The organism is Paenisporosarcina sp. P4_B8, from assembly GCF_056402175.1.
In genome coordinates this window covers 1-57,671 of sequence record NZ_JBFUHX010000011.1, presented here as the reverse complement: position 1 = coordinate 57,671, position 57,671 = coordinate 1, and the positions used below count along the sequence as shown (strand labels likewise).

60 protein-coding genes and 1 pseudogene (1 of these 61 running past the window's edge) are annotated in these 57,671 nt (G+C 38.2%); 13 read left to right on the top strand and 48 right to left on the bottom strand.

Features of this window, described 5'->3' with window-relative positions; all coding sequences use genetic code 11:
* The 14 genes from AC1DSK_RS11690 to AC1DSK_RS11625 all read right to left on the bottom strand — a co-directional run.
* A protein-coding gene (locus AC1DSK_RS11690; RefSeq protein ID WP_477547508.1) for an acyl-CoA thioesterase crosses the window boundary here: on the bottom strand, positions 1-308 show its 5' portion. 118 nt of this gene lie to the left of the window's left edge; only the first 308 of its 426 coding nucleotides appear in the window; its start codon is at positions 306-308; its stop codon lies beyond the left edge, outside the window.
* Between the two features lie 48 nt (positions 309-356).
* Positions 357-1,841, bottom strand: a complete 1,485-nt coding sequence (locus AC1DSK_RS11685; protein WP_477547507.1) for a class I adenylate-forming enzyme family protein — start codon at positions 1,839-1,841, stop codon at positions 357-359.
* Positions 1,842-1,857: 16 nt separating this feature from the next.
* Positions 1,858-2,598: a 3-oxoacyl-ACP reductase FabG gene (fabG, locus tag AC1DSK_RS11680; protein ID WP_342543695.1), complete on the bottom strand. Its 741-nt coding sequence runs from the start codon at positions 2,596-2,598 to the stop codon at positions 1,858-1,860.
* An 11-nt stretch (positions 2,599-2,609) separates the two neighbouring features.
* Complete coding sequence (gene phaZ, locus AC1DSK_RS11675; protein WP_477547506.1) at positions 2,610-3,494, bottom strand: intracellular short-chain-length polyhydroxyalkanoate depolymerase; 885 nt, start codon at positions 3,492-3,494, stop codon at positions 2,610-2,612.
* An 11-nt stretch (positions 3,495-3,505) separates the two neighbouring features.
* Positions 3,506-4,516 carry a 3-oxoacyl-ACP synthase gene (locus tag AC1DSK_RS11670; protein WP_477547505.1) on the bottom strand — a complete coding sequence of 337 codons (1,011 nt, stop codon included), beginning with the start codon at positions 4,514-4,516 and terminating at the stop codon, positions 3,506-3,508.
* Positions 4,516-5,517, bottom strand: coding sequence for a branched-chain amino acid ABC transporter permease (locus AC1DSK_RS11665; RefSeq protein ID WP_477547504.1), 1,002 nt, complete (start codon positions 5,515-5,517; stop codon positions 4,516-4,518). Before AC1DSK_RS11665 ends, AC1DSK_RS11670 begins: the two co-directional genes overlap by 1 nt.
* A gap of 4 nt (positions 5,518-5,521) precedes the next feature.
* Positions 5,522-6,382, bottom strand: a complete 861-nt coding sequence (locus tag AC1DSK_RS11660) for a branched-chain amino acid ABC transporter permease (RefSeq protein WP_477547503.1) — start codon at positions 6,380-6,382, stop codon at positions 5,522-5,524.
* A gap of 12 nt (positions 6,383-6,394) precedes the next feature.
* Positions 6,395-7,102: an ABC transporter ATP-binding protein gene (locus tag AC1DSK_RS11655; RefSeq protein WP_016427196.1), complete on the bottom strand. Its 708-nt coding sequence runs from the start codon at positions 7,100-7,102 to the stop codon at positions 6,395-6,397.
* Positions 7,080-7,853 carry an ABC transporter ATP-binding protein gene (locus AC1DSK_RS11650; RefSeq protein ID WP_477547502.1) on the bottom strand — a complete coding sequence of 258 codons (774 nt, stop codon included), beginning with the start codon at positions 7,851-7,853 and terminating at the stop codon, positions 7,080-7,082. Before AC1DSK_RS11650 ends, AC1DSK_RS11655 begins: the two co-directional genes overlap by 23 nt.
* A gap of 95 nt (positions 7,854-7,948) precedes the next feature.
* Positions 7,949-9,166, bottom strand: a complete 1,218-nt coding sequence (locus AC1DSK_RS11645; protein WP_477547501.1) for a substrate-binding domain-containing protein — start codon at positions 9,164-9,166, stop codon at positions 7,949-7,951.
* Positions 9,167-9,630: 464 nt separating this feature from the next.
* Entirely contained in the window at positions 9,631-12,840 is a 3,210-nt protein-coding gene (locus tag AC1DSK_RS11640; RefSeq protein ID WP_477547500.1) for a BTAD domain-containing putative transcriptional regulator, read from the bottom strand.
* Positions 12,841-12,970: 130 nt separating this feature from the next.
* On the bottom strand, positions 12,971-15,682 hold the full coding sequence (acnA, locus tag AC1DSK_RS11635; protein WP_477547499.1) for an aconitate hydratase AcnA: 2,712 nt from the start codon (positions 15,680-15,682) through the stop codon (positions 12,971-12,973).
* Positions 15,683-15,819: 137 nt separating this feature from the next.
* Positions 15,820-16,308, bottom strand: a complete 489-nt coding sequence (locus tag AC1DSK_RS11630; protein ID WP_016427191.1) for a DinB family protein — start codon at positions 16,306-16,308, stop codon at positions 15,820-15,822.
* Positions 16,309-16,326: 18 nt separating this feature from the next.
* The gene (locus tag AC1DSK_RS11625; RefSeq protein WP_477547498.1) at positions 16,327-16,728 is read right to left on the bottom strand and encodes a thiol-disulfide oxidoreductase DCC family protein; all 402 of its coding nucleotides are present in this window, start codon (positions 16,726-16,728) and stop codon (positions 16,327-16,329) included.
* A 114-nt stretch (positions 16,729-16,842) separates the two neighbouring features.
* On the opposite strand from AC1DSK_RS11625, the gene yfkAB reads away from it, so the two are divergent.
* The gene (yfkAB, locus tag AC1DSK_RS11620; RefSeq protein ID WP_477547497.1) at positions 16,843-17,955 is read left to right on the top strand and encodes a radical SAM/CxCxxxxC motif protein YfkAB; all 1,113 of its coding nucleotides are present in this window, start codon (positions 16,843-16,845) and stop codon (positions 17,953-17,955) included.
* Between the two features lie 25 nt (positions 17,956-17,980).
* Here the strand turns inward: yfkAB and AC1DSK_RS11615 are convergent, their stop codons facing one another.
* Positions 17,981-18,655, bottom strand: coding sequence for a DNA alkylation repair protein (locus AC1DSK_RS11615; protein WP_477547496.1), 675 nt, complete (start codon positions 18,653-18,655; stop codon positions 17,981-17,983).
* A 530-nt stretch (positions 18,656-19,185) separates the two neighbouring features.
* On the opposite strand from AC1DSK_RS11615, the gene AC1DSK_RS11610 reads away from it, so the two are divergent.
* Positions 19,186-19,434, top strand: a complete 249-nt coding sequence (locus AC1DSK_RS11610) for a GlsB/YeaQ/YmgE family stress response membrane protein (protein ID WP_477547495.1) — start codon at positions 19,186-19,188, stop codon at positions 19,432-19,434.
* A gap of 38 nt (positions 19,435-19,472) precedes the next feature.
* Here AC1DSK_RS11610 and AC1DSK_RS11605 read toward each other — a convergent pair whose 3' ends face one another.
* Positions 19,473-20,159, bottom strand: a complete 687-nt coding sequence (locus AC1DSK_RS11605) for a lytic transglycosylase domain-containing protein (protein WP_477547494.1) — start codon at positions 20,157-20,159, stop codon at positions 19,473-19,475.
* Positions 20,160-20,316: 157 nt separating this feature from the next.
* Between AC1DSK_RS11605 and mscL the strand changes: the two genes are divergently transcribed.
* Together mscL and AC1DSK_RS11595 are read left to right on the top strand one after the other, a co-directional pair.
* Positions 20,317-20,703 carry a large conductance mechanosensitive channel protein MscL gene (mscL, locus tag AC1DSK_RS11600; protein ID WP_477547493.1) on the top strand — a complete coding sequence of 129 codons (387 nt, stop codon included), beginning with the start codon at positions 20,317-20,319 and terminating at the stop codon, positions 20,701-20,703.
* A gap of 222 nt (positions 20,704-20,925) precedes the next feature.
* The gene (locus AC1DSK_RS11595) at positions 20,926-21,819 is read left to right on the top strand and encodes a DNA/RNA non-specific endonuclease (protein WP_477547492.1); all 894 of its coding nucleotides are present in this window, start codon (positions 20,926-20,928) and stop codon (positions 21,817-21,819) included.
* A gap of 118 nt (positions 21,820-21,937) precedes the next feature.
* On the opposite strand, the gene AC1DSK_RS11590 is transcribed toward AC1DSK_RS11595, so the two are convergent.
* The 5 genes from AC1DSK_RS11590 to AC1DSK_RS11570 form a co-directional block, all read right to left on the bottom strand.
* Positions 21,938-22,153, bottom strand: a complete 216-nt coding sequence (locus AC1DSK_RS11590; RefSeq protein ID WP_477547491.1) for a DUF6366 family protein — start codon at positions 22,151-22,153, stop codon at positions 21,938-21,940.
* Between the two features lie 533 nt (positions 22,154-22,686).
* On the bottom strand, positions 22,687-23,283 hold the full coding sequence (locus AC1DSK_RS11585) for an SCO family protein (RefSeq protein WP_477547490.1): 597 nt from the start codon (positions 23,281-23,283) through the stop codon (positions 22,687-22,689).
* Positions 23,284-23,374: 91 nt separating this feature from the next.
* On the bottom strand, positions 23,375-23,503 hold the full coding sequence (locus AC1DSK_RS11580; RefSeq protein WP_016427162.1) for a YvrJ family protein: 129 nt from the start codon (positions 23,501-23,503) through the stop codon (positions 23,375-23,377).
* A 60-nt stretch (positions 23,504-23,563) separates the two neighbouring features.
* Positions 23,564-23,776 carry a DUF2922 domain-containing protein gene (locus AC1DSK_RS11575; RefSeq protein ID WP_016427161.1) on the bottom strand — a complete coding sequence of 71 codons (213 nt, stop codon included), beginning with the start codon at positions 23,774-23,776 and terminating at the stop codon, positions 23,564-23,566.
* Between the two features lie 20 nt (positions 23,777-23,796).
* Positions 23,797-24,015 carry a DUF1659 domain-containing protein gene (locus AC1DSK_RS11570; RefSeq protein WP_016427160.1) on the bottom strand — a complete coding sequence of 73 codons (219 nt, stop codon included), beginning with the start codon at positions 24,013-24,015 and terminating at the stop codon, positions 23,797-23,799.
* Between the two features lie 116 nt (positions 24,016-24,131).
* On the opposite strand from AC1DSK_RS11570, the gene AC1DSK_RS11565 reads away from it, so the two are divergent.
* Entirely contained in the window at positions 24,132-24,563 is a 432-nt protein-coding gene (locus AC1DSK_RS11565; protein WP_016427159.1) for a DUF2621 domain-containing protein, read from the top strand.
* A gap of 72 nt (positions 24,564-24,635) precedes the next feature.
* Here the strand turns inward: AC1DSK_RS11565 and AC1DSK_RS11560 are convergent, their stop codons facing one another.
* Genes AC1DSK_RS11560 through AC1DSK_RS11550 form a run of 3 tightly spaced genes read right to left on the bottom strand, consistent with a single transcriptional unit; the run spans position 24,636 to position 26,236 of the window.
* A complete protein-coding gene (locus AC1DSK_RS11560) occupies positions 24,636-25,154 on the bottom strand; it encodes a CcdC family protein (RefSeq protein WP_477547644.1) in 519 nt (172 codons plus the stop codon).
* 1 nt (position 25,155) lies between these two features.
* Complete coding sequence (locus AC1DSK_RS11555; protein WP_477547489.1) at positions 25,156-25,485, bottom strand: thioredoxin family protein; 330 nt, start codon at positions 25,483-25,485, stop codon at positions 25,156-25,158.
* A 40-nt stretch (positions 25,486-25,525) separates the two neighbouring features.
* On the bottom strand, positions 25,526-26,236 hold the full coding sequence (locus tag AC1DSK_RS11550; RefSeq protein ID WP_477547488.1) for a cytochrome c biogenesis CcdA family protein: 711 nt from the start codon (positions 26,234-26,236) through the stop codon (positions 25,526-25,528).
* A 324-nt stretch (positions 26,237-26,560) separates the two neighbouring features.
* On the opposite strand from AC1DSK_RS11550, the gene AC1DSK_RS11545 reads away from it, so the two are divergent.
* Positions 26,561-27,481 (top strand): NAD(P)-dependent alcohol dehydrogenase, encoded by a 921-nt coding sequence (locus AC1DSK_RS11545; RefSeq protein WP_477598227.1) that lies wholly within the window; start codon positions 26,561-26,563, stop codon positions 27,479-27,481.
* Positions 27,482-27,874: 393 nt separating this feature from the next.
* The gene (locus tag AC1DSK_RS11540) at positions 27,875-28,204 is read left to right on the top strand and encodes a YqzG/YhdC family protein (RefSeq protein WP_477547643.1); all 330 of its coding nucleotides are present in this window, start codon (positions 27,875-27,877) and stop codon (positions 28,202-28,204) included.
* Positions 28,205-28,447: 243 nt separating this feature from the next.
* Here AC1DSK_RS11540 and AC1DSK_RS11535 read toward each other — a convergent pair whose 3' ends face one another.
* From AC1DSK_RS11535 to AC1DSK_RS11485, 11 genes and pseudogenes are all read right to left on the bottom strand, one after another.
* Positions 28,448-29,356 carry an ABC transporter ATP-binding protein gene (locus AC1DSK_RS11535; RefSeq protein ID WP_477547486.1) on the bottom strand — a complete coding sequence of 303 codons (909 nt, stop codon included), beginning with the start codon at positions 29,354-29,356 and terminating at the stop codon, positions 28,448-28,450.
* Positions 29,357-29,379: 23 nt separating this feature from the next.
* Positions 29,380-30,573 (bottom strand): ABC transporter permease, encoded by a 1,194-nt coding sequence (locus AC1DSK_RS11530; protein ID WP_477547485.1) that lies wholly within the window; start codon positions 30,571-30,573, stop codon positions 29,380-29,382.
* Positions 30,574-30,584: 11 nt separating this feature from the next.
* Positions 30,585-31,703 carry an ABC transporter gene (locus tag AC1DSK_RS11525; RefSeq protein WP_477547484.1) on the bottom strand — a complete coding sequence of 373 codons (1,119 nt, stop codon included), beginning with the start codon at positions 31,701-31,703 and terminating at the stop codon, positions 30,585-30,587.
* A 399-nt stretch (positions 31,704-32,102) separates the two neighbouring features.
* A complete protein-coding gene (bioB, locus tag AC1DSK_RS11520) occupies positions 32,103-33,101 on the bottom strand; it encodes a biotin synthase BioB (protein WP_477547483.1) in 999 nt (332 codons plus the stop codon).
* Positions 33,067-33,621 (bottom strand): biotin transporter BioY, encoded by a 555-nt coding sequence (locus AC1DSK_RS11515; protein ID WP_477547642.1) that lies wholly within the window; start codon positions 33,619-33,621, stop codon positions 33,067-33,069. The genes bioB and AC1DSK_RS11515 overlap by 35 nt, the downstream gene beginning before the upstream one ends.
* A gap of 52 nt (positions 33,622-33,673) precedes the next feature.
* Positions 33,674-35,035 (bottom strand): adenosylmethionine--8-amino-7-oxononanoate transaminase, encoded by a 1,362-nt coding sequence (gene bioA, locus AC1DSK_RS11510; protein WP_477547482.1) that lies wholly within the window; start codon positions 35,033-35,035, stop codon positions 33,674-33,676.
* On the bottom strand, positions 35,025-35,705 hold the full coding sequence (gene bioD / locus AC1DSK_RS11505) for a dethiobiotin synthase (RefSeq protein ID WP_477547481.1): 681 nt from the start codon (positions 35,703-35,705) through the stop codon (positions 35,025-35,027). The genes bioA and bioD overlap by 11 nt, the downstream gene beginning before the upstream one ends.
* 1,044 nt (positions 35,706-36,749) lie before the next feature.
* Positions 36,750-36,989 (bottom strand): hypothetical protein, encoded by a 240-nt coding sequence (locus tag AC1DSK_RS11500; protein ID WP_477547479.1) that lies wholly within the window; start codon positions 36,987-36,989, stop codon positions 36,750-36,752.
* Between the two features lie 1,234 nt (positions 36,990-38,223).
* Positions 38,224-38,805 (bottom strand): annotated as a pseudogene (locus AC1DSK_RS11495) (ATP-dependent Clp protease proteolytic subunit); the annotation flags it as partial.
* A gap of 10 nt (positions 38,806-38,815) precedes the next feature.
* Complete coding sequence (locus AC1DSK_RS11490) at positions 38,816-38,989, bottom strand: hypothetical protein (protein ID WP_477547477.1); 174 nt, start codon at positions 38,987-38,989, stop codon at positions 38,816-38,818.
* Positions 38,990-39,589, bottom strand: a complete 600-nt coding sequence (locus AC1DSK_RS11485) for a helix-turn-helix domain-containing protein (RefSeq protein ID WP_477547476.1) — start codon at positions 39,587-39,589, stop codon at positions 38,990-38,992.
* A gap of 395 nt (positions 39,590-39,984) precedes the next feature.
* On the opposite strand from AC1DSK_RS11485, the gene AC1DSK_RS11480 reads away from it, so the two are divergent.
* A complete protein-coding gene (locus AC1DSK_RS11480; RefSeq protein WP_477547475.1) occupies positions 39,985-41,379 on the top strand; it encodes an alkaline phosphatase in 1,395 nt (464 codons plus the stop codon).
* A gap of 64 nt (positions 41,380-41,443) precedes the next feature.
* Entirely contained in the window at positions 41,444-42,103 is a 660-nt protein-coding gene (locus AC1DSK_RS11475; protein WP_016427137.1) for a lipoprotein, read from the top strand.
* 154 nt (positions 42,104-42,257) lie between these two features.
* Here the strand turns inward: AC1DSK_RS11475 and AC1DSK_RS11470 are convergent, their stop codons facing one another.
* The 6 genes from AC1DSK_RS11470 to AC1DSK_RS11445 form a co-directional block, all read right to left on the bottom strand.
* On the bottom strand, positions 42,258-42,905 hold the full coding sequence (locus AC1DSK_RS11470; RefSeq protein ID WP_477547474.1) for a hypothetical protein: 648 nt from the start codon (positions 42,903-42,905) through the stop codon (positions 42,258-42,260).
* 338 nt (positions 42,906-43,243) lie between these two features.
* The gene (locus AC1DSK_RS11465) at positions 43,244-44,206 is read right to left on the bottom strand and encodes an MBL fold metallo-hydrolase (RefSeq protein WP_477547473.1); all 963 of its coding nucleotides are present in this window, start codon (positions 44,204-44,206) and stop codon (positions 43,244-43,246) included.
* A 128-nt stretch (positions 44,207-44,334) separates the two neighbouring features.
* Entirely contained in the window at positions 44,335-45,309 is a 975-nt protein-coding gene (locus tag AC1DSK_RS11460; RefSeq protein WP_477598225.1) for an NAD(P)H-dependent glycerol-3-phosphate dehydrogenase, read from the bottom strand.
* A 195-nt stretch (positions 45,310-45,504) separates the two neighbouring features.
* Complete coding sequence (locus AC1DSK_RS11455; protein ID WP_477548096.1) at positions 45,505-45,774, bottom strand: hypothetical protein; 270 nt, start codon at positions 45,772-45,774, stop codon at positions 45,505-45,507.
* A gap of 2 nt (positions 45,775-45,776) precedes the next feature.
* Positions 45,777-46,124, bottom strand: a complete 348-nt coding sequence (locus AC1DSK_RS11450; RefSeq protein WP_477548095.1) for a hypothetical protein — start codon at positions 46,122-46,124, stop codon at positions 45,777-45,779.
* A 136-nt stretch (positions 46,125-46,260) separates the two neighbouring features.
* On the bottom strand, positions 46,261-46,923 hold the full coding sequence (locus tag AC1DSK_RS11445; protein ID WP_477548094.1) for a hypothetical protein: 663 nt from the start codon (positions 46,921-46,923) through the stop codon (positions 46,261-46,263).
* Between the two features lie 281 nt (positions 46,924-47,204).
* Between AC1DSK_RS11445 and AC1DSK_RS11440 the strand changes: the two genes are divergently transcribed.
* Positions 47,205-47,600: a DUF3224 domain-containing protein gene (locus tag AC1DSK_RS11440; RefSeq protein WP_477548093.1), complete on the top strand. Its 396-nt coding sequence runs from the start codon at positions 47,205-47,207 to the stop codon at positions 47,598-47,600.
* 136 nt (positions 47,601-47,736) lie between these two features.
* On the opposite strand, the gene AC1DSK_RS11435 is transcribed toward AC1DSK_RS11440, so the two are convergent.
* Together AC1DSK_RS11435 and AC1DSK_RS11430 are read right to left on the bottom strand one after the other, a co-directional pair.
* Positions 47,737-48,300, bottom strand: a complete 564-nt coding sequence (locus tag AC1DSK_RS11435; RefSeq protein WP_477548731.1) for a GNAT family N-acetyltransferase — start codon at positions 48,298-48,300, stop codon at positions 47,737-47,739.
* Between the two features lie 107 nt (positions 48,301-48,407).
* Complete coding sequence (locus tag AC1DSK_RS11430; RefSeq protein ID WP_477548730.1) at positions 48,408-48,908, bottom strand: CDI toxin immunity protein; 501 nt, start codon at positions 48,906-48,908, stop codon at positions 48,408-48,410.
* 156 nt (positions 48,909-49,064) lie between these two features.
* On the opposite strand from AC1DSK_RS11430, the gene AC1DSK_RS11425 reads away from it, so the two are divergent.
* Entirely contained in the window at positions 49,065-49,646 is a 582-nt protein-coding gene (locus AC1DSK_RS11425; RefSeq protein WP_477548729.1) for a hypothetical protein, read from the top strand.
* 333 nt (positions 49,647-49,979) lie between these two features.
* Here AC1DSK_RS11425 and AC1DSK_RS11420 read toward each other — a convergent pair whose 3' ends face one another.
* Positions 49,980-50,918, bottom strand: coding sequence for a helix-turn-helix transcriptional regulator (locus AC1DSK_RS11420; RefSeq protein WP_477548728.1), 939 nt, complete (start codon positions 50,916-50,918; stop codon positions 49,980-49,982).
* Positions 50,919-51,023: 105 nt separating this feature from the next.
* Between AC1DSK_RS11420 and AC1DSK_RS11415 the strand changes: the two genes are divergently transcribed.
* Positions 51,024-51,629, top strand: a complete 606-nt coding sequence (locus tag AC1DSK_RS11415) for a DJ-1/PfpI family protein (RefSeq protein ID WP_477548727.1) — start codon at positions 51,024-51,026, stop codon at positions 51,627-51,629.
* Between the two features lie 218 nt (positions 51,630-51,847).
* Here AC1DSK_RS11415 and AC1DSK_RS11410 read toward each other — a convergent pair whose 3' ends face one another.
* The 4 genes from AC1DSK_RS11410 to AC1DSK_RS11395 form a co-directional block, all read right to left on the bottom strand.
* The gene (locus tag AC1DSK_RS11410; protein ID WP_477548726.1) at positions 51,848-52,279 is read right to left on the bottom strand and encodes a hypothetical protein; all 432 of its coding nucleotides are present in this window, start codon (positions 52,277-52,279) and stop codon (positions 51,848-51,850) included.
* 87 nt (positions 52,280-52,366) lie between these two features.
* A complete protein-coding gene (locus AC1DSK_RS11405; protein ID WP_477536297.1) occupies positions 52,367-52,528 on the bottom strand; it encodes a hypothetical protein in 162 nt (53 codons plus the stop codon).
* Positions 52,529-52,740: 212 nt separating this feature from the next.
* Positions 52,741-53,250 carry a DinB family protein gene (locus AC1DSK_RS11400; protein ID WP_477548724.1) on the bottom strand — a complete coding sequence of 170 codons (510 nt, stop codon included), beginning with the start codon at positions 53,248-53,250 and terminating at the stop codon, positions 52,741-52,743.
* 769 nt (positions 53,251-54,019) lie between these two features.
* The gene (locus tag AC1DSK_RS11395) at positions 54,020-55,357 is read right to left on the bottom strand and encodes an aminotransferase-like domain-containing protein (protein ID WP_477548722.1); all 1,338 of its coding nucleotides are present in this window, start codon (positions 55,355-55,357) and stop codon (positions 54,020-54,022) included.
* 138 nt (positions 55,358-55,495) lie between these two features.
* Between AC1DSK_RS11395 and blaOXA the strand changes: the two genes are divergently transcribed.
* Positions 55,496-56,290, top strand: a complete 795-nt coding sequence (gene blaOXA / locus AC1DSK_RS11390; protein WP_477548732.1) for a class D beta-lactamase — start codon at positions 55,496-55,498, stop codon at positions 56,288-56,290.
* Positions 56,291-57,671: the final 1,381 nt, after the last annotated feature.

The window sequence follows — 57,671 nt, the reverse complement described above, 5'->3', positions numbered from 1 at the left end:
GCTGCTACCGTTCCATCAGCATGTAAGATCTCGTAACCATAGGTTGTACGCAGTTTTCCATGAGACTCAACCCATGTGCGAACAGTTGCTTTCTGACCATATTTCATCGACGCTTTATATTGGATACTCAAATCGGTCACTGGTGATAAATAGCCTTCACTTTCCAGTCCGGCATACGTGTAGCCTAAATCTTCAATCAAGCTGGTTCTTCCGATTTCCATCCATACCAAGTAGTTGGCATGGTAAACGACACCCATTTGGTCTGTTTCGGCATAACGGATTTCAATTTCTTTTTCACTGACAAACATCTTGCTCACCTCTTGCACCATTATACAAAATTGAGCAAGAAAAAGCAGTTACACGACTTTCAAGGATGATAGTTGTTTCTTATCAATTTTTCCGACATGCGTTTTCGGCAGTTCCGGTAACACCACAAATTTTTTCGGGATTTTATAGCCTCCTAAAAATTGACGGCAATGGTCGGTCAATTGAGTTTCTTCAAATAGAGCAGGGTCACTCAATGATATGAATGCGGTAACGACTTCGCCCCACTTCTCATCCGGGAGTCCGATGACAGCCGCTTCCCTGATTGTACGATGCAAGAGTAGACAATGTTCGATTTCCTGAGGATAGACGTTCTCCCCACCGGTTACGATCATGTCTTTTTTTCGTCCGACAATATACGTATCACCGTCTGCATCAATTTTCGCCAGATCCCCTGTTTTCAACCACTCGTTTTGCATCGTAGCTGCGGTTTCTTTGTCATTTCGCCAGTAGCCCCTGAAAACATGCCTCCCGCGAATCCAAAGCTCCCCGACTTCCCCGATTAATGCGGGTTGATGGTCTTTCGTGACAATCAAAGTATCTACAAATTGCATGCTTTTGCCAACTGATCCTCTTTTGACTTTGGCCACTCTAACATCGATAACAAAATTATTTGGTCCCGCTTCAGAAAGACCATAGCCTTCTTTAAAAGGTAAACCTTTGTTTTCAAATTGTTCATATACCGTAACCGGACACGGAGCTCCACCTGATAAAAACACTCGGACGTCAGGAAAATCATGTTTCTTGAACGTCTCTGACTGTGTCATCAATTCATACATCGTTGGAACGAATAAGGAAATGGTTGCTTTTCGTTTCAGAATTTCGTTCAATGCTTGTTCTGCATCAAATCGATGACCGATGACCACTGTTCCCCCTGCCATCAGGATTGGGATAGACAAAGCATTCAATCCCCCTGTATGGAACAAAGGCATATAGTTGACAGTGCAATCTCGTTCCGACAACCCCCAGCTAACAATTGTGTTCAACGCGTTCCAGTTGACGTTGTGATAGGACAGGAGTACTCCTTTTGGTTTCCCTGTTGTACCTCCTGTATAAATCATCATCCACGGTTCATCCGCTGAAACAGATTGGATAGAGTGCATTTCGAATACACAAGGTTCATAATTGAAAGGTACTCCCCTGTTCATGACTTTCTTGCCATCAAATGAGAGTGCTATGTTTTCGTATACATCATCCGTTATTAGAATTGATGGTTCACAATCTTCCAGAATATCGCTGAGTTCATGATGGCTTAATCTGAAATTCAAAGGTACATATATATAACCTTTCAATCCACAGGCAAATAAAATGGCTAGTAGCTCAGGGTGATTGGCAGCAAGTATTGCCACACGGTCCCCTTGTTGCAACTTCTCTTCCGTTAATCGTAGTACCCACTGTTCAATGAGACGAGCAAATTGAGCATACGTCCATTGTTGGTCACTTTCGATATCAACACAGGCAAGACGGGAGGGTGCCAATAGTGCTCGTTTTAAAAACCAGGATTGATCATTATACATACGTACCCTTCCTTTCTTACATCATAATGCCACCGTCAACATGCAGAACATGCCCATGAACATAATCCGATTCTGACGATGCGAGAAATAAATAGGCATTAGCAATATCTTTTGGTACAGCCAATCGTTGCAGTCCAACAATCGATTTCATTTGGTCGATGATTTTATCAGGCATTTTTTCGACCATTGCAGTCAAGGTGAATCCTGGTGCCACAGCATTTACATTAATGCCTTTGCGTCCCAATTCTTTTGCCCACGATTTGGTCATCCCCACGACCGCTGCTTTTGAAGCGGCATAATTGGTCTGTCCGACATTCCCATATACACCACTGACTGAAGAAGTATTAATAATTTTCCCTTTTCCTTTTTCGATTAAGTGTGGCAATACGCTTTGTGTACAGTTAAAGACGCCCGTTAAATTGACATCAAGAACCCTCTGAAAGTCAGCAATGTCCATTTTTGCAAGCATGGCATCTCTGGTGATGCCTGCATTATTCACCAAAATATCAATGCCACCGTAAATTTCAACCGCTTGTGCGACCATGTGCTGGACACTGTCGCGATCCGCCACGTCGACTTGAACGAACGTGACATCATAGCCTTGCTCTTTTAACTCTTCCGCTGCTTTCACTCCGGTAGATTCATCATAATCTGCCAGAATGACACGAGCTCCTTCTTGAGCGAAGCGCTCGACTGATGCGTAGCCGATACCATTTGCCCCACCAGTGATAATCGCAACYTGCTTATCTAAACGCATATAGTAGCCTCCTAACCTAAAAATTCTTCGATTCGTTGTGTCAGTTGCGGCAAATCATCGATTAGCGGTGAATGGCCAGTATTTGTCAATGGAATATAAGTGGCGTTTTCCCCAAGGTCTTCTACGATTTCCTGTGTCATCTCTTCAGATACGACATAGTCACGATCGCCTCTTAAAATTAGTACTGGAATGGTGACATCCTTGGCTTGATTTGTTCCTTGACTTAGCCCGTTATGAACATTGCTGATATTGAACGTGTTTAATGAATGGTATACGTCCGCCAGATTGCGTTGCGTCAGCATATCCGATACATATTCATCGTATTTTTTCTCGTCAGGCTGTTTATGTGTATAAATCAGTGCATTCCAGAGTCCTTTAAGTCCTTCACGGTTTTGCGTATCATATAATCCTTGTACGGCTTTTGTTTTTCCTGCATCATTTTCCACTTCTTCAATAGATTGAAGACGAGTTTGCAAATCGGGTGTTCCATCTGCCTTCGTCCCGGAGAATGGATACCCACGGGTTGAAGCAGAAGCAAGCAGGATGAGTTTCTCACAGTATCCTGGGTTGTCAGCGACGAATTGCATACAGATTGCACCACCTGTGGACCAGCCGACTAAATGAAATGTTTCAAGTCCGAGTGCATCCACGAAACCTCTCAAGTCAGCGGCAAAGTCAGCTATTCCTTGAACACGAGTATGATAACTTGATTCCCCAAAGCCTCTCAGGTCAAGCGCATACAGTTTATATTTTGGATCCAGAGCATCAATCAACACATCCCAGTGCTGAGAAGAAGTCATATTTCCATGAACGAGGACGACGACTTGCTCTCCGCCGTACCGTTCACGGTATGAAATCGTTTCGCCATTATCGAGTAAAATTTTTTGCATTGCCATTAAATCTCCCCCTATTCAGAACCCCATTTGATTGTTGTTGCTCCCCACGCATAGCCGATACCAGCACTAACCAATACGACAATATCTCCTTTTTGAAGCTTTCCTTCTTGTTGTGCGAGCTGCAAAGAAATGATTTGATCCATTTGGCCAATATGACCGTATTCATGCAAGTAAATGGACTGGTCTTCCGTTAACCCCAGTTCATTGAGCACGTAGTCATGTGCTGACTTTTTCATGTGGAGCATGGCAACGTAAGAAATATCTTGTTCTGTATATCCGCTCTTCGACAAAGAGTGTCGGATGACCTTCAAAAAGTTTTGCATTGATTTTTGTTCCAGACGTTTTTTCATTCCTTCTGGATCGGTTACATCGAGTCGGTAAGAACCCGACGACAACACTTCATTCGTCAGTGGCATTTTCGTCCCTCCGACTGGTACCACGACATCTTCCGAAAAGGATCCATCGGTCATGATATCCGATTCAAGCAAAATATTGTGGCCATGATTCTTTTTCAAAATCATCGCGCCACCTCCCGCTCCGAGATTGAACATGAAGCGGGTCCGCTCGTTTGTATAATCGATGAAATCCCCATTTCGGTATCCACCTGCAAGCAGGACTGTGTCGATAGAATCGTCTGCAAGCATCAAACTTTGAGCCAGTTTAAGTGCCAGTATGGTTGTGCCGCAACGCAGTGCGATATCAAACCCCCATGCATGAAATGCGCCGATTTCTTCTTGTGTTTTGATGGCTGCGGTCCATAGTGGGTATTCCTTATGCTCTTCGCCTATATAGATCACGCAGTCAATTGATTTAGGATCGACATGACCTCTGTCTAAAGCATCCTTTGCTGCCCAGATGCCCATCTGAACTGTATGATCGTCAGGACCTGGAATCGGTTTTTTCGTAATGCCCATTTTATCTTTGACTATCTGTAATGGTAACCCTGATGCTAAAGAGATTTCTTCTGCTGTCATGGAATGGCTAGGTATGTAAAGACCTGTGCTGACGATACCAATTTGCATTACAATCCCTCCGTGCCGGACGACGACTTTTCAAGTACTGCGGGGGTTTTTCGTTTGTGAATTGCTTGTCGGACGGTTCCCACAATGCCTGAAGGGAAGAATATCACCGCCAAGATATAGACAATCCCGAAGAAAATGATCCATCGTTCAAAAATCGGATAGTCCTTAGCCAATCCGGATAAATAATGTTGGGATAATTCGATTACACCAGCTCCAATAATTGGACCTATCAATGTCCCGACGCCGCCGATAATGGTCATGAGCAACGCGTCCAGTGTGATATCCATCGTCAATACACTTGTATTCACGAATCGTAGACTTACCGCATATAAAGAACCAGCCAGACTTGCCACAACGCCAGCTACTACGGAGGCAATCACTTTATAGTGTAGGGTTTTGAATCCGAGTGATTTTGTTCGCTGCTCGTTTTCGCGTACCGCTACCAGTACGTGACCCATCGGAGATTGCACAAATCTTCTTAATAACAAATACACCACCACAAGGCACACAAGTGTAACGAGATAGAAAACCATACGATCTTTGAAGAATTCCGGTGCGCGGAACGTGAAACCATCATTTCCTGATGTCAGACTGCGCCATTTTTCTGCTAGTACGAGAAATAATCCAGATACAGCAAGTGTCAGCATGGCAAAGAAATGACTCTTCAGACGCAGTGTCATCAAACCGACAATAAAGCTAACGACACCTGCGAGGAACATGCCGGTTGCGATTGATAATATGAAGACACCGATGGTCGGTTCCATCCTGTCCAGCATGACCGCGGTGGTATAGGCACCCATTCCAAAGAACATTGCGTGTCCGAATGAGACGATGCCTGTATAGCCAAGTAAAATGTCATAACTCATGGCCAAAATTGAAAAGATGAAAATTTGCGTCAATAATATTGTCCAAGTCCTGGAATCCGTTACAAAAGGGAAGATGAACAACACAATCGCGATAATGGATAGAAAAATATTGTTCCACTGAAATTTACTGGTCATGTCTTCACCCCTTTGCCTTGAATAATCCTTGCGGACGGAATATTAATACGATGGCCATCAGCATCATGTTAACGGCTAACGAAAGTGATGGAACGTAATACGCCATAAAGCTTCCAGCTAAACCTACTAAAATTGCTGCAAGCAGTGATCCTGGAAAACTGCCCATCCCTCCGATAACCACGACAATGAAACCTAAGATGGCAAATTCCATGCCCATCTCTGCATAAATCACTCCTGAATACGGAGCCATCAGTGCCCCTCCGAGTGCTGCTAATGCAGCGCCAACGATAAAGACATACAGAAATACATTTTTGATGTTGATTCCCAGTGTCTGCACCATTTCTTTGTTCATGACTCCCGCTCGGACAATCAAGCCTATTTTTGTTTTCTTTAAAATGTATTGGAAAATCCCGAAAATCAGGAAACCAACCACAATGATGAAAACTCGGTATTTAATAATAATGACATCCCCAATTTCCCAGCTTCCAACTAAGTAGGGCGGTGTTTTTGCTGGAAGCTGATTAGGACCGAACACGACTTTCAAAAGCTCAGTTAAAACAAGCATGAATCCTAACGTTATTAAGATTTGTTGAATATGATTGCCATAGACCGGTGTGATGATTAATTTTTCAGTAATGAATCCAAGAATGATTCCCGTACCAATTGCTCCGAGAATCGCCAGTCCAAAACTGTCTGTCAACGCATAAAACCAAACGGACGAGTAGGCTCCCCAGGCAAATAACCCTCCATGTGCAAAGTTAAGTACGTCCATCAAACCAAAAATCAAGGTCAAGCCGGCAGCAAGAAGGAAAATTAACATGCCAGTGGCTAGCCCATTGATGGTTAAATTCAAGAGTAGTTCCATGACTGATCCTCCTTATCCGATTCCTAAATATTTTCGTTTCACTTGCTCGTCTTGGATTAATTCTTGCATTAGACCGGTCTGGACCGTTTTCCCGTCATCGAGGAGTGTATATGTATCACCGATTCGACTTGCCATCATAAAATTCTGTTCGACCAAGACAATCGTTGTATGTTTTTTCATATCAATAATGGCTTCCATCACTTTTTCAATGACAATGGGAGCAAGACCTTTAGATGGTTCGTCAATCAATAGCAACTGACTGTTCCCAACAAAAGCCCTAGCCATCGCAAGCATTTGCTTTTGACCACCTGACAAATGACCCCCGTCCTTTTTCCAGAATTTTTTCAAGTCCGGAAAGAGGTTCAAGACATAGTCCTGTTTGGCCAAAGTGGCTTCATCATCCTTACGCATGGCCACTTTCATGTTTTCTTCAACAGTCAATGCGCCAAATATCCCCTGATCTTCTGGTACATAGCCAATTCCTGTATTCGCGATGCCATGTGTCGGTTTTTTGGTGATATCCTGACCTTTGAACGTGATTTGTCCTTTTGAAGCGGGAGTCAGTCCAAGAATGGTTTTCAACGTCGTCGTTTTTCCAGCACCATTACGACCTAGCAATACACTGACTTCTCCTTCTTTTGCTTCAAACGAAATGCCTTGTAAAATATGATATTGCCCGATATGGGTGTGGACGCCATCAACTTTGAGCATGGTGTTCATTGTAGGAGCCTCCTAAATAAGCATTTTGCACTGTTTCATTTTGCATAATTTCTTCTGGTGTGCCGTCTGCCAGAAGCGAGCCATTGAACAGCACCATAATGGAATCCGATAAATCCAGAATCATATCCATTTTGTGTTCAATCAGCAAGATTGTTTTATTCTCCTGTTGCTTTATCCGTTTGATGACTTCTAGAATTGTTGGTACTTCTTCGAGTGACATGCCTGCAGTCGGTTCGTCCAACAATAATACTTCGGTATTCAAAGCAAGCAGCATTGCAATTTCTAGTTTGCGTTTTTCACCATGGGACAATTGACTGGCTATCGCCTGTTTCTTGTTCAACAGCAAGACGACTTCGAGCAATTGTTCTGCTTTTTCAATAAGTGAAGGGTACGCCTTGATATGGCGTAACATTTGATAACGAATTTTTTCTTTTGATTGCACCGCCAGGCGTACGTTTTCGAGAACAGTCAGGTTGGGAAATACATTCGTGATTTGAAAAGATCGACCTAACCCTATTCTTGTGCGGTCAACAGAAGAAAATCGGGACATGTCTTCATTTTTGAAATATACTTTCCCTTCGGTTGGCTTTAATTCACCGCTAATCAAATTGAAAAAAGTGGTTTTTCCCGCTCCATTCGGTCCGATGATGGATTTGAAATGTTTTTCAGGCATTTCAAAATTGACGTGATTCACGGCTGTATGTCCACCAAAACGGATGGACAAGTTTTCGGTTCTTAAAATCGTTGTCATCGATGTTCATCCTTTCTTCTGTCTCTCTCCACATGCAGGAATGAATCCTGAACGTGGAGAGAGACAGACCTGTTTAAACAGGCCGTCTCCACGTGTTATTTGTTTTGAATTGGTGGTTCCGTTTCCTCTGGTGACAATTCACGAATTAACACCGGCACTGGATACGGTACGCCATCTTGTTTTTCAAGTTTGATAGAGTACAATGCTTGTAACGCCTGGTGATCTTCTTCACGGAACGTCATCTTGCCTTTAGGCGATTCGAACGACATACCTTCCATAAGGTCGATTAGTTCTTTACTATCCACATTGCCTTCTGACTTTTTCAACGCTTCGACGATTGCAATCGCCGCTGACATACCACCTGGCGTGAATAGATCAGGAACTTCCCCGTTAAAGCGTTCTTTATGTTTCACCACTAACCAATCATTCACATCATTTTTTGGTAATGTGTGATAGTAAACAGAGAAGCCTTCCATGCCTACCAATGGTTCCATAATGGACAACGCTGGGATATCAGGTGCACCCGTTGAAATTTTGATGCCTTTTTCCTGAAGTTTTAAATCGGCAATTTGATTCCAAGGTGAGTTTGCTCCTGCCCAAACAACAAACAAGTAATCTGGTTTTGCTTCAATCACTTTTTGTAGATTTGAAGTGAAATCAGTAGCTGCAGGATCTGCATACTCTTCTAACACAATTTCAGCACCTAATTCTTCTGCAGCTTTTTTAAATGCAGCAACGCCGTCCAGACCAAAGGAATAGTCAGGAGCGAATGTAGCAATTTTCACGCCTGGTTTCGCGATTGCCGCAGCACCTGCCACCGCATCTTGTGATGAGTTACGGCCCGTACGGAAGATGTACGGATTGAATTCTGCACCCGTAATACTATCCGCTACCGCTGGTTCTACAATCATGATTTTTTCGTATTCTTCAGCAAGAGGCAGTACCGCCAATGTATCACCTGAACTTGATGAACCAACGATGAAGTCCACTTCATCTTCTTCCAGTAATTTCGTAGCTTTTTGAACCGCTACTTCCGGTTTTGTTTCCGTATCTTCATAAATAATTTCAATTTTCTTGCCCGCTACTTCCATCGTTCCGTCCGTGGCATATTCAATGCCAAGATCAAATCCACGTTGTGTTTGTTTACCGTATGATTCAAGTGCGCCAGTTAACGATGCCAAAACCCCGATTTTAATGGTACCGCCCGTTTCTTCTCCTTCAGCTTCCGCTTCGGGTGAATCCTTATTATTACAAGCAGAGCTAAAAACAAGAACAAAAATTAAAACAAGAAACAACCATGACTTTCTCTTCATGAAAATCCCCTTCCCCTTCGCGCATTTGTAAGCGTTTACTTGCTTCTTGTTTATCTTATAGAATAAGAGTTACAAAACAGTTACAAAAAAATTCCACTCAGCAAAAGTGGAATTTTTTCTGCGACGAAGCTAGCGCAGCGATGCAGGAGCAATTTTTCTGCGACGAGTAACCGCAGGAGCAAAAGGTTTCATGCGACGATGCAGCTTAGCGATGCAACGCACTTTCATGTTTCGAAGCTAGCGCTAGCGATGCAGAAACATGAGCAATTTTTTTGCGACGAGTAACCGCAGGAGCAAAAGGTTTCATGCGACGATGCAGCGAAGCGATGCAACGCACTTTCATGTTTCGAAGCTAGCGTAGCGATGCAGAAACAGAAGCAATTTTTCTGCGACGAGTAACCCCATACGCATCCCCCCTGAAACCTACAAAGAAAAAACCCGCTCCGAGCAAAGCTCGAAACAGGTCAGGTATAGCCAATCGTAATCAACTCAAACATTTGTTCAGTCGTTTCCATCGGTTTTAAGTCAAATTCATTTTCCAGCATATTCACGCAACGCTCATACCATTTGATTGCTTGGGAGCGGTTGTGTCGCTGGTAGTGGGCATACATCAAAAGACGGTAGGCTTCTTCCCACGTTTGTTCGAGTTTAATTAGTTTCTCAGCCCAATAAATCGTTTGAGCGAATTCCTGCAGTCTGGTCGAATTTTGAGCAAGCCTTTCAATCACTTGCAAATACAATTGACGAAACTGTTCTTGCTCAAATTGGAACCAGTCACACGGGCTTTGGTTCAAATAAAAAGACCCTCTATAAAGCGCCGCAGCAGATTTCAATAAAATGATGGCTTGCTTTGGATTGCGTTCTTCCAATCCTTGTGTCGCCAGTTGTTGAAATTGCTGGACGTCACTGATCAATGCGGCTTTCGGATGGATACGATACATATTTTGTTTCCGGATGATGAAATAAGATTCTGCGCGAGGAGATCTTTTAGGTTCCAGTACATTGTAAAGTGCATTCAAAGCCACTTTAAAATCCCGATTTGCGGTTTTCTCATCCTGATCAACAAACAGTTCTCCTACCAACTCATCTTTCGGGACATACCGGTCTCTATGAATGAATAAATACACAAATAAATCCTTCGCTTTTTCCCTTTGCCACTTTTTGTCTTCCACTTCTTCATTGCCGAGCGATATGGCGAACGGTCCAAGCAATTGCACACGCAATGTATAACCCGGATAGTTGATTTGATTATCTAGTTGCAGATGTTGACTTAAGCGTTGAATATCCTCATCATCAGGCATCAGTTTTAAAGCATGCTGAACGAGTAAGTATACTTGTTGCATATCCAGCGGCCCATACATCGTTAGTTTATCGACAAAAAATGTATACTGTTCGGTCAAAAGAAATCGGGAAAAGCACTTTATTTCTTCCGTAAATTGAGGAGAGTCATTTAATTGCATTGAACACAAACTCAACCAAAATGATGCAACCACTAAACCAAACGAATCGCCGCATGCCACAAAGTCAGCTTTTGCTTGTCTGGCATACTGATTTGCCTGATCATATTGATGATACATGCAATAAATCATAGCAATACCAATCTTAATATAAGCAGAAAGCCAGGAATCCTGAACTGACTCTGTTTCCCGCAATCCTTTTTCAGCAAGGACTAGTGCCTCATGATGAAGACCTTGCTTTGCTTTTAACAGCGCCAACCCCAAATAAGGCTCCGCTTTTCCTCTGGAAACATCCAATTGGTCCATTATGTCGATGGCTTGCACATACAAGCGCTCAGGTGCATCTAACAAATGCAGTCGGTCGATACTTTCTGAATGTCCTTTTCGAATCAACCCGACAGCTTCTACAAAACTGGACTTTTCACGTATGCCACTTTCAATCCCTTTACTCGCATAATTGCTCGCTTCAGTAAGATTCCCAATCATGGCATGCAACAGGGCGAGGAGAACAGCAGCTTCACGATGAGAGTCGGGAATTATATTCCCTTCCCTTAGATGGTTTTCAAGCAGATGAATGGAAGCAGATAGTTTTCCCGTCCTCAATAAAATTCGCGCATCCAAATTGCCATCGGTCAATAGATCCCCTGGTAACTGCTCTTTGACGATAAACGCATTGGCTTCTCTCATTTTTCCTAAATTCACGAGATTCTCGGCAAATTGACGTTTTAAATTGAACATGTCCGTTTGCGACATGGTTGATGTTTGGTTCGCAAATGAAATCGCTGATGCGAGATGCGGATCTGCCAAACCGGGTTGAATTGTATCTAAATAAATATGTGCAAGGCCCGCATGCGCGGTGCTCATATAAAAGGCATCATCTTTTTCTGTAGCGAGTGCCAGACATTTCAAGTACGCCTGTTTTGATTTTTCATAATATGCACGATAGCGATTGGCTTCACCTTCAATAAACGAGAGCGCAGGGTATTCATTGAAAGACTGTAATGGAATTTCTTTTAAACTATCGATGATTAAATCAAATTGTCCCAATTTCAATAATTTTGGTGCCACAGTCATGACGATTTGAGAAATGAAATGAGCATCTTCACATTGAATCGCATGATGAATGGCGCGAATCGAGTCGTTTCGCTGCTCAAAATAGCGAGCTGCTACTTTCTGGGCTAATTTCAATTCTTCCGTATTGGATTTTTTCCACTTGGCAATTAAATATTGCTGGAACAACGCATGATACCGGTAGACTGTATCCTCTCCAAGTTGTTGGATAAAGCCGTGATGATTGCGAAACGATTGTAAAAATTCCGAAGCCGCATTTCCATAAAAATCATCAATGAATGACAAGGAAAACGTCGGGAATATTGAAAACTGCAAAAGCCATTTTTGCTCGTCTTCAGTAAATCTCATAAAGACCTCGTCGGATAAATAATGAAATAGATCTTCCATCGCTGGTTTAATCGCCACATCAAATGGGCTCTCCGAACTAACAGACTGTACCGCCATTAATTGAATGGCAATGGCCCATCCTTCCGTAATTTCCAGAATACGTTTGGACTCCTGATCGGATAAATGACGGTTGAAATAGTCTTCGAAGTAGACTAGTATTTCTTCTTCCGTGAAGACCAGGTCCTTTTCTTTCACTTCAAGTAATTGGCCACTCATTTTCAACTTTAATAATTGCGTCCATTTTGGTCGAGTGCGCGAAATCAACACTATATGAACATCGATTGGACAATGTTCCAAGATTCGTTCCATCATAAAATTGACGGAGAAAACATGATCAATTAAATGGTAGTCATCGATAATAATGACAAGTGGTTCAGCAATCTGATCCAGTTCATTCACAAACCAGGCGTGCCAAGCGATTAACTCTTTCTCTGTGGGAAAGGCTGGCTGTGTGGACCAATCTTTCAATAATTGCTGCCCAAAGCTTGGAACAACTCTTTGGATGCTGCCGATTAAATAGCGTAAAAAAGGTACCAGGTCGTCATCTTCCGAAGAAACGGAGTACCAGGAACAATTGACGCGGTTGTCAGCAATATATTGAGCAATTGCCGAGCTTTTGCCGTATCCAGCCCCACCTGTAATCAATGTGCATTTTTTGGAAGCGATTTGCTTGAATGTGCGTGTCAAAGAAGACCGTCGCATATAAATCTCACTGGTTACGGGTGGTACGAGTTTTGATTTCAGTAAAGGCAGGTTCATGTAATGATTCCCTTTCTTACAAACTCTCTTCCAAAAAGTGTAACATATGAATGTTCGAAATTGAATGACAATTATAAAGGGGAATCACAACAAAAAAAGACTGCCCATAAGGACAGTCTTTAAAAAATTCTTAGTTTTTCAGTTTGTCACGCAATACCATTGGTAGGATACCGCCATGACGATAGTAATCAACTTCAACTTCTGAATCGAAACGTGCCAACACGTCGAATTCTTTTACAGAACCGTCAGCAGATTTAGCCGTTACTTTCAGGATATCACGAGGTTTCACGCCTTCAGCAATGTTTACGCTGATTTCTTCTTTACCTGTTAAGCCAAGTGTTTCAGCACTTTGACCTGGTAAGTATTGAAGTGGTAAAACACCCATCATAACTAAGTTAGAACGGTGAATACGCTCGTAGCTTTCAGCAATAACTGTTTTAATGCCAAGTAAGTTCGTACCTTTAGCTGCCCAGTCACGTGAAGATCCCATACCGTAATCTTTACCTGCAAGAACAACTAAGCCAGTGCCGTCTTCTTGGTATTTCATTGCTGCATCATAGATTGCCATGATTTCTCCGTTTGGCCAGTAAGTAGTGAATCCACCTTCTGTACCTGCTGCGATTTGGTTACGGATACGGATGTTTGCAAACGTACCACGCATCATAACTTCGTGGCTACCACGACGTGAACCATATGAGTTAAAGTCGCGTACTTCCACACCGCGTTCGCGCAAGTATTTACCTGCTGGAGTATCTTTACCAATTGCACCAGCTGGTGAAATGTGGTCAGTTGTAATTGAATCTCCGAATTTCGCAACTACACGAAGTCCTGCAAGTGTTTGGATATCACTTGGTTCTTTTGTTAAACCTTCGAAATAAGGAGGGTTTTGGATGTACGTTGAATCTTCGTCAAATGTATACAATGAATCATTTGATGTTTCAATCGCATTCCAACGCTCGTTTTCACTGAAAACGCGCTCATATTCTTTACGGAATAATTCAGGTGTTACTGTTTTAAGAAGAACTTCTTTCACTTCTTCTGTTGATGGCCAGATATCAGCAAAGAATACATCGTTGCCGTCTTTGTCTTGACCAAGTGCTTCATTTTGAAGGTCGATATCAACCGTACCTGCTAGTGCATAAGCAACAACAAGTGGTGGTGAAGCTAAGTAGTTAGCTTTTACTAATGGGTGAATACGGCCTTCGAAGTTACGGTTACCTGAAAGTACAGAAGTAACAAGTAGATCGTTTTCAATGATGCCTTTTTCAATTTCAGGAAGCATTGGACCCGAGTTACCGATACATGTTGTACAACCATAACCAACTAAATCAAATCCTACATCAGCCAATGGTTGTAATAGACCAGCGTCACGTAAGTAACCTGTTACAACTTTAGAACCTGGTGCAAGTGAAGTTTTCACGTATGCTGGTGGACGCAAGCCTTTTTCAGCTGCTTTTTTAGCAACAAGACCCGCACCTAACATTACGAATGGGTTTGATGTATTCGTACATGATGTGATGGCAGCAATACCAATAGCACCTGTAGGAATTGTTACTTCAGCCCCATCTGCCATCGTTACTGTAGCAGACTTCTTGAATTCTTTTTTAGATAAACCGAATCCTTGGTTGCCATGAGGAGCAACAACCGCTTTGTTGAATTCAGACTTCATTTCAGACAATGGAATCAAATCTTGTGGACGTTTCGGTCCAGACATGTTTGGTTCGATTGTAGATAAGTCTAATTCTACAACGTCTGTATATGTTGGATCTTCGTTATCCGCTGTGAAGAACATTCCGTTAGCAGTTAAATATTCTTTAACTACTTGGATGTGATCAGCGTCACGGCTAGTTAAACGCATGTAATCAAGTGCTTCTTCATCAACTGGGAAGAAACCACAAGTTGCGCCGTACTCAGGAGCCATGTTGGCAATTGTCGCACGGTCAGCAAGAGGAAGTTTTGTTACACCCGCTCCGAAGAACTCAACAAATTTCCCTACTACACCTTTTTTACGAAGTACTTCAGTTACTTTAAGTGCTAAGTCAGTAGCAGTTGTTCCGTTTGGAAGGTCGCCAGTTAATTTAACACCAATAACTTCAGGAATCGGGAAGTATGAAGGTTGACCAAGCATACCCGCTTCCGCTTCGATACCGCCTACGCCCCAGCCTAAAACACCGATACCGTTGATCATTGTTGTATGTGAGTCAGTACCTACTAATGTATCTGGATACGTTTCGTATGTACCGTCTTCATTTTGTACAGCATGAACAACATTTGCCAAGTACTCTAAGTTTACTTGGTGAACGATACCTGTTGCCGGTGGTACAGCACGGTAGTTGTCATATGCTTTTTGAGCCCAGCTAAGGAACTGGTAACGCTCTGCATTACGTTCGAATTCAAGTTCCATATTGATGCGAAGTGCATCACCTGTACCGTAATTGTCTACTTGTACAGAGTGGTCAATAACTAAATCAACAGGAATTGCAGGGTTGATTTTGTCTGGGTCTCCGCCCATTTCAGCCATAGCTGAACGAAGTGCTGCCAAGTCAACTACTACTGGCACTCCAGTGAAATCTTGAAGGATTACACGTGAAGGTTTGAAAGGTACTTCCGCTTCAGGGTCAACGTCTTTACCCCATTTTGCCAATTCTTCTACGTGGTCATCTTTGATGACATATCCGTCATGTTGGCGCAGTACGGACTCAAGCAATACTTTAATTGAATAAGGAAGGCGGGAAACATTTGCGATCCCTGCCTCTTCTAACGCTGCTAAACGATAATAGTTATACGTTTTACCGTTTAAATCGAAAGAAGTACGGCTATTATGCAAGTTACTTTTTGCCATGTCTTTTCCTCCTTTTGTCTTATGAAAAGGCTCTCATCTATTGGTAGCGACTTTTCTCCAGTTCCTATCATAACGTAGTCTAGTTTATAAGTAAATTACATTAAAATTATTGGTTGTGATAAGTAATGCTTATGACCTTACAACATTTCAATCGTTTTTTTCAATTGCTTTAAATGCCTTTTTTCATGTAGTCCTACAAACGGAAACCATTGAATCAATGGGACTTGACCAAAAATCGGATGTTTGAATGATTTTTCTTTGAATACGGTTTTTGTGCTTGATTCATAAACATCTAATAAGAAGAGTCGCGATTCATGGAGATCTTTCAGCATCTCCATTTTTGTTTTGTATTCTTCAGTCGGAACTGTATAACCCGGGGCTTCTACTTTAATTAATCGATTTGTTGAAAGGCCGATTGGTTTTTTTCTGGCTTTCGGACTATCCGGGTTTTTAAGTTCTCTTGCGATATTGGTAGCAATGACGGTTTCCATGCGCACTAGATGTTCAAAAATTTGCTTTGGCGACCATTTGTCATTTGCGGGTTTTTTATTGAACTGTTCATCTGTCAAACCCTCTATCGTTTGAAAAAGTTCTTTCCGTATTTCATTATTGTCTTCTAAAAACATCTAAAACCTCTCCTTTGATTAACCGACAAATCGTTTACGCTGTTGGGGGGATGGTAGTAAACACGATTGGTTACTACGAATTAAACGGTGTCTGTGCTTTGCCACGAATCGATACAATCCATCTCGTGAAAATTTGGGAAGCACTTTTAACATAGTACCCAAATGGTACGGAGCCTTGAGATACGATGACAATGCTATCACCGCATCCGATTCCACTAATAATTCTTTTCCCTTAAGAACCACGATTGAATCTATTGATTGTAAAAATGGATGTTCTTTTATTATTTGACTCGCAAATTTACTTTGAAGTGGTGCGAAACAAATGGTTTCGTCACGCTCATTCTGCAGGATAAATTGGACAGACTGCTGACAAAAACCACAGCTTCCATCATACAGGAGTATTGGATTTGGATAATCCATAAAAATCACCTTTTCTTCTTATATTACTTGAATCGAAACAAAATCTAAAATCTAACGTTTTCAATAGGCTTTTGATATGCGACAATTACTTATTGTAGAAAGGACGATTGATTGATGAATACAACAATTCAAAAGCTTACCCCTTCTTATGATCCTTGGGAAGCTTACTTAGATATGGAAAAACACGGCAAGCTGACGCTGTCGAACATCGAGTTCACGACCACTACGCTATGCAATATGCGTTGTGCACATTGTGCAGTTGGTTATACACTTCAAAACAAAGATCCCGAGGCACTCCCTTTTGAGCTACTGCGAAAGAGGCTAGACGAAATCCCACATCTACAAACTCTCAGCATTACAGGCGGAGAACCGATGCTATCGAAAAAATCGGTCACGAATTATGTTCTTCCACTATTAAAATATGCGAATGAGCGTGGAGTTCGCACACAAATCAATTCGAATCTGACACTGGATCCTGAGCGTTATATGATGATTGCTCCTTTTCTTGATGTTTTACATATCTCGCATAATTGGGGAACGGTAGACGAATTTGTGGAGACTGGATTTGCAGTTATGGAACGAAAACCAACGTACGAACAACGTGCAAAACTCTTTGACCGCATGATTGAAAACAGCCGCATGTTATCTGATGCGGGCGTCATGGTTTCAGCTGAAACGATGCTAAATAAGAAAACACTGCCGTACTTGGAACACATACATCGTCAAGTAGTTGAAGAAATGAAATGCGCAAGACACGAAATTCACCCTATGTACCCTTCAGATTTCGCTAGCAGTTTGACTTCATTGACGTTAGAGGAAACACGACAAGCCATTCATCACTTACTCGATGTACGTGATAAAAACACCTGGATGCTTTTCGGAACTTTGCCATTTTATCCTTGCAGCGCCAGTGAAGAAGATCGTCATCTTCAGCAAAGATTGAAAGAAGAAACGAATGTCACCGTTCGTAATGACCCTGACGGCCGTTCAAGATTGAATATCAATATTTTCTCAGGTGATGTCATTGTCACAGACTTTGGAGATGCACCTGTACTCGGTAATATGAAGAGTGATTCCTTACCAATCATTTTTGACAAATGGCTGGACTCGCCTCTTGCAAAAGAATTGAACTGCCATTGCCCGGCAGTAAAATGTCTGGGACCAAATGTATTGGTGAAAAACATGTATTATAAAGACCACACATTCATCAGTGACTCCGTAAAATAACAAAAGCAGCCGATTGGCTGCTTTTTCATTTGAAGTGTTTCAGTGCTTCCCTTTTACTTAAAGGTTTCAATTCATTCACTTCTACAAATTGTTGAACAAATACAGGATTTGTTTTTGAGTATTCCCGTAATACCCAACCAATTGCTTTCTGAATGAAAAATTCATTCGATTCTGCATGATTTAAAATGATTTCTTCCAGTATGTTTTCGTTTGTTTCATTTTTATATTTCAATTGATGCAGAATAGCTGAGCGATTCAGCCACATATTATCTGAATCTGACCACAATCGCATGACTTTTTCTCCATTTAATCTATCCTTTTTTACAATTTCCCCAACAATGGATGGCGCAATGGAATCGACACTATCCCACCACGATTTTTCCGTTATCAGTTTCTCGATGAAAGACAAATCCTCAATTGTTAATGCTTTAATTTTTTTACTTAATAAAGCTATTGCTACATATTGAAATTCCCTTTCAGGCAGCTGATAAATTTCCCACACTTCTTCAAACAATTGTTGTTTTTCGGGAATTTCATGTTCAGCAAAATAGTTTTTTAATGCTTCATTTCGTGCCGGACTTTTAATGCCGAGAAAAGGAAAATTATGTTTCATATATGCTTCCATAGGTGAAGCCAAATGCTCATCGCGAAGATTTTCAAATACTTGCCTATATGTATATCGATCCCATGGTTTCTTCAATAGTAAAACTCCTGACTACTTTGGTGTATTGGGCTGTCTTTTATGTATCAGAAAGTAAAAAAATTGTGGATAGGCTAGCTATCCACAATTTTCAAGTAAATTCAATGACGTCGAATGCGAGATTGAAGATAAAAATGGTGTGAAGCACAACAAACCACATTGCCTGTCGGTTAAGTTTTCTCATCATGATTTCGTCCATCTCAACTCACTCCTTTTTTTAATTATACGCCTTTAATTTTCAATTCACAAAACTTTTTGCGAATTTTCTGACATTAAAAACGAAAAAAATATCGGAATCTGAAATTAAAGTACATACTTTTTTTGTTTTTGTTCAGACTATTGATTAGCGCTGAAGTTTTTATTATATGCACGCAAAGTCAAACTGGTTTGTAGAATTATTCGTTTGCAGTAGGATATGAAATTGTTATGGCGTAAAAAATATTTTCAAAAAATGGTTTGAAGTGAATCGTTTGAGGATATCTAATTACTAGCAAGTCAAATTAAACTTTATCGAACAGGAGATGACGAACATGGGATTTATTTTATACCTTATTATCGGTGGTATCATTGGTTGGTTAGCAGGGCTTATTTTAGGTAAAGACATACCCGGCGGAATTATTGGTAACATTATTGCTGGTATCATCGGTGCATGGATCGGCGGTATGTTATTCAGCTTCGGACCAACAGTTGCCGATATTCAAATCATTCCAGCATTTATTGGTGCAATTATTTTAATCTTCATTGTAAGCATGATTTTAAAAGCACTACGCAAAACATAATATAAAAAAAGAGACGTTCAAATTGAACGTCTCTTTTTTTATTGTTCTGAAGAAGCAGCTTGTCCTTGTGTGCCCTGCTCTTCTTCATATTTATGATAGTAATATAATACATCTTCTACATATTCATCACTGCGATTGTACATGTAAATAGCATGTTCCAGATCACCATTTGCTGCTCCATTACTTGCTAAATAGTTCGCTGCACTAAATATTGCGTCATCAAGCTGATATGGGTCTGCTTTCCCATCCTCATTGGCGTCAATACCATACCCACCATATTTGGCAATGACATCTGGGTTTGTTTTATCTTCTTTTGATATGTCCCCTTTTCCTTGACCCGAACAACTAGGATGCTGCCATCCTACAAATGTACATGGCATAAACTGCATATGTCCTTCAGCTCCTACAGGAGACAGTAGAGGATCCATAGTTGAGAATTTCGTTTCAATGCGATGATGTGCTGCCAACAGCGTCCATGGAACTTCATATTCCTTCGCTGCTTCCTTGTAAATCGGTATATATTCTTCAGGAATGTCCATATCCATCATCTTTTTGGGTGCATCTTGTATCGATTCAGTCAGTGTGTGGACGATTGGAATTCTTTGTAAATCCCCCCAGTACACACTAGTTAAAACAAACAGAGTCATTGTAATGGGAACCATAAGTATGATTAACAATCCTCTTGTAACTGCAGACAATCGTTTCATTTTCTTTCGTTTTTTCATACATTCGCATCCCGTTTTTTTCATCATTTTATCACAGATGATAGGACACCGTCACTTCAATTTAGTTTGTGGTCTATCTTTTTGACAAATATCATATTGCTTGCATTTACAATATTTTATTCTTTTTGTAGACTGAGAGCAAAGGAGTGAGAAAAATATGTGGCAAGATTTCAAGAAATTCGCGTTAAAAGGAAATGTTATGGACTTAGCAGTAGCGGTTGTAATCGGGGCAGCCTTCGGTAAAATAGTCTCTTCCCTCGTGGCAGATATAATAACTCCATTGATCGGCGTGTTAATGGGTGGTATTGATTTTACAGGAATCATTATTCCAGTTGGCGATGCAGAAGTGATGGTCGGAAACTTCATCCAATCCATAGTGGACTTTCTCATCGTTGCCTTCGCAATCTTCATGGTCATCCGTATCCTGATGAAATTCCAGCGCAAAAAAGAAGCAGTGGTTGAGGAAGGCCCAGTAATAGATGCAAAAGAAGCTTTACTTACTGAAATTCGCGACTTATTGAAAAACCAAAAAAATGATCAGTAACAAATGAATCGGATACTTTTATATTGGTAATACCTATTAAATTTTATAAAATGAAAGGCAATAACATATTTTAAATATCAAATATGTTATTGCCTTTTTTGATTTCTTAGAGGGTTTTGTTTGTCTTGATATTTACAAAGATAAAATAGTTTGTCCTCTTTTTATAAGAAGGAATTTAAAATCAGTTGTAGAATACCTAATAAAAAGAAGGAGGACACAACTTTGAATGAAAATCAGAAATTGTTAATTAATGAACTTGTGCAAGGGCAAGAAATCACCAAAGATAATTCTGATGAGATGATAGTTGAGATATTAAATGATTCATGGTATGAAGCTTCGGTTGGTTATGACCCTAAATTTCTTGGTGATGATTATGAGGTTCCACATCCGAAATTCCGAAGTGATGAACAGGATATTGCCCTTCTAAAAGACGGTAGCAAGGTGCTTCATTACACTCATTTTTCGATAGTCATGAGTAAGTCACGCCGTTTAGCATATTATACGGTGGTAAATATTGATGGAAACCAATTGAGAAGTATTCAACGTAATGATAAATGGTATCTGGATCCTCGTATCGAAATAGAATACCAGTGTGGTCCTGAATTATATAAAAACAATCCACTTGATCGAGGGCATCTAGTCCGCCGCAGCGATCCTATTTGGGGAGATGCAGCGGAAAAGGCGAATAAGGATACATTCCATTTCACAAATTGTGCTCCCCAACATAGCGATTTAAATCAAAAAATCTGGTTGGATCTTGAGAATTATATTTTAGATAATGCTGAAAACTGGAATCTGAAAGTGACAGTGTTTACTGGACCAGTTTTTAGGGAGGATGACATTGTTTACAGAGGCGTTAAAATACCTTCAGAGTTTTGGAAAATCGTTATTATGGTTAAGGAAGATGGTAACCTTTCTGCATCTGCTTATATGCAGACTCAAAAAGATCTTATTGAGAATTTGGAGTTTATCTACGGTGAATATAAAACATATCAAGTTCCAATATCAAGAATTGAAACAATTACTGGTCTTAATTTTGGGTGTTTACGTAATCACGACCCAATTAATCCACTAGAATCACATGTGATTGAGGCACCAGAGGATATAAAATTATAGACGTAAGCTAATTAATAGAACATAAAGACTTTTTTAAGACCCTAGTGATATTTTCATTCACTGGGGTCTGTCTATATATTTAAGTTCTTCTATATGTTAGTGGAAATATTAATCAGAATTAATATAACAATTTGTAAAGTACATATCCAACTATTAATACAATTATTAATATTCCTGTTCCTTTCCAACCTAAATCACCAACTAAATCTGTTATATTTCCATTTTCACCTCGATTTAATCCATCTCTTAATGCACCATACGGATTTTTTTTAAGTTCTTCTTGTCTTAATCTCTCTCTTTTTTCTTCTTCTGGATTTTCCTGTCGATTATTCAAACTAAACACCCCTTTGAATACTGTATTTTCTTATATCTTGGTTATACCTTCTTCCACTACCTGACTCGTTAATTTAATAAGTTCAATAAAAAAAGCGTTAATCCCTCTTGCGCAGGGCATAGATCCTGACTCTATGGCGTCGGACCTCCTTACATTACCCTCTCACGATACGTCGTGCAACGATGTACGATACTGAGAAATTCTTTGTATCTATATACTTATTAATCCTTATTTAGAACTCAAAAATGGGAATTTCTCATTCAACTAACCTTCCCGTCAGTTCAATAAGAAAAATGCAAAAAATGTTATTCTCCTTCTTGAAGTAAAGCATCCGTTTGTTAAAGATGACCATTAAATTATACAGTATATGGAAAAAATAACGCAAACCCTATGGTTATTCTTTTTCCTTAAATACATGCTGAATTAGTTTAAGAAGAAAATCAAAAACAATCTATAAAAAAAGGATAGTTAGTCCTCATAAAGGACTAACTATCCTACTAAATATTAGCTAAATTTAACTTAGCCTGTTCACTTTACTTTCCTTGTTCGATTAATGCTTTCATGTCAGATGCGATTTCTTCTTTTTGCACATCTTGAAAACCATTGTAGCTTTTTACAACTACACCGTTTTGATCGACTAAGTAGAAGCTTTGCCCATGGACCACTTGATTGGAGCTTGGATCAGCTTTGACTAAAGATTTAAATGATTCTTTCGCAAATTGTTCAATATAAACAGGATCATAACCCGAAAGCAATTCCCATTTTGTTTCGTCAGGTGGGTTAAATTTAGCTAAGTAGTCTGTTAAGATTTCAGGTGTATCCACTTTTGGATCTACGCTAAATGCGACGATTTTATAATCTTCCACACCCAACTTGATTAATTCATCTTGCACCATCGTCATATTCATCGTCATCGGCGGACACACCGTTTCACAATTAGTGAAAATAAATGTTGCAAGCCATACTTTCCCTTTTAAACTATCCAAGGATACGTCTTCCCCACGTTGTGATTCATGTGAAAAAGATTCTACTTCCCAGTCAGTTTCTGCTTTAAACTTATTTGAATTACATCCAGCCAATAAGATTACGCTCAAAGTTATGACTAAGAACGCTTTTGTTAGTTTCGTCATGGACTCTCCCCACTTTCGCTCCTTTTCATCTTATCGAATCGAATTTATGAATTCAAGGAGGGAGTATCCAGCGATTTCAACGAATTTGTGTCTATCCGTTTTTTAATGATAACAACGCTTCGTGAATGAGTTGAAGTTTTGTTTCCACACGGTGCATCAAATAAAAAGACACGAAGATCGGAAAACCTACTTCTTGAATTAACTTCAGCCATTGCTCCATATTTTAACCTCCTTGTAAAATAAAAGGCCGCCCCACTTTGCGGGGCAGCCCTTTATGGTATTACACTAGATCCGTTACATTTCGTTCGATTAAACGTGCATTATAAGCATTGGCTAAACCGAATCCATCCACTTCAAAGACTGCGCTTGCAATTACTGCTTGCATCCCAGTTTCCACTTCCAGTGCAGTTAAATCCGCACGTGGATCATCGATGGAAACAGAAAGTTTTTTGCCACCAGCTGTTTCAAATTGCATTTCGAGTACTTGTGCCATTTGTTAGTCCCCTCTCTCCATTAGTTTTGGATATTACCAGTTTCGATTTTCTCTGCAGCGATAATCGGAAACGATGAAAAGCTAGATAGTATGCCTGTTAATTCCGATAATTGGTCCGCTGTTGCTGTTTGTTTTACATTGCGGTACGTTTTCGCTTTTTTAATCATTTTTCCATCCTGAGTGAGTCCTGCGTCATACGTTAATCGTACAACCGCTTCTTTGAAATCAACGTTTGCCATGTTGCATCACCTCCTTTCACTCATTACATAGAGTGAAAACGAGAAAAAAGATACATAGGGCGTGTATTTTTTGCCAAAACCTTCTATAATAGAAGAATCGTGTATAAGAGGTGAGAATGTTGGGCTTAGATGGTTGGTTTTTGTGGTTTATTGTATTTTGGGTATTTGTACTTGCCGGCCTGTTTGCCATTGGTGGCTACTTCATGTTCCGCAAGTTTTTAAAAGTGTTGCCGAAAGATGATGGAAAATCCGTACTTGACTGGGAAGAGCATTACGTCCAGGAGTCTCTACACTTATGGGGAGATCAAGCAAAGTTGATGTTAAATGAGCTGGTCACGCCTGTTCCTGAATTATTCAGACCAGTTGCTAAACAAAAGATTGCGGGTAAAGTGGGTCAAATTGCTTTGGAGGAAAAAGCGACTTCCATTGAGCATGATCATATTATTCGAGGATATATTCAAGCAACACCGAAGCGAGATCATAAATTCCTACGCAAAAAGCTTGAGTCTATGAAAATTGATATGACTCCTTATGAACATTTGTTTTAAACCTAAAAGTAACTTACGTCATGCCCTCGTGCGGATTGAGCTAAATAGCTAACAAATATAGAAAAAGCCGACCTATGAAGTAAAGGTCGGCTTTTCTGCGTGATTATGGATGATTTTCTTCTCTAGATTTTTATATTGAATCAGCATCGCAATGCGCCATGGCACTATCATGCCAAAAGCAAGGATCCAGAACATTCCACTTAACTCGCCTACATCAATCGTCGAGCTTAGAATGACTTTTGCAATGACTCTTATAATCAGCAAACCAATTAATATAAAAATAAAGGCTTTCGATTGTTTCAAGTAAATGTTGTTATTTTTCACTTCGAATTTGGATGTCCAAATTAACACCAATGAAAACAGCAAACCTACACCAAGTGCCTCTGCAATTTGCATTGGAGGAACACGGAAATAGTCAGATACAAACATAAAAGCCCCTGTAGACATGAACAATGGTGGCAGTATTATTTTCTTCGCACTGACCGGTCTATTCGCAGATTTCGCGCGTACCATCATCACAATTGTCCCCATGACCACTGCCATAATGGTTGAACCAATGATTAGCCATTGTGAAGGAATTTGTTTATACAGTTCAAACATTGGATTCCTCCCATTTCTGTAATTCTTGTAGTTTTTCTAGTACTTCTTTCACAGGAACGAACCCTGCATACCTTGCATACTCTTTTCCTTGTAACATCAACATGACAACCGGAGCTGTAAATAAACTGAGCTGTCCTGCTAGTTCAGGTACCTCTGCTGCATTCACGACATAAAACGGAATGGACACTTCATCTTCAAGTGCAGCGATTTGCGGATATAACCCTTCACATACCGAGCAGTTCGTCGTTTTCACAAATAGCAGCAGATGCTTCTCGCGTTGAACGACTTCCTGCCATTGTTCATAAGTTGATATGGATTTCATCTTCAACACCACCTCTGCCACATACCATTTATTTTACCTGTTAAAACCCTTGGAAGTCACCAAAAATCGGACTTAATATACGGATGATGTATGTCATCCCATCAAAGAATAGTAATATCCCGACAGCGATCATGACATATCCGCCAATCTTCACGATTTTCGTATTGTGTTTTCGAATCCACCCAAGTCTTGTAATGAATAAGGACAGTACGAAAAACGGAATAGCGAATCCAAGAACATAAGCAAGCATATACCATACACCTGAACCAGGGTTATCTGTAGCCAAAACAAACACTGACGCCAAAATCGGCCCCGTGCATGGTTGCCATCCAGCTGCAAAGGCCATTCCTATTAATACCGTCCCTAAATAACCGGATGGTCGGTTTTTAAACTGAATTCTTCGTTCTTTCATTAAAAACTCAGGTTTGAACACGCCCACAACAAGCAGACCAAATAATACGATAAAAATCGCACCAACTTGGCGGATTAATTCTTGATTCTGCTGGAAAAACGTATAGAACAAACTTGTACTAAATCCGAGTGCAATAAAAATGCTTGAAAAACCAATCAAGAAAAATAGAGTATGCAACATACCTCGTCTTTGCAAAATGCCTCGATTCGTTTTCAATTCATCCAATGTCATGCCAGTTATATAAGAAAGAAATGCTGGATATAAAGGCAGAGTACACGGCGAGATGAAGCTTAAAAATCCGGCTCCAAATGCCAATAGTAAATTGAGATCTGTCGTCATCAAAGTCGCTCCTTTACGATACTCCTAACATCGTATCAAATAATTAGTCAAATGACGTCATTAATGCTTGTGACATTTTTTTGTCCAAATGAAAATGCTTGTGACTTGTTAACAGTTTTAAAGTATCCAGCTCTTATTTGTTGTCAATCATTGTTAGTCTAACTGTGATTTTTTTACAAATACCAGTCTTGATTGACTCTTTACTGGAATATCTATAAATAAGACAATTTTTATAGTCTTTATGGAAGTATTCGAAGTGAATTAGGAGGAATAATTCTGAAAGCTATTGTGTGTTACAAATATGGTTCACCTGATGTTCTTGAAATGTCAGAGGTGGAAAAACCCACTCCCGAGGACAATCAAGTACTCGTTAAGATTCATGCAGCATCCGTGAACCATGGTAACCTGGTACTTTTGAGAGGAGAACCGTTCTTAGCCCGCTTTGCTTTCGGACTTCTAAAACCCAAATACTCCATACCTGGCGGTGACATAGCGGGTCGTGTTGAAGCAGTCGGAAAATATGTTAAACAGTTTCAACCAGGCGATGAGGTATTCGGAGATTTATCTAGTTGTGGGTGGTCTGGATTTGCCGAATATGTAGCTGTTCCTGAAAATGCATTGGCCATAAAGCCAGCCAATATTTCCTTTGTGGAAGCTGCTGCTGTACCTATGGCGGGAGTCACAGCCTTACAGGGTCTCCGGGATAAAGGCAAAATTCAATCAGGTCAAAAAGTATTGATTAATGGTGCCTCTGGTGGCGTGGGTACTTTCGCAGTACAGATTGCCAAATCTTTTGGGGCTGAGGTAACTGCTGTATGCAGTACGAGAAATGTGGACATCGTGCAATCGATTGGAGCATCCCATGTCATTGACTATACAAAGGAAGATTTCACAAAAAAAGCGGAGCGTTATGACCTGATTCTTGCTGTTAACGGATACAAACCCATTTCTGCTTATAAGCGTTCATTAAATCCCAAAGGAAATTATGTTATGGTCGGAGGTGCGGGTGCACAACTAACCCAGGCAATGCTTCTTGGACCTTGGCATTCATTTATCAGCAATAAAAAGATGGGTACCATGTTACAAAGTGCAAACCAAAAAGATCTGATTTATATGAAAGAACTACTTGAAGCCGGCAAAGTAAAACCAGTTATTGATAGATGTTATAAGTTCAGTGAAGTACCTGATGCTTTCAGGTATTTTGAAGAAGGTCACGCTCAAGGAAAAGTTGTCATCACTGTATGAAAGAGTTGTTGAAATAATATAGTAGCGAAAAAACTAGAATTGATTATTTAATAAAAATGAGAGAACGCACATTTTATATTTTTATAAAATGCGCGTTCTCTTACGTTCCAGTGATATTGGCGATCTGGCCATGAGTCAGTAACATCACTTTATTTATATAAATTTTGATTAAGACATCTATGCCTTAAAGCTCGATTTGAAAAATCAACTTCTTTTTAGTTCAGCAACTTTTGGCTCTTCAAACGATATAATATCAATTATGTGATTTAAACAAGGAATTTGATAATAAATGAGAGAATCATTCTGTCGGTTGCAGTTCCAATACTACAGAGGTATGGATTGAATGAATTTAAGCAAATGACTCATCCTATAAAAAAGGAGATGAGATCAATTATGCGAAAAACAATTGTTGCACTTGGAATTATTATTACAGCTAATTCAACACCAACACATATCCCGTCTATTGCTCATGCACAAGGAGAAATTCCAGCTTACGCTAAGTGGGGACAGCTCGCTATGTCAGAGACAAAATCTAAATATCCCAATGCAGATATTATTGACTATCTACATGAAGGAAGCGAATCTAAAGAGAATACAACCATTGAAAAATTTAAATTATGGTTAAAAGATGGCAACAAAGAATTCGGCGTTTATGTAAGAATTGAATATAATACCGAAACTGAAGAAGTAGTTAATATTAAATTTCAAGAAACGTCAAGATGAGCCGTCACTCGAAGTAAACATGCATAATGGTTCATTCATTGAACAAATAAATTAATTAATAAAGAGCAATGATTTTTTAATCGACCTTTTTCAACTAACTCTAAGAAAGCAAAAATGGGTCCTTGCAGTGCATAGCAAGAGACCCCGTTTATATATTATTTGTGGTTGACCATATTCAAATCGATACATGATTACGATAGCTTATTACGTAGTCATGTCGGAATTTGGTATTTTCCTATAACCTCAGCCTTCTTGATAATACATTGAATACAAGTCATTTAATGTTATTTTCCCGAAACTAAACTCTGTTATTTGATTTTCATTAAGAAACTCTACTATTTTTCCTAATTTCCCAGAATCATATCCGCGCACATCTAATAGAGTACTGCCATTTGGCAATGATCGTACGTTTGTATCTGGAAACTCTTTTGAAAACTTTTCTTTTGTCATCTCTGTCATTTCTTTTACTCTTACGGTTGTGATTTCTTTTTCTTCAAACCCTGGGGATATGGCATTGACTAGTATCAATTCTCCATTTTTCATAAAGAAAATGCGGTTCGCATATTTTTCTAAGTTTTCTAATAAATGAGAAGCCACAATAATCGTCTTTCCTTCGATTTTCTTTTTAACTAGTATTTGAGAAATAAGTTCGACATGAGTAGGATCCAATCCATTCATCACTTCATCCATTAACATGACTTGGGTATCTGATACAATTTGCATTGCAAAACAAAGTCTTTGGCGCATCCCCAAAGAATACGTTCCTGTTTTCTTGTCTATATATGACGCCATTCCTAGTTCATTTATTATACTGTCAATCAATTTTGGGTTACTGTTCCACATTGAGGAATAAATTTTTAAATGCTCTTTACCGGAAATCTGATTATATAAGTCACCTTGATCAGGCATCATGGATACTAGTTGATGTATTTTCACTTCATTCTTTTTATTTGTATATTCTAACTTATGATTTAGAATGACTTTCCCACTGTTTGGGTTGATATAATTCATGATTACATTCATAAGCGTTGACTTTCCAGTCCCATTCGGAGCCACCAAACCAATAATTTCTCCCGGATTGAACATCACCGAAACATCTTTTAAAATGTCTCTACTTGAAAAGTGAACACCAATATTTTTTAATTCAATCATATCTTCACTCCATCTCTATCAAACTAAAGTAGCTTAAACTTTCTTTGATTACTAATCAAGAAAGTGGATAACAGAAAAATACACGTACACAATCCTAATACGGAGAGTCCGCCTTCAAATGTGAGTGCTTCGGAATTATAAAGATAGTTCCGATACCCCGAGATAATTTGCCCAACTTGAACATAGCTCGTTGGAGTCCACTGAACATTCCAAACTGTCCCATTCCCTCTATTAAAATAGATAAATTCAGCAATAACAAACACACTAGCTACCAATAAATTTGCAAACTCATTTTTTAACATTACGCTCACAAGTAGTAGTAATGAAATGATGAATAAAAACCAGAAAACCATAAATAGCATGTTTTGTACTAGATATTCCCATAGCATTATATTTGAAAATAATTTTTCATCAGCAGAATATATCGGAACAGGTAAATCAAAATCTCCAAATCCATTTCGTCCACCAATTATCAATAAACCAACAGAGAGTGGAATAATTGATAGGAAGGTACCTAGTAAGGCAACTCCTCCTTTTACAAGCAACTTTCTCCAATTTGAAAGTGGTAAACCTTGTAACAGTGTTGGATTCCGGCGATCCTTCAACACGATATCCACCGTGAAGAATATACAGCTAACAATGAGAATTATCGGAAGGTAAGAGTGTAACAGACGTTGCAATGTTTGTAAGGCTGTCCTTTCTTCGAAAACATTTACAGATAAACTCGATTTCCCTTCTGTATATCCTTCGTATCGACTTGCAGAATATAAATAGGCATAGTGTCCGTCCATCGTTGCATAATTATTTCCATATGTGTAATACCCCGGATTATAAAATAGGACACCCATTCCCCTGTAAAAAATTATCTTATCAGCGTACGCATACCACTTAGAAGTAGCCTCAGCATACTCTTTCAGCTTGTGATGTTTAATAGCTTCTAATCGTCCTTTATCATATTCATTCCATTCTGGGTATATTTCTATAGCAAAAAGAGTTAAAAAATGTGTTCCTGCACTAATATCAACATTATTTAGAAATTCCTCCCTTGTTAGATACCGTGCTTCAATTTCACTTTCATCTACTTTTTCAATAGGGTTATATGTTGGAGCAATTTTTAGTGCAAAATAACATGAGAAAAAAAGTAGAATGACATAAATTGCGATATTTTTCTTATTGCTAATAAATTGAAAAAATTCAAACTTGAAATACGCCAACATTACTCACTCCCCTATATCTTTTTAAGTTTCCCAGTAGTCAAGAAGTACTTTACAGCGACTACCATTATGGCAATACTAATTCCGATATAGATAAGACCATGTGTGCTATTTAGGAAGGCTGGGTTTGCCAGGCCGAGCGACTGCCCATTCAAAATACCCGGAAAATTCAGATAATTAAATGGGTTAAACGGTACAAGGTTCATCAGGTTTGGAAATAAAATAGGGAAAATATACAATAATAATTGCACAAAAAGCGTCAAATACATATTCTTCAATAAAACATTTAATATTATTGATAATAGTATTGTAAAAGTGGAAATCAAAATCATATAAAGTATAGATACACCTAGGTATTGGTATATTGGATAAACTTCAAAAATACCATCAAAGATAGCAATCGGAAAGGAAGGGTTACCAAATCCCTTAAAATAAATTAACGGTAGACTGCAAACAACTAACTCTAGAAGAAATATACCTACTATGAGCATTAGTGAGATACATTTAGCTATTACATACTTATCAAACGTGATTGGATACCCCTTAATTAAAGAGGTATGTTGGAAGTCCTCAATCATGATTCCACATGAATACATACACATGAAAATAAACCAAACTGAACCTAGTACACCAAATAGATAAGGAAGAAATGGAAAGAAAGATAATGAATCTATGGAAAACGACATTCCAGTTTTCTTAATAGATTTATAAAACACTCGATCTAATTGATTTTCTACTTTTGTAGGTAGATAACTCGCAACACTATCAAAGCCCTCCATATCAAATGAGTTAGCTCTTAAATTTGCAAGGTCTATCGCTGTATCTACAAATAATTCTGGTAGTTCCATTGTTAGTGACATGCTTTGCTTAGCTACATATTGACGTTGAAGTGCTAAATTCTTATATAAGTCGCTGCCATTTCCTTCATCAGTTGCGTCTACATTTTGAAATTTACTCAACGCTAAAGAAAGCGATTGAGATTCACCAGATATTTCTTTAACTTTGTTTCCTAAATCCTCAGTTTTCACAAATAACATTAAGCCAAAAATAACTACTGCTACGAAAATACAAGCAAAAATATTTTTTTTATTTGATTTCTCTAGGATTAAACAAGTCTTTAAAATGTTCCACATTGGCATCCCTCAACTTCTAATCTCAGTATTTAATATGTATCCACAGATAACACAAATATTTGAAACTAGCTCAAATATCTTAAAGTTCCTAACCTATATCACCTCCCTATTCTATGAAATATAGTATCGTTAACTAGAAAATTTTAACATAAATACATGTAATATTCATCCCCAAAAATTCAAAATATTGGAACGCTTTTTTAGCGTCAAACTAAAAGAAACCATTTTGATAAAAATCAAAATGGTTTCTTCTATAGAATTTTGAAAGTTACTTAGACTAAACAGAGTAGTTTCTAACTCACATTTACGAACTATTTTTTCCATAAGCACGACTCTTAAATCTTCCATTAACACCTTGTCATCTGGTGAAACATGTAATATATGTCACTGCCTATTAAGTTAAACTTCACATAATGATTCTTGCTTTTCTGCAAGCTCTATTTCGAAGCCTAGATCTTGCAACATTAAATAGTCTTTATTCTCCGCTTGACCTTCTGTAGTTAAATAGTCGCCAACGAAAATACTGTTTGCTGCATATAGACCCAATGGTTGAAGTGAACCAAGATTCACCTCGCGACCACCCGAAATACGAATCTCTTTTGTTGGATTCATAAAACGGAACAGTGCCAGTACCTTCAAGCAATAGCGCGGATTCAGTTCGTTTGTACCTTCCAGTTTTGTACCATCAATCGCATGCAGGAAATTTACTGGTATCGAATCCGCATCCAGGCGGCGAAGTGCACGCGTAATATCAACTACATCTTCCTTCGTTTCTTTCATACCAACGATTGCTCCTGAACATGGAGAGATACCATGTTTTTTTACAATCTCCACCGTATTCACACGATCTGCATATGTATGTGAAGTCGTGATGTAATCGTGATGGCGTTCAGATGTATTTAAGTTATGATTATAGCGATCGACACCAGCATTTTTCAGTTGCTCGGCTTGTTCTTCTTTTAAAAGTCCTAAGCAAGCACATACTTTCAATCCGTATTTCTCTTTAATTTCTTCTACTGCCTGACTGACAACATTCACGTCTCTACGTGTTGGACCACGGCCACTTGCAACGATACAAAATGTACCGATTTGATTTTCAAATGCATGCTTAGCACCTGCCAATATTTCTTCTTTGGATATAAACGGATATTTTTCGATTGGTGCAGTTGATCTTGACGATTGTGAACAATAACCGCAGTCCTCTGGGCAATAGCCACTTTTCGCATTCATAATCATATTTAATTTCACTTTTTTCCCGTAATAATGCTTACGGATTGTAAAAGCACCATGCAGTAGGGGTAGCAGTTCATCATCTTCCGTTGTTAAAATTGCCATTGCCTCTTCATTTGTTATTTCTTTACCGTCAATGACTTCCTGAGCTAATGTTTGCCAGTTCATTTTGTGTGCCTCTTTTCGTTGAATGTATTGTTTTCAAAAATGGATATATACGAGTAGCTATTAAACTCGTAAAAATAGCAAGTGCAATGTCAACACCTACCGTATTTAACAGCCCTACTGCCATTACATGTGATAGGTTAGTTGGTACGTCCAGCCAAAGATTTAATGCCAGGTAGAGATAAGGTACACCAATCGCATAAATGACAGCAGTTCCAATCAAATTCGCAACAATAAAGTGTTTGCGTGTAGGTTGCTCGACGCGTTCAATGATGAAGCCGATCACATAGGCACCTACAGCGAAGTCAATTAAATAACCAAATGTCGGCTGTAATACATACATAACACCTCCGCCTTGAGTAAAGACAGGAAGTCCCGCTAAACCGACGAGGACATATACCAACTGACTTTGAAGACCTCGCTTACTTCCTAATATTGAACCTGCTAAATACACGACAATAATTTGAAGTGTAAAGGGCACTACGGGTAACGGAATTTTAATAAATGCGCCAATTGCGGTCATTGCAGCAAAAACCGCAACAAGGGTAAGCGATAAAGTTCGTGAGTTTTTCAATTTATATTCCCCTGTCTTTGAAAAATTGTTCGATAACTACTCTCGTTGTCCCAATCATCCATTCGATTTCATCTTCTGAAATGACATAAGGTGGCATGAAATAAATGATATTACCGAGCGGACGAATCAGGAGCCCTTTCTCTAGTGCACGCTGATAAATTTGATAGCCGTTTCGCTCTTCACTTGGGAATGACGACTTCGTCTCTTTATTCGCAACTAATTCAACTGCCCCAACGAAGCCAGTTTGACGATATTCACCTACATAAGGTAAATGTTCAAATGCTCTTTTTGCTAATTTTTTTAACAATTCTTGTTTGGCTACTAACTTTGTCAACACTTCTTCTTCTTCAAAAATGGCCAATACTTCCTGTGCTACACGTAGTGCGAGTGGGTTACCTGAATAACTATGCGAATGTAAAAATGCCTTCATCGTTCCGTAGTCGTCATAAAAGGCGTTAAATATCTCATTCGTTGTCAATACAGCGGAAAGCGGTAAATAGCCACCCGTAATGCCTTTGGATAAACATAAAAAATCCGGTGTAATATCAGCTTGCTCGCATGCAAAGAGTGTACCCGTACGGCCAAAGCCGACCGCCACCTCATCAGCTATTAGATGCACATCATATTCATTGCATAATGCCCTTAATTTTTTCAGGAAAACAGGCGGATACATTTTCATTCCTGCTGCCGCTTGAATTAACGGTTCAATAATGGCAGCAGAAATCGTATCGGCATATTGCTTCAATTGTTCTTCTACATACTGTGTACAAGGAGCGCTGCAGGTCGTTGGTGATTCGCCAAAAGGACAGCGAAAACAATCCGGTCCTTGTGTATGTACAACGTTTAATAACAGAGGAGCAAATACTTCGTTGTATAAACCGACTCCTCCAACGGACAAGGCACCGAGTGTTTCGCCATGATAGGCATTTGTAAATGCTAAAAACCGTTTTTTCTTCGGCTGATTCGTTTGGGCACGGTACTGAAAGCTCATTTTTAGCGCGACCTCAATGGCGGCGGATCCGTTATCGGCAAAAAACACTTTTTCCAAACCTTTTGGTGTCAGTGCAACGAGTTTCTCAGCCACATGTATCGCAGGCTCATGGGTAAAGTTCGCAAAAATTACGTGCTCCAATTTTTGTGCTTGCTCAGCTAAAGCCTTGCTAATACGCGGATTCGCATGGCCAAATAAATTGACCCACCATGAGGAAACTGCATCTAAATAACGATTTCCTTGATTGTCGTACAACCACACCCCTTTGCCATGGTCTATCACAATCGGTGGAAAGGATTCATAGTCTTTCATTTGTGAGCAAGGATGCCAAATATGTTTAAGGTCACGGGCTTGAAGTTCTTTATATGTCATCGGTCAACAACCTTTCAAAAACCGATTCATCATCAAAGCTTTCAATCGTACGATTCGCCTCAATTACCACGTATGGAACAGCAGTAAATCGACGTATTGTGTCGATATTGTTTTTTTCTAATGCACTCTGCTCGAATTTGTTGAACACAATACCTAGTAATTCGATATTACGTGCCTTCAGCGCATTTACAGATAACAAAGTGTGATTGATTGTGCCGAGCTTCGTATGTGCTACGAGTATGACAGGTAGTGCTGATTGCTGGATAACATCTAACAATGTCAAAGTAGTATCCGAATGAAGTGGCACATATAGTCCTCCAGCCCCCTCACAAATAACCGTGTCATATTCTAGTTTTAACTTTTCAATCGCTTTAAGCAGCCTGTCTTCTTTTATAGTTTCCCCTTCAAGTTCCGCCGAAAAATGCGGTGATGCAGGTGTCGAAAAAGAGTATGTATTCAGTGCCTCTTGAGCTAAGGGATGTAAACTATATTCTAAATAACTTGTTGTGTCCTGATAATAATAGCGACCTTTATCCATGACTTCACCCGTTTGAACAGGTTTGTAAGGTATTACTCTATGTCCCTGCATTTGGAGATGACGCATGAATACTGTTGTGATAAACGTTTTTCCAACATCTGTATCAGTACCTACCACCCAAAAATGTTGCAATGTAATTCCCTCATTTACTTATTATCTTAAAGATTAACCTAAAAAAGACTTGTGTTAACCTAATTAATTAATAGGTTAACACAAGTTGAGTTTTAATTAAAAGATTTATGAAATAATTGAATCAAATTACATATTACGAACTTAGAAAAAATCATTGAAAAATAGAATAATGGATGATTTTTCAAATAACGAGATAGAAAATACCCAATTATTTAACCGAAAGGTAAAGGTAAATCGAACTTTTGCTATCGAGAAAGCGATCTTTGAGTTTATGTTTTCTACTAACCTGAAGGCTGCTGAAGAAGTTTTATCAGAAGTACTTTTTAAATATAAAAAAAGCAACGTCTTAAATGACGTTGCTCCAGACGGTAGACAAAGAAAAAGATGAGTGAATATAACTGTATACTGTTGAAAAAGAGCCTATGCAAGAAAATGTTGATTTCCATTGCGGCGGACGCGTTTCGCGGGCACGGCTTCAGTCTCCTCGTCACTAGAAAAACCGGTGCTCCTGTTTCTGCATCGCTCTGCTAGCTTCGAAACATGAAAGTGCGTTGCATCGCTTCGCTAGCTTCGTCGCAAACGGATAGTGCAAACTTACATTTGCACTATCCGTTTCCTGCGGGGTCTTCAGCTCGTGCTGTTCCCGCTGAAAAGATTGGGACCAAAGGCAATTTGGTCCTAATCTTTGCGACGAGTAAGCGCAGGAGCAGTTGTTTTCCGCCGCCTTCACTCAATCAAAAGAAATTGCATCTGTAAGCGTGTCTGCAAAATATTTAAGTTGGAAGGTGGTTGGCTATTTCTGAAGACTCCTGCGGAAAAACGAAACAAGCTAGACCCCACAGGCTCAGCTGTCATAGACAGCTGAGCCGAGGAGGCTAGCGTTTCGTCCGCGGAAAGCGAAAGAAATAGCCGACCACAATCTTTTTCGATAGAGTGCAAAAAATAAGTACTCAATCTTTATACTTTTATATTAATTATTATTCTTTTGTCAACGAGCTGAAGCAACGTCTTAAATGACGTTGCTCAACTTGACCATTGCATCCGTTAGTCGAAAATAAGTTTAGCACTTGCAACAATAAATAAAAGTCCCGACGTAACCAACAATAAAATACCTACATTTTTATGATTATCTTTCATTACAGATAAACCTATCACTGCAAGTAGTAAAGCCATTACCAAGTTCATTACTGGAAGTAATATATAGTCATATTCAGGAGATATTAGTGAGTATGTAGCCAAACCAATAACAGTGATTCCCAACAAAATTTGTATAATATTTATCATATCATTCCTCCTAAACCGTTCTATTAAAGTAAAGCATTCGTTACTTAAATAAAGACATACGAAATTCATTCATAACGATTAGCAATATTCTTGTACTCAGGAATTCTGCCAGTTAGCGAAAGAGCATTTCTGCCTAGTACAGAAACGTCCATGAATATTACATTTCAAAACGCAGATCGCTTTTTTTATTTAATTTTTCCCCAAATACGAACTACTAAAGCTATAAATGGCTGTAATGATGAAAGCGATAATACTTGGGTAACCAACGTACTACTGGATTCATATGTTCAACTAAACTATATTCTCCCCATTCAAGCCATAAACGCCATCCCATCCCAAGGCTACTTAAAATCAAGCTGCCAATAAAGACAAACCATATTCTTTCTTTTGATAGCCCTACAAATATGTTCGCAACCACAAAATATATCAATAAAGATACAATCATAAAATACAAACTAAATCCCTTCAATCCAGGAATCACAAAAGTAAATGTGATTCCTGTAAAAAAAAGAATAATGATGATTGCAAATATTAAAAATTTCGCAGGTGATTTCGCTACTTTATGATAAAACTGTTGTTCAAAGATACATTTCCCTCCCCGTTTTACGCTTTTCCAAAAAACTTCAGTAAAAATCAGCTCAACTGTTATTTCATTGCCTTACTGTATGAAACACCACAATCATCGTAGTGGTTTTCCTAAAGTTTGGCTTTCGGGGATAGCTTCCTTTACTTCATACGGTTGAAATTCAAATAAGTTCCCAATTTAAATAACAAAATTTTACAACTAACCTCCCTCGTTTGCCACCCATGCATCGCAATAACCAGCCGTATTAATTACTATGGCTAGGAGATGAAGGTCGCTGAACTATGGTGCGGTAAAGCCCTCCCGTGAGTTTGACACCAACGACCACGGTGCATCACAGTCTGTCGCACCCAATATGGGTAGCACTTATGGGAAGATTAATTCTGCGCTTGTTACTGCACCAGACTTGCCATTATTTTCTGGTGAATGCAGGTACTTCTCAATAATCCCGATTAATAAAGAAAACTAAGAAACCGTTTGCGTGTTCGCGCCAACGGTTTTTTAGAGGAACAATAAACAGGAAAGTTTAAACATTTATAAATATTATGACTGTTTCTTGAACAGGCACCTCTTGAATTATAAGACGGTAGCGCCAGTTCTCAAAGTCTGTTAACTTCCCTTTCCAGAAGTAGGAAACTCTTTTGAAAATTATTATTTACTTAAGATGATATCAATCAATCCCAATTCTTTTGCTTCCTCGGCAAAGAAAAAGCGATCGCGATCTGTCAGTTCATTCATTCTTTCGATTGATACTTTAGAACGCTCGGACATAATGCGGTTCATACGATTCCTCGTTTCAAGAATGTGCCTTGCATGGATATCCATAACCGCTGCTTGACCTCTAACTCCCCCTAAAGGTTGGTGAAGCATAACTTCGCTATTAGGCATGGCAAACCTTTTGCCCAACTCCCCTCCGATAAGCAAAAATGCACCCATGGATGCAGCCATTCCTACGCAAGTTGTACTGACATCCGGTTTAATATGCTGCATTGTGTCATAAATGGCAAAACCTGCGGTAACAGATCCTCCAGGTGAATTGATATACAGTTGAATATCTTCAATAGGATTGTCTCCACTTAAGAATAGAAGCTGTGCGATTACTTTACTTGCCAGCTGATCATCAATTTCACCACTGATTAGAATGATACGATCCTTTAACAATCTAGAATAAATATCATAAGACCTTTCATCACTGTTACTTTTTTCAACCACGAATGGAATATTGCTCATTTGTTTGACCTCCTTATGCTGCCATTTGAATTTTTATAGAATTTCTTTCGCCGAACCCGGAAGAAACCTGCCGAATCTCGACTTTGCTACTCTCTGTACCTACCGTATGAATTTGTGTCTGTTCTTGAACAGTTTTTTCCGAAGGAATGTACACCACTTTTTCATTTTCATATACAACCTTACTCATTTAAGCTTTTCCTCCTTCATTTATCTTTGGATATACAGCCATTAGCGCTTTAAAATAAATGTTTTCTGTTGAATTTTCTGACTGATATTTTGAAACCAGATCGTGAACCAACTCGATATACTTGTTCAAAAACTCTTTGCGCTCATCTTCATTCACAAATTGAACTTGAAAATCCAACGCGGCACTTGGGACATGAACTGCATCATCTACATTGTTTAGTAATTCGACGGTATCCTTTTTGATTTGCTCAGACAAATCATACAAATGCATCAATGGACCCTGATCTTTTAATTGCTGGATAAAGTCAGTTTGAATATCTGTTTTTTCCATCACAACGTATTGCTCGGCTACTGACTCATAAAGTACCTCAACCAAGTTCCGTATGTTGCGTGTTCCCACTTTCCATATTAATCCCGCAATTTCGAGCTTCTTGAAATGATAATTCATCTTTTGAGGGCTTTGGTTCATAAACTTTGCCACTTCGCTGGCAGAATGAGGGTAAGTCAAATGCTGCAAAATTTCCAATTTGAACGGATTTCGAATCATCATCAATTGTTCCGTTTCAGTAACAAGCATTTTCTTTGCTTTATTTATGTTCATGTTATTACCTCCACGTAAAAATAATTTTTTTACGTTAAATTCAGTTTATTCTTACTTTTGTTTTATGTCAACTTTCAATAATGAATAATCAAGTAACAAGTACAGAAAAGTTCTTTCTTAAACTAACCTGCCCTTTAGTAAAAAATTCAATAAAAAAAAGCTAATCCCTTCCTGGATCAACGCTCCAATGAGACATCCCGTAAAAATAATGACCATTCCAAGTACTATGACACCAGGGACGTCGTTAGCCCTCCTATTTTTCAAATGTTACTCAATGAATAGTGTAAATTTACATCATCTTAACTTACTTTTACTTTGGTTTAATAGGATATTAACAATCTACCTTTATAGTAAAACTTGTTATCATATTAAATTGAATGGTGGAGGTTAATCAGATGGTTAAAAATAAAATAACGAAAAAGCTAATTCCTATCTGTGTTGTATCAACTCTTGCATTAGGTGGTTTGGCTGCATCAATTACCAGTATCAACGTACAAGCTGAAGAAAACGAGAGAAACAATGAAAACAAGGAAATTAAAAACGTTATTTTCTTAATCGGGGATGGGATGGGGTCAACCTATACTTCAGGTTATCGTTATTTTAATGATGATCCTTCAACAACTGTTGTAGAAAGAACAGTATTTGATAAATATCTCATAGGACAACAGATGACTTATCCGGAAGATCCAACACAAAACATAACTGATTCGGCTTCCGCTGCGACAGCTATGTCTGCTGGCGTAAAAACATATAATGCAGCAATTGGGGTCGATAACGATAAATCAGAAGTGAGAACCGTTTTAGAGGCTGCCAAAGAAAATGGAAAAGCAACTGGCCTTGTCGCTACTTCTGAAATAACCCATGCAACACCAGCATCATTTGGTGCACACGATGAAAACCGTAAAAATATGAATGCAATTGCTGATGACTATTACGATGAATTAATAAATGGCAAACATAAAATTGACGTTCTCCTTGGTGGCGGTTCTTCAAATTTTGTTCGTCCTGACCGCAATCTTACAGAAGAATTCAAAAAATCCGGATATAGTTATGTAACAAACAAAGAGGAACTTTCAAAAGATAAAAAAGGACAGGTTCTTGGATTGTTTGCATCTGGCGGACTCCCTAAAATGATTGATCGTACAGAAGAAGTTCCCTCTCTTCAAGATATGACGACATCAGCTATTCAACGTTTAAGCAAGGATAAAGATGGTTTCTTCTTAATGGTTGAAGGAAGCCAGGTAGACTGGGCCGGTCATGATAATGATATAGTTGGAGCAATGAGTGAAATGGCAGACTTTGAAAAAGCTGCGAAGGCCGCTATTGATTTTGCTAAAAAGGACAAACATACATTAGTTGTTATTACAGCTGACCATTCAACTGGCGGATACTCTATTGGTTCTGATGGAATTTATAACTGGTTTGCTCAGCCTATTAAAGCAGCTAAGCGCACACCAGACTTTATGGCAGCTGAAATTGCTAAAGGTGAAAATGTTGAAAAGACATTAAAAACGTATATAGATCAAAATCTATTAGCATTAACAGCACAAGAAATCCAATCTGTTAAAGATGCTGCAACGACTAAAAAAGTCACTGATATCGATAATGCAATCGAAAAAATCTTTGATGAGCGTTCTCATACAGGCTGGACAACTGGTGGTCACACTGGTGAAGACGTGCCAGTATTTGCCTACGGACCTTACAAAGAACGATTGGCAGGACAAATTGATAATACAGACAATGCCAAAATTATCTTTGATCTTTTAGATAAAACAAAAAATAAAAAATAACAGATACAATAAAATAGCCCGTTGCTAAATGCGACGGGTGTTTTATTATGCTAGGGGGATTCCTATGAAGAGATACTTGTTTTTCTTGATTCTATTATTAGTTCTTTCAGGCTGTTCATCAGTATATACCACCGAGGACAAAGCTACTGAGAATCAGGTCAAAACTATCGACCAAACGGAAAAAAAACTTAATGTACAAGAAGATGTATATGTGCCGAATCCTCAAATAACGGATGACATTAATCTTGTGACAGTTGGAGAAACCGTAACCGATGCCAAAGGCGAACTCACATTAAAATCATATAAACTCTTAAATAAGACAGTTAATATAGGTGGGGTTGAAATGGTTTTAAAAGATGCTAAGTTGCTACATTTCGTTCCGGATTACAGCATGATTGACTTTTTCCATTCCTATACTCATGAAGAAGAGTTTGATTTTATTAAAGTAGGAATTGAAGTTAAAAATACATCTGATAAGGACATAAAATTCACACCAGTTGCTTTTGTTAAGACGAATAAAGGTGAGCTGAAAACATGGGAAGAAGACATTTTTCTCGAAGAAATGACTGGTGAAATACAAAGAAATGATGTTAAGAAAGGCAGTATGGGGTTTATTTTGGAAAACACAAATGATATTAAGTCAATTGAAATTCTAACAAGTGATGTTCTTGATGGCGTGGGTGAACACGTTGAAAAAGCGAAAACTATTAAATTGGATATCTAATATAAAAAAGCAGTTTTCTTCACCTTTGAAGAAAACTGCTTTTTCCATGTAACTCTTAGCTTTAGCCTCTTCAATTGAATCAGCTTCGCCAATCAAATATAGAAGATTGCAGATTTTCCGGTACTGCCAGAACTTTATTAAAACCCGCGTTTGTTTAGTATTCAATTATATTTAACCATCCACCATCAGAGCCTATTGTTATATGAGAGATTTCATTTGATTCGAAAATATTATGAATATCAATATTTTCGTTACTTGTATTATCCAAGTGCTTAGAAACATCTTCATCTGAAAAAACTATAGCCATACTCATAGATCTTAAATAAAATTCATAAACGAATTGTTTTTGGCTGTCTTTCACGAAACCAACATAACCTGTGCTTTTTGGAAATACGTTAGGTAATATAATGTTTTTAACTAAAACGAACTGGTTGGAGAGAATATTAAGTAACTCCTCCTCCCATTCGGGAATAATCGCATAGATAAAAAAATCTTGTTTGTATAATTCAGAAATTATTTCAACAAACTCCCGTTCAGTTATATTCTCATCAATGTATATTTCCCTAATTTTAGAACTATCGGTAACGACGTTCGCCCAAAACATATTCATATTTTTTAACATATTAATTTGTGTAATAATTTTCTTTCTTCTTACGGAATATCTGGTAATTCTCAACGCCATTTCATATCGTTCAATCATCATTTTGAAAAATGCAATATTTTCCATTTCGATATTTTCGATTTTCTCGATCTCTTCTTTTATTAAAGCAGTAACAGAGTTTTTATAATTAAAATATTTCAACCTTCTTCTCCTTTTTATTTTCACTACTGATTGTTTTGCTTTTTTATCCCCGTGAGTTCATTTAGCTGTTTATGATTAGGATTTTTCACAGTAATTCAGTTACATTTTGCATTTTCTTGTTAAACTAACCTGTCCCGTTAGCCACCCCTGCAGCGTAAAATCAGCACTGCACCACAGAGGATGAAAATGGATATAGGCCGGGTCGGCTGGGTGAGGATGGTCGATGAACTATGGTGCCAAAGAGCCCTTCCGTTTCTGACTCATGGGAGATTAATTCCACTCTGGTTGTAGCAACAGCCTTAAGTGTTTTGCACGTTCTAAGACCCTAATCCCTGGGGTTACCAATCATTCGGCTTTATGTTCTTATTCATCCAATTTTTTTGTGGTGCTTGGTATGGGGCGGCGGCTATTAAATGATTATTGTGCCAGTTTGCTGCTCCCGAGCGAATCATTTCATCGAGTAGGATTTGAATAAATTCTTCTGGCTGAAGTTGGAAAGAGTGGCGTGCAAAATCTTGGAACCAACCACACTTTAGCAGGTAGTTATCGATTTCTTCTTTTGCCAATCCATTTTTAATGATTAACGTGAATGAAAAAATCCTCTTGCAGGCATGCCATGCAATTTTTTCTGGCATCTTGAGCCACTTTTCAAGCCTTTCTCTTGCTGCATCAATGGCATACATAGGATTCTCCATTTGAGGTCCATGTCCTGAATATGCCTTTTGAATCCGGAGCATGGACAATCGATCCAAACTTTCTATAGATCGTTGGATTGATGTGACACCCTCTCGAAAGATATTTAACCATCCAATATCATTTTTGTGAAAGAGATCCCCGCAAATTAATATCTCTTCTTCAGGTTCATATAAAGAAATATGCCCTAACGTATGACCTGGTGTGTGCAAGACTTTCAAGGTTCTACTTCCTGTATTAATCTCATCGTTATCTGAGAGCTTTGTATCGACTCGATAAGGTTCTACTGTCTGATCTAACCATTCTGCACTACAGGCTTCAGGGTCACGAAAATTAATTAAATCGGCTTCCCATTTATGCGTAGCAATCGAAACACCATAATTTTTTTGAAGATGAAAATTGCCTCCTACATGATCACTGTGATAGTGCGTATTCACAATAAGGTGTAATTCTTCTGGTGAAACGCCTGCTTCTTTAATTAATTGCTCTGTCTCTTTCGCTTCACTCCCAAAACCGGTATCAATAAGGATGGGCAGTTGATCTTTAATAAGGATCATGTTTGCACTTGGAAAATTTCTTTCAAAGAATATAATACTGTTTTTTTTCATAAGCTATTCCTCCTCCACAACCCGGGATTTCCTTTTATTCGATAATCTTGGAGGATAATCCTTCTTCAACAAACCTTCCCCGTTAGTTGAATAACACAATTAAGAAAATCTCTAAAATGTATCAGTTACTATCGTGATGTTTGAAATTCAAATTTTAAAGGTCTTAAAAATAATTCTTCTAATGTTTCTTTTGCATTTTTGTCCTCGAATAATATCTCATGTAAAGCATTGCATATTGGAAGTTCAACTTCATACTGCATAGATAGTTCTTTTATTGCCTTAACTGTAGAAACACCTTCTGCTAATTTCTCAAACCGTTCTCCTTCAACAAATGCTTGTCCGAATTTTCTGTTATGACTATGTTTTGAAAACAATGTTGCTTCGTAATCTCCGAGATGGCTCAATCCATATATGGTCAGATCATTTCCTCCCATTGCTTTTACTAGCCGGGAAATTTCCCCTGTCCCCCTTGCCATGAGTGAACCCTTTAAACTGCTGTAATTTAATCCATCTAGCATTCCTGCTGCTATACCCATAACATTTTTTGCAGCTGCACCAATTTCATTTCCAATAAGATCTTCTCCATAATAAAACCTAATCAAATCACTGTTAAACTCTTGAGCAAGCTTTTTAGTTATTTCAATATTTTCCGACCCTATTACCATACAATTTRGGATATTATTCACATAATCTTGTACGTGTCCAGGACCAACCCATACGGCCAAATTTACATTCTTACCAACCTCTTCACCAAATACTTTAGAGAGCCTTTTCCCAGTCGCAGCCTCTATACCCTTCATACATAATACGAATGTCTTCTCTTGTATTYCATGTAAAGTTCTTAGTTGTTGTGCAAAAGGACGTAATTCTTGAGCACTTATAGAAATAATTATTATATCAGCAGATGATACTGCTTTTTCTAATGAACTACTGAGTTCTATTTCTTTTGGTAATAAAAGATAATCATTTTTTCTTGTTTCTTTTAAACTACTATAATTTCTGGAGCTTTCTCGCCCCCATAACATTACATTGTGTCCAACCTTATGAACATACCAAGCCAGGAAAGTTCCCCAACGGCCACATCCTAAAACCGAAATTCTCATTATTTTATCTTCCTCATTTATTATTTGTATTTCGAAACAAAAATGTCGATGTATTTTGTTTATCACAACTTCCACACCRATACCATCTTTTCCTTCTTCAACTAACCTGCCCCGTTAGTTCAAAAAGAAAAGGGCTGACAATCAGCCCTATGATCTTTAATTAAAGCACCCGTTAGCTTAATAAGGAACAATAACTTATAAAGCAGGTTTAATGTATTCTCCTGTTGAAGCATTAAAGCCCGCTGCTTTCATTTCTGTCCCATCACTATTCCAACCTACCACTAACATCATGGTAATGTTGGTCTCTGGATTTTTTATAAGCATAAAATTATAACCTTTAGCCCAGTCTTTACCAGGATTAATATTGCCTATTTTCAGTGCTTTTTTAAGCAACTCTGGTGAATCATATTTAATATCTTCTAAGGCAATAAAATCCTTTTTGGGATAAGGAGAGTTACCATCCACTGTTAAATCTTTTTTTCTTCAATTTCCCCATTATAAATGGTTACCAAAAAATTCTTATGAGTATCTGGTACTCCAAAATTAATATTCCAATATTTTCTTTTCCCGTTGCTTCCAATTGACTTCTCAGCCTTATCATCTAAGTCTATATTTATCGCATCTAATAATTGTGCATTTTCATCCCATTCCAAAGCAGCAGGATATGCTAATTCAATCGCTTGTTTTATTGATAATTCTTGTTGTTCATCGACTTCAAATGTATCTTCAGTTGATTCTAATGAACGAACAGATACTTTCTCAACAGTACCAATTGAAATTAACAAAAGTAAGACAACAAAAACTATTTTTATCATTTTCTTAGCCCCTTTTAGGGGTATTCTTTCCAAACCTTGTTCAACTATACTGCCCCGTTAGTTCAATATGAAAAAGACCGCTTAAGCAGCTCGATGTTCTTCAACTAAAGCACCCGTTAGTTGAACATAAAAGTTATCAATTCTCTTTTGTATTTATACTCCCTAAATATTCACCATTTTTTGGATTAAAAAAGACATCCGCACTTTGACCATTTATTTTTCCATCGACTCCAAGAGAAATATGTTTCTCATCTCGCATTAATCTAAAATGATATCCGTGTGAGAAAGGGTCTTCTGTTGGGCTTGGTTGTAAATTAAATTCCTCAACAGCGATTTTAATAATTTGGCTACTATCTATTTTAATTTCTGATTGTGGAATAGTTAGTTCATCAGAGCTGTCAATTATTCTGTAACTTTTAAGTTTGCCTTTTTCAATAACAATTACCATATGATGTTTAATTGATGGCAAAGCGAAAACTCCTTGCCAGTCTCCTTTTTTTCCATTTTTACCACTTACAGTTTCATCATCAACACTGTTCATAAATACAAGAATTGTTTCTTTATCAAATTCTTTACCTTGTTCTAATCCTAAATTAAGTGCTTCTAAAAGAGTTAATTCTTTCTCTGGTAACGAGAAAAATGAATCTACTTCATAATTCCCGTTCTCTATTTTTTCTGGAGCATAACTTAAGATGAAAAAATTCCCTATCGTTGCTCGTGTTATTGTAGGAAAATTGGCGAAAGCTGAGATTGAACCCATCAGTATCAAGATAAAAAAACAAGCTGATATAGTTTTCATTTTGTTCACCTACAATCTATTTTGTAGGTAGTTTCTCCATGTTTCACATATTAATGCTTATTGAACTAACCTGCCCCGTTAGTTCAATAAGCAAAGAGGAGTTGCTTAAGCAACCCATGTTCTTTAACTAAAGCACCCGTTACTGTAAGTGTAATACTTCACAAAKTTAGTAATGAACAATAAATAAAAACRCTCCTATGAGATACCACTATTGATGGTACTTTTTAGGTGRTATACTGGAGCTAGATTACTTATCTAATAATGAAGGGAGGTTTACGCGTATGGAGGTAACATTTACAGTAAGCAAATGGGATGAAAASCCAGTCGATRACACTAAAAAAGATTTCCCTATTAATATTGCCCATGTCGAATATGATATTGATGGTGAATTAAAAGGAAAAGCTTTTGTTGAATATTTATTATATTATCTAGAATCAAATGTAGAAGATGGTCACATGGCCACTTCTAAAATTTCCGGATTTCTGCATTTCGAGGGAACTTATAAGGGAAAACGGGGGACGTTTACAGCTATAGAGCAAGGAATATTTGATAAAGGAAATCTAGATTCTCCGGCAACAATCATCAAARCMACCGGTGACTTAGAAAGCCTGCAAGGGTCCTATAATTATAAGTTTGCAGGTCAAACCAGTAAAATGATTCTAGACTTTGAATTCTAGCAAAATACCCTATAGTTTAGTAAAAAGGACATCCCCTGTAAAACCAGGAATGTCCTTTTCGTCGAACGAGCTTGGTCAACTAACCTGCCCCGTTAGTTCAATAAGAAAAAAGAGCTGTCTTAGGAGCTCCATGATTTCAATTCATATGTACAAATTTCTCTTTTAAAGTGATGTATTCTCTATCTAAAATACTCATAAATACATCTGTCTCGTACTTTCCTTCAATTAATGCTCCTTCCCTCTCAATGCCTTCTTGTATAAACCCACATTTTTCGTAGCATTTAATTGCTCGTTTATTATATTGGAGCACCCTTAAATCAACGCGATGTAATTTAAGTTCATCAAAAGCAAATTGTAATACTAGTTGTGTTATTTCTGCTCCTAAACCTTTGCTCCATACAGTTGGGTCAAAAATTCCTACTGCATAGCGTGCACGATTATCTTCCTCACTAACTGTCAGCCTTGCCTGACCTATTAACCGCCCTTCTATTTCAACACACCACTCCAGTTTATTTGATAGAATAGCTTCTATAAATTTTAGTGCGCCTTCCATTGTCTTTGGTTTTAAATTTTTTGTATCTCCTCCATACATTCTCCTAAGCTCTTTACTTACCTCAACATTATAATAATCCGTAATATCGCTTTCAATTGGTTGACGTAGAATAACTTTGTTTCCTTTAATAATCGGAGCTTCGTTCATATAAATTACCACCTTTTCTAATGGGATAACTAAAGTTCATTTCATTTTTCTCCTTATTGATGTAAAGCACCTGTTAGTGAAAATACGTATCCATTGCAGAATCCTAATTACCAAGCAATGGTTATTAATTCCGGCTCAACGAATTCTATTACAAATTTAGGTGATGGGCAAAATACATACTGTTGATAGGAATCTTCTGCTGCTAGATGAATAATATTTTCAATAACTTTTGGTAATGGCATCTTCACCCAAGGTAATGTGCTAAAAGGTGGAAGGTCGTCTTGTAAGAAAAGATAAACTGGATTTTCAGTGTATAGTTCTTTATCGTTTAAAAACAACGCTACTTTAACGCTACTAACATTTTGTACCTCGAACTTGTTATTCATTTTCTCTAAGTCTAGACTTACCCATTCAATTATTGGGATGCTCGCTATAAATTCAGTTTTCATTTTTTCCTTTTCCTCAACATTTAGCAGCTCAAGACTTTCTTTAGTTGAGAAAGGCTCCAACATCCTACCTAATTGCATTTGTCGTTCATCATTTCTTTCTTTCACTTTTTGCTTTTGTAAGAGAACCTCTAATTTTGCTTTTCGCGCATTCGTGTCCATAGTATCCTTCTCTTCTTTCTTTTTCCTGTAATAATTACTGGCTTTCCCATATTGCTCATTGAACTAACCTACCCCGTTAGTTCAATAAGAAAAAGAGTCATATAAGCAGCCCAATGGAATGTGGCTACCCCCTTTGACGATATGGTGTACCGAATCATGGGTTTTGGCTCAATGATGATCTTTTTGGCTGCCTTCGTGACCGCCATCTTCCTTCTGTTCGAGCGTCGCACCGACCGCACTTTGATCTGGTCATTGCGCCTAGGCCTCGTGATTATGATGTTCGGCATGTTTGCTGGTTTCCTGATGACGCTAGCAACCCCAGCACAACTGGTCGCCTACCACGCTGGACATCTGCCTCCGATTTTTGGCGCTCACAGCGTTGGCGTTCCAGATGGCGGCCCTGGCTTGCCCTTTCTGGGGTGGAGTACCACTGGTGGTGATCTACGCATCGCCCATTTTGTTGGGTTACATGCCCTCCAAGTGCTACCTTTTCTCGGCTGGTTTCTCTCGATGCAGCGTTTCCTACGGCTCTCGACGGGTCAGCGTGTCGCTTTGGTTTGGACCATCGGCCTGGGCTATGTTGGTCTGGTTGGTTCGCTTCTCTGGCAAGCATTAAGGGGCCAATCTCTGATCGCTCCTGATGGTTTGACGTGGATCACTTGGGGGTTGGTGGTTGGTCTCACTCTGGTCATGAGTGGAGCTATCATTCTACGTGGTCGCCTGAGCACGGTTCAATGACTCTACTTCGAGAAAAAGGTTTACAGGAGAGGGAAAATCCCCCTTTTTCTACTCCTGTTTTTGCCCAATTAGTTCAATAAGTTCAACAAAAAAAGCGTTAATCCTGCTCTGATCAACTCAACTTTTTTGCAAACATCGCGACTTTATTCAAAACATCGGAACTTTATTTCAAAACTACACATAAAGCTTTCATTCTCTTCTTCAACTAAACTGCCCCGTTAGTTCAATAAGAAATAGAGCTGGCTAAGTGGCCCGATGATCTTTAACTAAAGCACCTGTAAGTTGAATAAGTTCAACAAAATGAGTATAGATGAATGACTTTATTATTGTTTCCTATACCAAATCACGGTATAAATCACTTAATACTAAAATTTTCTTTTTTATTTCAGCTCTTAACTCTATGGGTTCAACTACTTTTGCATGCTTTCCCATTTGTATGAAATAATCAGCCAAAAAGTCTATTTCTGTTTCACTTATTGAACCCTTAATGACTCCATAACCTTTACTGTCTATTGATATTTGATAATATAGCGAAACATTAGATTTAAATTTTTCTACTCCTTCGGGTGTTAATTCCACAATAAGCTCATACTCTTTTTTTGTTGTGAAAATGTTAATAATATCATTTAAGTTGGTTTCTTTTAGATTCATCTTGTCATTTCTTGCACTTAATCCGAGCTCTGATATCCGATCGCACCGAAAAAGTCTAAATTCCTTCCTAAGATAACAATACGAAGGACAATACCATCTTCCATACTGAGAAAATAATCCAACTGGTTGAATTTCTCTTTTAACCCCCAAGTATGAAATCCAAAGCGGCTCATTTCCTATTGCCGCAATAAATAGCTCTTTTAATAGGGGACTTTCTTTACTCTGATTATCTATTTTGAAATCAATCTTATTTTTGATTAAATCAATTTCATCTTTCATCTTTCCGTTTAAGTTTAGATAGAATTTTTTGATGATTGAATTATATTCCGATTCAAAAGGTAGGCTAATAAAATGTTTTAAAGATAAAAGAGCAAAAAAGATAGAGAAAGTTTCCTCTTTTGTAAAAGAGACAGCAAGTAGATTTTTTTCTTCCAAAACTTGATATCCTCCATTAGCTCCTACCTCTGAAATTAATGGAACCCCTAAAATACTTAGTTCTTCTAAATCCCTAAGAATCGTTCTTCTTGAAACATTAAATTCTTTTGCTAAATCATCTACCTTAAACTTTTTGACTCGATTAATATACAACCTTAATTCATTTAATCTAATTGCCTTACTCAAAATTTTCACCCTTTTGCTAATTGTGTCATCATTTGTCACTATTACAATATATACTGAAGACAGTATCAAATAGAATTTTTATAATTTAATTTGGAGGGATTAAGAATGAACCAAACTGAGAAAAAAGAGATTTTAATTGTAGTGTTGGAGGAATTCGCTGATTGGGAAATGTCTTATGTAGCAGCTTTTTTAAATAATACAGACAAGTACATCACTAAGATAGTTAGTGTAAGTGAGGGTGTTATAAAGTCAATCGGCGGATTAAATGTCCTTCCAGATTATACCTTAAAAAGTATACCTGAAATCTTTTATGGTTTAATACTAATTGGTGGAAACTCTTGGCGTAAGCCACTAAACAATAACGTCATTCCAATAATGGAAAAGGCACTTACTATGGATATTCCAGTAGGGGCAATATGTGATGCAACAGTTTTTATGGGAGCCAATGGATGGTTAAATGAAATAAAGCATACAAGCAATGATCTTAATGATTTGAAAACTTATGCAAAAGATCACTACAGAAATGAAATGAATTATGTACTAGAGCAAGCAGTTTCTGACGGAAAAATTGTGACCGCAAATGGAACAGCTTCATTAGAATTTGCAAAAGAAATTCTTGAATTATTAGAAGCATATCCTAAGGAGCATATTAATCAACTTTATAATTTCCATAAATTAGGTTATTATGAGGCAAAAAAAACAAATTCATAAATATCAAATATTCACAATGCACATAATCCTTAAGATAGGAATTTATGTGCATTTTACCTTTACAATATTTACTCTCAAGCACCTTTCTAAAAGAAAATTATTCGAAATCTTATGCACACTTGAATTTTGATGTAATTTTTATCTTACTTCTTCAACTAACCTGCTCCGTTAGTTGAAGAAGGAACACCGTATCGATTCAGTATGCCCTTTATTAAAGGCTAAAATATTTTCCAAATTGAAAATTCTTTTTTTTGTCTTTTTAAATTTATCATTTGTTTCTGTCCATTGTTCGAGATGAATTCAAATTTATAAGATACATTATCTTTCGGACTGCTTCCTAATGTATTGCAGTAGTAATATAATCTTGCATCGTTGGGTTCTTCATTTTTCGAACCTTTACCTGGATATTCATTCCTTTGATTGCCTTCGATAAAAACTAAATTTTCAGGTTGTCCTAAACCCTGTTTCAAGGGGAACAACTGAGCCTCCCAATAATGTCCTGTTGAAACATATTCAACCTTCCAATCTTTATTTTCAGAATAACCGACTAATATGGGAGGAGATGTGAAATATTTAATCGCATTACTAATCGGAATCAATGCCAAAACAATTAATATAACACCTAAGATTTTGCGTGATTTACTAGTCAAACATTAAACCCCCTATTCTGAAAATGAGGCAGCTGGTTATTCAACTAAAGCACCCGTTAGTTGAAGAAGAAGTTTTATTTAATTCTCTTATTGCTTTTTCTTATATATCTCTTTTAGTACATCTGGTCCCGGAATATTATTTAATATCTTTATTAGTTCATCTACACATTTATCGCTTGTAAAGTCACCTTTTCCGTCTTTTGCCATTTCCAAATAAGCGGCGGTCATCATTTCAATGCTTTTTAGCATCTGACTCATCTAAGCCAATGATTTTTTCTCTTATTTTATCTAAATCCAACATAAATTATCTCCTTAGTTCTGATTGAAAGTATAGTAAATTCGCTATAAGGGGTAGCATCAGGAATATGCAGATTTACAACGTTAAGAAAGTTTCAATATTAAAAAACCTAATTTTTCAGCATTAAATGAGAAATTAGGTTTTTTCATTAATAGAAAAAGACTTATAAGTATTTATCACTAATCACTTTCATATGGTGTAACTCGTGCCCGGCAATGCCATATGCAATGATACCTATTGAAACTGGGCTGTTCATTACAGTTCCATTACGAACCCACGCTGCATCATCAATGGTTGAAATAAGGCTTAACGTGTTGGAACGTACCGTGTCTAAACCAGCTAGTAACTGCTCCCAGGATAATTTGTTGAAGTTTGCCGCAGAAACGTATTGATCCTGATCCATTGCTGGGAGTGGTGCACTTTCATTTCGTGCAATGGCAAGCACTCGATACGACATCACACGTTCAGAGTCGGTCATATGCCCAATCACTTCTTTTAAAGTCCATTTCCCTGGTGCGTACGCCTTCCTTGCTGACTCCTCTGATACGCTGCTTAAAAGGGTAATGGTCTTAGTTCGTTGCTTACTAAGTATTTCTACAATATCTCCATCTGGCACAAGACTAACATACCTTTCATGCTCTGGATTTTCAATAAACAATGGTCGTGGACGCACAAGAATCCTCCTCATCGGCATAGTTAATTATGGTTCTAGGCTAATATTCGACTGTCAGAAGATATTTCCTTTAATTTTGATATTTAATTTCATTACCGCAAAATAATTGCAAATTAAACCACTTTATTATCTCTGTACAACTGATTTATGCATTTAACATAATACAGATAATAATGGATTAAATCACTTTTTATTCCACTAACCTGCCCCGTTAGTTCAATAAGAAAAAAAAGGCTTTACTCCTTTCTTGAAGTAAAGCAACCGTTGGTTAAAATAGAATTCTTTTTATTTTTGAACATTAGATGTATTCTTTTCACTTTTCATTTCTGAGTAAGGCATTTTTGTAATAATAATTGGATCACTGAATTTAGCATTTGGAATTAGTTGAGGTCCACCAATATCACTTGGCATATATTCAACATTTTCAGCTTCAGGAGGAAGTGGTTTGTTAACAGAGTCATTATTATGAATTTTCGTTTATATTGTTCTTTACTTATTTCTTGTCCTACTTCCTTGTTACTACATCCTAATAAAGAAACACTAAGTATCAATGTTAATGTAACTAATATTAATTTTTTCATTTTCCTCACCGGACATAACTAACCAAGATTTGTTGCAATAACCGCAATCTCTTCTAAGACTAGCCTTAAGTGACTCATTAATTGGAAGTTTAGTTAAAGTGTACGCTACTTTTTATAGCCTAAAACTTTTCCTTAATAGGCCGTTGCATGTACAAATATATTAAACTTTATTACAAAGCTACACATAATTATAGTAATTCCCTAATCCCTTCTCCGATTTTTTGAATTCCTAATCTAATTTTTCTATCGTCTACCTGAGAAACACTTAACCGGATCAAATTCTCCTTTCGAAAAGCGGCAAAATACATTTCTGTCGCATCCTGTACATGTACATTCTTTTTCTTTAGGTGGTGGACAAGGTATTTTGCCTTTATTTTAGATGGCAATTCAATAGTTGAATAAAAGCCAGATTCAGCACCAGTGAAACTTACCTCAGCAGGAAGGTACTCAAGAAAAGCCTTTTTTAAGATTATCCCTTTCTCCTTATACTTTTTCCTAAGCCCCTGGATGTGAGCCCTAAACATCCCGCTTTGCAAGTAGATTTCCAAAGCCCCTTGCGTAAGGACAGGTGTATGCACATCTGCAGCGAACTTTACTTTTGTAAATGAATCAATAAGCGCCTCAGGCAAAACAGCCAATCCTAATCTCAAACCTGGAAGAAGTACTTTAGAAAAACTTTTCGTGTATATGACCCTACCTGTTGGGTCATATACGAACATTGAATCCGCTTTTTTCTTTGTGTCCAGATCCCCCATATAATCGTCTTCAATAATATATACATCATATTTTTGTGCCAACTCCACAATTTTCTTTTTCTCTATATTGGAATAACTATAGCCTGTGGGATTTTGGAATCTTGAAACCGTATAGAAGAACTTGATGGGGTTTTCCTTAAAGATTTTCTCTAGATATTTCAGATCGATCCCATTCTTAGTCATTTCAATTCCATGCGCATTTATTCCGCGTGTAGAAACGGATTCTATAAAACTGAAATGTGTAGGCTGTTCAACACAAATTTCCTTTTTTCCATTAGGAAATGGGAGAGATACAAGGAGATCCAATGCTTGTTGGGAACCGGTTACTACACAAATTCTTTCGGGAGGAGCAAATACCTGCAAGTCTTGCAGCTGCTTAGAAAGTTGAAGTCGTAATGAGGCTAAACCCAGTGGTTCAGAGTATTGGAACATTTCCTCCTTATAGAATTCTATTGCTTGATTTATACAATGCTGAAAATCACGATAAGGCATGTTCCATCGATCTGGCCCAGCTGAAGAAAAGTCAATTACCTCTTGAGAAATGGAATTCTCTGGTTGTCGATTCTCAAGAAGAAAATAACCGCTCTTTGGGACTGAATATATTTTATGTTCTCTTTCCATTTCACTGTAAGCTTTGACGACTGTATTTACACTACAAGACATCTCCAGTGAAAAAACCCGAATCGATGGAAGTCTTCCCCCAGGTTGTATACGTCCATTAGCTATTCTAATCTGAATTTCTTTAATAATTTCTTCGTATCTGGTCTCCAATTAGTTTTCCTCACCTTCAATCTGTATGGGTACAGTCGGTATTTTTGGTATCTTACGTTATCTTGAAGTTCCCGTATAGTTAAAATAACAAAAGAGTCATTCAACTACCACTAATAAAAGGAGGAATTAAAAATGAAGGTGAACAAGTTTGTATTAGTACTCTTACTTTTCATGATACTAATCATATCTGGACTTTCAACAATAACAAGTGCAGAATCTCCAGTTAAGGAACTGGATGTCGAGGAGCTTTTTAAAGAAAAAGAAGGTACGGTGGTTTTGAAAAATATGAAGGACGATCAAACGTATGTATTTAACAATGAGAGAAGTACAAAAAGACTTACTCCTGAATCTACTTTTAAAATGCCTAATGCATTGATTGGGCTCGAAAGTGGTGCTGTCAGGGACGAATATGAAGTTAAACGATGGGATGGAGTCATAAGGGAATTCGAAAGTTGGAACCGTGATCATTCTTTAGCTTCCGCAATGAGGGAATCTGTCATTTGGTTTTATCAAGATATGGCCGGGGATATCGGAGAGAAAAAGATGCAGGAGAATATTAGCCGAATGGACTATGGTAACGAAGATATTTCAGGAGGGATTGATACATTCTGGCTCAACAGTAGCATGAAAATATCTGCGATTGAGCAAGTAGATTTCATGGAACGGCTTGTTAAAGAAGAACTTCCGTTTCAGGAAAAACATCAAAAGACCGTTAAAAGAATAATGATACAAGATGAACAGGACGAATATATTCTTCACGGGAAAACAGGCACTAGACTTTCAGATCTAGGACTTGGATGGTATGTCGGTTTTATTGAAACAGATAAAAATGTATGGCTATTTGCTGTGAATATTAATGGAACAGGAAGCGAAGCAAAAAATATTGCAATTCAAACACTAAAACAAAAGAAAATTATCAATGTGGGAAAATAAATTATTTAAAATCTAGATAGTAGGTTCCCCTATTTACACAATTCATGTTTAATCAATTTTGATACAATTAGGACCGTCCCTTGGGCAGCCGGAGTACTCACCATCCTACTTATTGCGATGTTTCCGGCTAATATCTACCTAGCCCTCGAAGGCGGCCCGACTAACCCATCAGATGCTTTGGTTCCACGTACCCTGCATGTCTAACAAAATATAAATTCGACATGTATAATCAACTCCTCATTTTATGATAAAAGTTTTATTAGTTTCTAGATTTACGTACTACAAATAAGAAAGTTCCCGGGATTCTTCTTCAACTAACCTGCCCCGTTAGTTCAATAAGAAAAAGGGCTTGTTTAAACAGCCCGATGATCTTTAACTAGTCGAGTAGAAGGGAACCTCTCTACCTTACGGTAGATTGTGTTCCTCCCCCCTCACAGAACCGTGCTTGCGCTATTCACGCACACGGCTCTTCCTAGTCATCATTCACAAAATGTAGCTAATTTTCTTTCTTAAGTCATATATATGCACCTTAACTCTTGGTGAAGGTAACGAATATTTATTAAGAAAGAGTCTGAAGTTATCCCGAGTAAGGGATTTTCTTTTGCTGATTCTGCTATCCTCAATAGTTTAGTTTGCATTTATTATCTCTACCTCTGTGTGTAGTAAATGTGTCCCTAGTAAGGGTGATAACTTGGTAGCAGCCTTTCCTCCATCGGCATTACCCAACTTCATTGGTACTACGCTGCTATCCGACTCCCTACAACGGCATTTGGTTTCCTTGCTTATTATCGCTTGTACACCATACTCTTCTAAAAGGAAGAAAAGACCGGTAGGGTCTCCCGAGTTGCCGTATCATATCAATGTGTGACGTGCCAAGGTCTCTGACTCCAGAGAGGTTTTATCCTTCTTGCCTTTAACGATGGATAAAATGTAGCTTTCTGCTGTGCTTAAGGCATCAGCCCTCTCGATTTACTAACATTATGGAGCTCAATCCCTTCAACCATTTGGCTTTCGGCCCGCCACCTAACTGTCTACGCTTAAAGGCTAACGTTACCATTAGCCCTCCAAGACTCGCTACGAGTGAATGGCTAGTTCTTTCACGACGGGAATCCCACCCGCTATATGATACGACCTAGGCTCGGCCGCACAAGCACCCGTTAGTACAACAAGAAAAATATTCAATTTCTCCGTGGTTCTGTGTAATCAACTTCAGTTGGACTCATCTCGAAGGGCTCGACGGCGTTCGTGCAGCACCAGCAGGATAATCATTCCCATTATTACACCTAAGACGATGCCGGCCTGTGTTGTCAACAACCATGCCAATGGGTACTCTGGGGAGGGTGGCGCGTCGCGTCGAACTGAAGATAAGGCGGAATAGAGG

Bases quoted from the DNA above. Each gene is read 5' to 3' on its own strand.
- AC1DSK_RS11570 (WP_016427160.1), bottom strand. From the start codon at position 24,015: ATGGCAAACGTTGATTTCAAAGAAGCGGTTGTACGATTAACGTATGAC.
- mscL (WP_477547493.1), top strand. From the start codon at position 20,317: ATGTGGCAAGATTTCAAGAAATTCGCGTTAAAAGGAAATGTTATGGAC.
- AC1DSK_RS11425 (WP_477548729.1), top strand. From the start codon at position 49,065: ATGGGTTTTGGCTCAATGATGATCTTTTTGGCTGCCTTCGTGACCGCC.
- AC1DSK_RS11650 (WP_477547502.1), bottom strand. From the start codon at position 7,853: ATGACAACGATTTTAAGAACCGAAAACTTGTCCATCCGTTTTGGTGGA.
- AC1DSK_RS11475 (WP_016427137.1), top strand. From the start codon at position 41,444: ATGAAGAGATACTTGTTTTTCTTGATTCTATTATTAGTTCTTTCAGGC.
- AC1DSK_RS11490 (WP_477547477.1), bottom strand. From the start codon at position 38,989: ATGAGTAAGGTTGTATATGAAAATGAAAAAGTGGTGTACATTCCTTCG.
- AC1DSK_RS11610 (WP_477547495.1), top strand. From the start codon at position 19,186: ATGGGATTTATTTTATACCTTATTATCGGTGGTATCATTGGTTGGTTA.
- AC1DSK_RS11530 (WP_477547485.1), bottom strand. From the start codon at position 30,573: ATGTTGGCGTATTTCAAGTTTGAATTTTTTCAATTTATTAGCAATAAG.
- bioA (WP_477547482.1), bottom strand. From the start codon at position 35,035: ATGACATATAAAGAACTTCAAGCCCGTGACCTTAAACATATTTGGCAT.
- AC1DSK_RS11515 (WP_477547642.1), bottom strand. From the start codon at position 33,621: ATGACCGCAATTGGCGCATTTATTAAAATTCCGTTACCCGTAGTGCCC.
- AC1DSK_RS11645 (WP_477547501.1), bottom strand. From the start codon at position 9,166: ATGAAGAGAAAGTCATGGTTGTTTCTTGTTTTAATTTTTGTTCTTGTT.
- AC1DSK_RS11555 (WP_477547489.1), bottom strand. From the start codon at position 25,485: ATGAAATCCATATCAACTTATGAACAATGGCAGGAAGTCGTTCAACGC.
- AC1DSK_RS11500 (WP_477547479.1), bottom strand. From the start codon at position 36,989: ATGATAAATATTATACAAATTTTGTTGGGAATCACTGTTATTGGTTTG.
- AC1DSK_RS11580 (WP_016427162.1), bottom strand. From the start codon at position 23,503: ATGGAGCAATGGCTGAAGTTAATTCAAGAAGTAGGTTTTCCGATCTTC.
- AC1DSK_RS11655 (WP_016427196.1), bottom strand. From the start codon at position 7,102: ATGAACACCATGCTCAAAGTTGATGGCGTCCACACCCATATCGGGCAA.
- AC1DSK_RS11430 (WP_477548730.1), bottom strand. From the start codon at position 48,908: ATGGACACGAATGCGCGAAAAGCAAAATTAGAGGTTCTCTTACAAAAG.
- AC1DSK_RS11480 (WP_477547475.1), top strand. From the start codon at position 39,985: ATGGTTAAAAATAAAATAACGAAAAAGCTAATTCCTATCTGTGTTGTA.
- AC1DSK_RS11660 (WP_477547503.1), bottom strand. From the start codon at position 6,382: ATGGAACTACTCTTGAATTTAACCATCAATGGGCTAGCCACTGGCATG.
- AC1DSK_RS11485 (WP_477547476.1), bottom strand. From the start codon at position 39,589: ATGAACATAAATAAAGCAAAGAAAATGCTTGTTACTGAAACGGAACAA.
- phaZ (WP_477547506.1), bottom strand. From the start codon at position 3,494: ATGGCAATGCAAAAAATTTTACTCGATAATGGCGAAACGATTTCATAC.
- AC1DSK_RS11435 (WP_477548731.1), bottom strand. From the start codon at position 48,300: ATGAACGAAGCTCCGATTATTAAAGGAAACAAAGTTATTCTACGTCAA.
- AC1DSK_RS11525 (WP_477547484.1), bottom strand. From the start codon at position 31,703: ATGTGGAACATTTTAAAGACTTGTTTAATCCTAGAGAAATCAAATAAA.
- AC1DSK_RS11550 (WP_477547488.1), bottom strand. From the start codon at position 26,236: ATGACGACAGATCTCAATTTACTATTGGCATTTGGAGCCGGATTTTTA.
- AC1DSK_RS11575 (WP_016427161.1), bottom strand. From the start codon at position 23,776: ATGGCACAAGTACTCGAAATGCAATTTGAAACAGCTGGTGGCAAAAAA.
- AC1DSK_RS11585 (WP_477547490.1), bottom strand. From the start codon at position 23,283: ATGACGAAACTAACAAAAGCGTTCTTAGTCATAACTTTGAGCGTAATC.
- AC1DSK_RS11405 (WP_477536297.1), bottom strand. From the start codon at position 52,528: ATGCTAAAAAGCATTGAAATGATGACCGCCGCTTATTTGGAAATGGCA.
- AC1DSK_RS11565 (WP_016427159.1), top strand. From the start codon at position 24,132: ATGTTGGGCTTAGATGGTTGGTTTTTGTGGTTTATTGTATTTTGGGTA.
- yfkAB (WP_477547497.1), top strand. From the start codon at position 16,843: ATGAATACAACAATTCAAAAGCTTACCCCTTCTTATGATCCTTGGGAA.
- bioB (WP_477547483.1), bottom strand. From the start codon at position 33,101: ATGAACTGGCAAACATTAGCTCAGGAAGTCATTGACGGTAAAGAAATA.
- AC1DSK_RS11665 (WP_477547504.1), bottom strand. From the start codon at position 5,517: ATGACCAGTAAATTTCAGTGGAACAATATTTTTCTATCCATTATCGCG.
- AC1DSK_RS11625 (WP_477547498.1), bottom strand. From the start codon at position 16,728: ATGGATTATCCAAATCCAATACTCCTGTATGATGGAAGCTGTGGTTTT.
- AC1DSK_RS11545 (WP_477598227.1), top strand. From the start codon at position 26,561: ATGTCAGAGGTGGAAAAACCCACTCCCGAGGACAATCAAGTACTCGTT.
- AC1DSK_RS11640 (WP_477547500.1), bottom strand. From the start codon at position 12,840: ATGAACCTGCCTTTACTGAAATCAAAACTCGTACCACCCGTAACCAGT.
- AC1DSK_RS11445 (WP_477548094.1), bottom strand. From the start codon at position 46,923: ATGAAAACTATATCAGCTTGTTTTTTTATCTTGATACTGATGGGTTCA.
- acnA (WP_477547499.1), bottom strand. From the start codon at position 15,682: ATGGCAAAAAGTAACTTGCATAATAGCCGTACTTCTTTCGATTTAAAC.
- AC1DSK_RS11415 (WP_477548727.1), top strand. From the start codon at position 51,024: ATGAACCAAACTGAGAAAAAAGAGATTTTAATTGTAGTGTTGGAGGAA.
- AC1DSK_RS11670 (WP_477547505.1), bottom strand. From the start codon at position 4,516: ATGCAAATTGGTATCGTCAGCACAGGTCTTTACATACCTAGCCATTCC.
- AC1DSK_RS11630 (WP_016427191.1), bottom strand. From the start codon at position 16,308: ATGTTTTTAGAAGACAATAATGAAATACGGAAAGAACTTTTTCAAACG.
- AC1DSK_RS11605 (WP_477547494.1), bottom strand. From the start codon at position 20,159: ATGAAAAAACGAAAGAAAATGAAACGATTGTCTGCAGTTACAAGAGGA.
- AC1DSK_RS11540 (WP_477547643.1), top strand. From the start codon at position 27,875: ATGCGAAAAACAATTGTTGCACTTGGAATTATTATTACAGCTAATTCA.
- AC1DSK_RS11465 (WP_477547473.1), bottom strand. From the start codon at position 44,206: ATGAAAAAAAACAGTATTATATTCTTTGAAAGAAATTTTCCAAGTGCA.
- AC1DSK_RS11685 (WP_477547507.1), bottom strand. From the start codon at position 1,841: ATGTATAATGATCAATCCTGGTTTTTAAAACGAGCACTATTGGCACCC.
- AC1DSK_RS11535 (WP_477547486.1), bottom strand. From the start codon at position 29,356: ATGATTGAATTAAAAAATATTGGTGTTCACTTTTCAAGTAGAGACATT.
- AC1DSK_RS11450 (WP_477548095.1), bottom strand. From the start codon at position 46,124: ATGATAAAAATAGTTTTTGTTGTCTTACTTTTGTTAATTTCAATTGGT.